The sequence below is a fragment of the Helicobacter sp. TUL genome, from assembly GCF_002287135.1.
Lineage (GTDB): Bacteria > Campylobacterota > Campylobacteria > Campylobacterales > Helicobacteraceae > Helicobacter_F.
On sequence record NZ_NESU01000012.1, the window covers coordinates 1 to 55,925 of the forward strand.

General features: G+C 39.0%; 53 protein-coding genes and 9 tRNA genes. 38 read left to right on the forward strand and 24 right to left on the reverse strand.

Features of this window, described 5'->3' with window-relative positions; genetic code table 11:
- Positions 1 to 233, reverse strand: a 233-nt coding sequence (locus tag B9T66_RS06235) for a hypothetical protein (protein WP_143429109.1), incomplete at its 3' end; no start/stop codon positions are given.
- A gap of 267 nt (positions 234 to 500) precedes the next feature.
- Here B9T66_RS06235 and B9T66_RS06240 point away from each other — a divergent pair.
- Positions 501 to 1,145, forward strand: coding sequence for a hypothetical protein (locus B9T66_RS06240; protein WP_095628132.1), 645 nt, complete (start codon positions 501 to 503; stop codon positions 1,143 to 1,145).
- Between the two features lie 219 nt (positions 1,146 to 1,364).
- Here the strand turns inward: B9T66_RS06240 and B9T66_RS06245 are convergent, their stop codons facing one another.
- A complete protein-coding gene (locus tag B9T66_RS06245; protein ID WP_180763355.1) occupies positions 1,365 to 2,312 on the reverse strand; it encodes an SMP-30/gluconolactonase/LRE family protein in 948 nt (315 codons plus the stop codon).
- A 215-nt stretch (positions 2,313 to 2,527) separates the two neighbouring features.
- Here B9T66_RS06245 and hslV point away from each other — a divergent pair, with 215 nt between their 5' ends.
- From hslV to asnB, 11 genes are all read left to right on the forward strand, one after another.
- Entirely contained in the window at positions 2,528 to 3,073 is a 546-nt protein-coding gene (gene hslV / locus B9T66_RS06250; RefSeq protein ID WP_095628134.1) for an ATP-dependent protease subunit HslV, read from the forward strand.
- A 1-nt stretch (position 3,074) separates the two neighbouring features.
- The gene (hslU, locus tag B9T66_RS06255) at positions 3,075 to 4,406 is read left to right on the forward strand and encodes an HslU--HslV peptidase ATPase subunit (RefSeq protein ID WP_095628135.1); all 1,332 of its coding nucleotides are present in this window, start codon (positions 3,075 to 3,077) and stop codon (positions 4,404 to 4,406) included.
- A gap of 7 nt (positions 4,407 to 4,413) precedes the next feature.
- A complete protein-coding gene (era, locus tag B9T66_RS06260) occupies positions 4,414 to 5,346 on the forward strand; it encodes a GTPase Era (protein WP_095628136.1) in 933 nt (310 codons plus the stop codon).
- Positions 5,347 to 5,359: 13 nt separating this feature from the next.
- Complete coding sequence (locus B9T66_RS06265; RefSeq protein WP_257874638.1) at positions 5,360 to 6,388, forward strand: L,D-transpeptidase family protein; 1,029 nt, start codon at positions 5,360 to 5,362, stop codon at positions 6,386 to 6,388.
- Positions 6,389 to 6,400: 12 nt separating this feature from the next.
- Positions 6,401 to 6,922 (forward strand): hypothetical protein, encoded by a 522-nt coding sequence (locus tag B9T66_RS06270; RefSeq protein ID WP_095628137.1) that lies wholly within the window; start codon positions 6,401 to 6,403, stop codon positions 6,920 to 6,922.
- A 112-nt stretch (positions 6,923 to 7,034) separates the two neighbouring features.
- Positions 7,035 to 7,469 (forward strand): flagellar basal body rod protein FlgB, encoded by a 435-nt coding sequence (gene flgB, locus B9T66_RS06275; RefSeq protein WP_095628138.1) that lies wholly within the window; start codon positions 7,035 to 7,037, stop codon positions 7,467 to 7,469.
- A gap of 10 nt (positions 7,470 to 7,479) precedes the next feature.
- On the forward strand, positions 7,480 to 7,974 hold the full coding sequence (gene flgC / locus B9T66_RS06280) for a flagellar basal body rod protein FlgC (protein ID WP_095628139.1): 495 nt from the start codon (positions 7,480 to 7,482) through the stop codon (positions 7,972 to 7,974).
- Positions 7,975 to 7,987: 13 nt separating this feature from the next.
- A complete protein-coding gene (gene fliE, locus B9T66_RS06285; RefSeq protein WP_180763356.1) occupies positions 7,988 to 8,314 on the forward strand; it encodes a flagellar hook-basal body complex protein FliE in 327 nt (108 codons plus the stop codon).
- Between the two features lie 30 nt (positions 8,315 to 8,344).
- The gene (locus tag B9T66_RS06290) at positions 8,345 to 10,111 is read left to right on the forward strand and encodes a peptidoglycan D,D-transpeptidase FtsI family protein (RefSeq protein WP_095628140.1); all 1,767 of its coding nucleotides are present in this window, start codon (positions 8,345 to 8,347) and stop codon (positions 10,109 to 10,111) included.
- A gap of 107 nt (positions 10,112 to 10,218) precedes the next feature.
- Positions 10,219 to 10,440 (forward strand): hypothetical protein, encoded by a 222-nt coding sequence (locus tag B9T66_RS09020; protein ID WP_219350220.1) that lies wholly within the window; start codon positions 10,219 to 10,221, stop codon positions 10,438 to 10,440.
- Positions 10,382 to 12,124 carry an asparagine synthase (glutamine-hydrolyzing) gene (gene asnB, locus B9T66_RS06295; RefSeq protein ID WP_219350221.1) on the forward strand — a complete coding sequence of 581 codons (1,743 nt, stop codon included), beginning with the start codon at positions 10,382 to 10,384 and terminating at the stop codon, positions 12,122 to 12,124. Before B9T66_RS09020 ends, asnB begins: the two co-directional genes overlap by 59 nt.
- Here the strand turns inward: asnB and B9T66_RS06300 are convergent.
- Together B9T66_RS06300 and B9T66_RS06305 are read right to left on the reverse strand one after the other, a co-directional pair.
- The gene (locus B9T66_RS06300; RefSeq protein WP_095628141.1) at positions 12,117 to 13,028 is read right to left on the reverse strand and encodes a tetraacyldisaccharide 4'-kinase; all 912 of its coding nucleotides are present in this window, start codon (positions 13,026 to 13,028) and stop codon (positions 12,117 to 12,119) included. The genes asnB and B9T66_RS06300 overlap by 8 nt on opposite strands.
- A gap of 23 nt (positions 13,029 to 13,051) precedes the next feature.
- Complete coding sequence (locus tag B9T66_RS06305; RefSeq protein WP_095628142.1) at positions 13,052 to 13,885, reverse strand: NAD+ synthase; 834 nt, start codon at positions 13,883 to 13,885, stop codon at positions 13,052 to 13,054.
- A gap of 153 nt (positions 13,886 to 14,038) precedes the next feature.
- Between B9T66_RS06305 and B9T66_RS06310 the strand changes: the two genes are divergently transcribed.
- The 7 genes from B9T66_RS06310 to tilS all read left to right on the forward strand — a co-directional run bounded on the left by B9T66_RS06310 (position 14,039) and on the right by tilS (position 20,637).
- Positions 14,039 to 14,542: a Rieske 2Fe-2S domain-containing protein gene (locus B9T66_RS06310; RefSeq protein ID WP_095628143.1), complete on the forward strand. Its 504-nt coding sequence runs from the start codon at positions 14,039 to 14,041 to the stop codon at positions 14,540 to 14,542.
- A gap of 10 nt (positions 14,543 to 14,552) precedes the next feature.
- Positions 14,553 to 15,776 carry a cytochrome b gene (locus B9T66_RS06315; protein WP_180763359.1) on the forward strand — a complete coding sequence of 408 codons (1,224 nt, stop codon included), beginning with the start codon at positions 14,553 to 14,555 and terminating at the stop codon, positions 15,774 to 15,776.
- Between the two features lie 12 nt (positions 15,777 to 15,788).
- A complete protein-coding gene (locus B9T66_RS06320; RefSeq protein ID WP_095628145.1) occupies positions 15,789 to 16,898 on the forward strand; it encodes a c-type cytochrome in 1,110 nt (369 codons plus the stop codon).
- An 84-nt stretch (positions 16,899 to 16,982) separates the two neighbouring features.
- Positions 16,983 to 17,255 (forward strand): 30S ribosomal protein S15, encoded by a 273-nt coding sequence (gene rpsO, locus B9T66_RS06325; RefSeq protein ID WP_095628146.1) that lies wholly within the window; start codon positions 16,983 to 16,985, stop codon positions 17,253 to 17,255.
- A gap of 84 nt (positions 17,256 to 17,339) precedes the next feature.
- Entirely contained in the window at positions 17,340 to 18,755 is a 1,416-nt protein-coding gene (gene aspA / locus B9T66_RS06330; protein WP_095628147.1) for an aspartate ammonia-lyase, read from the forward strand.
- Positions 18,755 to 19,612 carry a signal peptide peptidase SppA gene (gene sppA / locus B9T66_RS06335; protein ID WP_180763357.1) on the forward strand — a complete coding sequence of 286 codons (858 nt, stop codon included), beginning with the start codon at positions 18,755 to 18,757 and terminating at the stop codon, positions 19,610 to 19,612. Before aspA ends, sppA begins: the two co-directional genes overlap by 1 nt.
- The gene (tilS, locus tag B9T66_RS06340) at positions 19,612 to 20,637 is read left to right on the forward strand and encodes a tRNA lysidine(34) synthetase TilS (protein WP_095628148.1); all 1,026 of its coding nucleotides are present in this window, start codon (positions 19,612 to 19,614) and stop codon (positions 20,635 to 20,637) included. Before sppA ends, tilS begins: the two co-directional genes overlap by 1 nt.
- Before the next feature lie 242 nt (positions 20,638 to 20,879).
- Here tilS and tsf read toward each other — a convergent pair whose 3' ends face one another.
- Positions 20,880 to 21,944 (reverse strand): translation elongation factor Ts, encoded by a 1,065-nt coding sequence (tsf, locus tag B9T66_RS06345; protein ID WP_095628149.1) that lies wholly within the window; start codon positions 21,942 to 21,944, stop codon positions 20,880 to 20,882.
- A gap of 2 nt (positions 21,945 to 21,946) precedes the next feature.
- Positions 21,947 to 22,714: a 30S ribosomal protein S2 gene (rpsB, locus tag B9T66_RS06350; protein WP_095628179.1), complete on the reverse strand. Its 768-nt coding sequence runs from the start codon at positions 22,712 to 22,714 to the stop codon at positions 21,947 to 21,949.
- Positions 22,715 to 22,980: 266 nt separating this feature from the next.
- On the opposite strand from rpsB, the gene purE reads away from it, so the two are divergent.
- Genes purE through glyQ form a run of 4 tightly spaced genes read left to right on the forward strand, consistent with a single transcriptional unit; the run spans position 22,981 to position 25,800 of the window.
- Complete coding sequence (gene purE, locus B9T66_RS06355; RefSeq protein ID WP_095628150.1) at positions 22,981 to 23,478, forward strand: 5-(carboxyamino)imidazole ribonucleotide mutase; 498 nt, start codon at positions 22,981 to 22,983, stop codon at positions 23,476 to 23,478.
- Positions 23,478 to 24,014 (forward strand): DUF3972 domain-containing protein, encoded by a 537-nt coding sequence (locus B9T66_RS06360; RefSeq protein ID WP_095628151.1) that lies wholly within the window; start codon positions 23,478 to 23,480, stop codon positions 24,012 to 24,014. Before purE ends, B9T66_RS06360 begins: the two co-directional genes overlap by 1 nt.
- A gap of 3 nt (positions 24,015 to 24,017) precedes the next feature.
- On the forward strand, positions 24,018 to 24,923 hold the full coding sequence (locus tag B9T66_RS06365; protein ID WP_095628152.1) for a damage-control phosphatase ARMT1 family protein: 906 nt from the start codon (positions 24,018 to 24,020) through the stop codon (positions 24,921 to 24,923).
- Positions 24,916 to 25,800: a glycine--tRNA ligase subunit alpha gene (gene glyQ / locus B9T66_RS06370; protein ID WP_095628153.1), complete on the forward strand. Its 885-nt coding sequence runs from the start codon at positions 24,916 to 24,918 to the stop codon at positions 25,798 to 25,800. Before B9T66_RS06365 ends, glyQ begins: the two co-directional genes overlap by 8 nt.
- Positions 25,801 to 25,813: 13 nt before the next feature.
- On the opposite strand, the gene B9T66_RS06375 is transcribed toward glyQ, so the two are convergent.
- The 3 genes from B9T66_RS06375 to B9T66_RS06385 form a co-directional block, all read right to left on the reverse strand.
- Positions 25,814 to 26,419 carry an FkbM family methyltransferase gene (locus tag B9T66_RS06375; RefSeq protein ID WP_257874639.1) on the reverse strand — a complete coding sequence of 202 codons (606 nt, stop codon included), beginning with the start codon at positions 26,417 to 26,419 and terminating at the stop codon, positions 25,814 to 25,816.
- Between the two features lie 552 nt (positions 26,420 to 26,971).
- The gene (locus B9T66_RS06380) at positions 26,972 to 27,547 is read right to left on the reverse strand and encodes a flavin reductase family protein (protein WP_095628155.1); all 576 of its coding nucleotides are present in this window, start codon (positions 27,545 to 27,547) and stop codon (positions 26,972 to 26,974) included.
- Positions 27,548 to 27,552: 5 nt separating this feature from the next.
- A complete protein-coding gene (locus B9T66_RS06385) occupies positions 27,553 to 28,659 on the reverse strand; it encodes a glycosyltransferase family 9 protein (RefSeq protein WP_095628156.1) in 1,107 nt (368 codons plus the stop codon).
- Positions 28,660 to 28,798: 139 nt separating this feature from the next.
- Here B9T66_RS06385 and tkt point away from each other — a divergent pair, with 139 nt between their 5' ends.
- Entirely contained in the window at positions 28,799 to 30,748 is a 1,950-nt protein-coding gene (tkt, locus tag B9T66_RS06390; RefSeq protein ID WP_095628157.1) for a transketolase, read from the forward strand.
- Entirely contained in the window at positions 30,739 to 33,081 is a 2,343-nt protein-coding gene (locus B9T66_RS06395; RefSeq protein WP_095628158.1) for a PD-(D/E)XK nuclease family protein, read from the forward strand. The genes tkt and B9T66_RS06395 overlap by 10 nt, the downstream gene beginning before the upstream one ends.
- Positions 33,082 to 33,083: 2 nt before the next feature.
- Here B9T66_RS06395 and B9T66_RS06400 read toward each other — a convergent pair whose 3' ends face one another.
- From B9T66_RS06400 to nrfH, 5 genes are all read right to left on the reverse strand, one after another.
- Positions 33,084 to 34,031 carry a hypothetical protein gene (locus B9T66_RS06400; protein WP_095628159.1) on the reverse strand — a complete coding sequence of 316 codons (948 nt, stop codon included), beginning with the start codon at positions 34,029 to 34,031 and terminating at the stop codon, positions 33,084 to 33,086.
- A 2-nt stretch (positions 34,032 to 34,033) separates the two neighbouring features.
- Complete coding sequence (gene pseC / locus B9T66_RS06405) at positions 34,034 to 35,185, reverse strand: UDP-4-amino-4,6-dideoxy-N-acetyl-beta-L-altrosamine transaminase (protein ID WP_095628160.1); 1,152 nt, start codon at positions 35,183 to 35,185, stop codon at positions 34,034 to 34,036.
- Positions 35,185 to 35,868 (reverse strand): hypothetical protein, encoded by a 684-nt coding sequence (locus tag B9T66_RS06410; RefSeq protein ID WP_095628161.1) that lies wholly within the window; start codon positions 35,866 to 35,868, stop codon positions 35,185 to 35,187. Before B9T66_RS06410 ends, pseC begins: the two co-directional genes overlap by 1 nt.
- A gap of 137 nt (positions 35,869 to 36,005) precedes the next feature.
- Complete coding sequence (locus B9T66_RS06415) at positions 36,006 to 37,865, reverse strand: ammonia-forming cytochrome c nitrite reductase subunit c552 (RefSeq protein WP_095628162.1); 1,860 nt, start codon at positions 37,863 to 37,865, stop codon at positions 36,006 to 36,008.
- Between the two features lie 21 nt (positions 37,866 to 37,886).
- The gene (gene nrfH / locus B9T66_RS06420; protein WP_257874641.1) at positions 37,887 to 38,366 is read right to left on the reverse strand and encodes a cytochrome c nitrite reductase small subunit; all 480 of its coding nucleotides are present in this window, start codon (positions 38,364 to 38,366) and stop codon (positions 37,887 to 37,889) included.
- A 167-nt stretch (positions 38,367 to 38,533) separates the two neighbouring features.
- On the opposite strand from nrfH, the gene B9T66_RS06425 reads away from it, so the two are divergent.
- The gene (locus B9T66_RS06425; RefSeq protein WP_095628164.1) at positions 38,534 to 39,340 is read left to right on the forward strand and encodes a polyphenol oxidase family protein; all 807 of its coding nucleotides are present in this window, start codon (positions 38,534 to 38,536) and stop codon (positions 39,338 to 39,340) included.
- A gap of 20 nt (positions 39,341 to 39,360) precedes the next feature.
- On the opposite strand, the gene B9T66_RS06430 is transcribed toward B9T66_RS06425, so the two are convergent.
- The 4 genes from B9T66_RS06430 to B9T66_RS06445 all read right to left on the reverse strand — a co-directional run bounded on the left by B9T66_RS06430 (position 39,361) and on the right by B9T66_RS06445 (position 44,531).
- Positions 39,361 to 40,032, reverse strand: a complete 672-nt coding sequence (locus B9T66_RS06430) for an outer membrane beta-barrel protein (RefSeq protein WP_095628165.1) — start codon at positions 40,030 to 40,032, stop codon at positions 39,361 to 39,363.
- Between the two features lie 149 nt (positions 40,033 to 40,181).
- A complete protein-coding gene (murG, locus tag B9T66_RS06435) occupies positions 40,182 to 41,219 on the reverse strand; it encodes an undecaprenyldiphospho-muramoylpentapeptide beta-N-acetylglucosaminyltransferase (protein WP_095628166.1) in 1,038 nt (345 codons plus the stop codon).
- A 2-nt stretch (positions 41,220 to 41,221) separates the two neighbouring features.
- Positions 41,222 to 41,875 (reverse strand): rhodanese-like domain-containing protein, encoded by a 654-nt coding sequence (locus tag B9T66_RS06440; protein WP_180763358.1) that lies wholly within the window; start codon positions 41,873 to 41,875, stop codon positions 41,222 to 41,224.
- A 1-nt stretch (position 41,876) separates the two neighbouring features.
- Positions 41,877 to 44,531, reverse strand: coding sequence for a valine--tRNA ligase (locus tag B9T66_RS06445; protein ID WP_095628168.1), 2,655 nt, complete (start codon positions 44,529 to 44,531; stop codon positions 41,877 to 41,879).
- Positions 44,532 to 44,677: 146 nt separating this feature from the next.
- Here B9T66_RS06445 and B9T66_RS06450 point away from each other — a divergent pair, with 146 nt between their 5' ends.
- The 5 genes from B9T66_RS06450 to B9T66_RS06470 all read left to right on the forward strand — a co-directional run bounded on the left by B9T66_RS06450 (position 44,678) and on the right by B9T66_RS06470 (position 47,172).
- Positions 44,678 to 46,705, forward strand: coding sequence for an ATP-dependent helicase (locus tag B9T66_RS06450; RefSeq protein WP_095628169.1), 2,028 nt, complete (start codon positions 44,678 to 44,680; stop codon positions 46,703 to 46,705).
- A gap of 98 nt (positions 46,706 to 46,803) precedes the next feature.
- Positions 46,804 to 46,879 (forward strand) — tRNA-Lys (locus B9T66_RS06455).
- A 29-nt stretch (positions 46,880 to 46,908) separates the two neighbouring features.
- A tRNA-Glu gene (locus B9T66_RS06460) sits at positions 46,909 to 46,983 on the forward strand.
- Positions 46,984 to 47,001: 18 nt separating this feature from the next.
- Positions 47,002 to 47,077: transfer RNA gene (locus tag B9T66_RS06465), tRNA-Val, on the forward strand.
- Positions 47,078 to 47,095: 18 nt separating this feature from the next.
- Positions 47,096 to 47,172: transfer RNA gene (locus B9T66_RS06470), tRNA-Asp, on the forward strand.
- Positions 47,173 to 47,193: 21 nt separating this feature from the next.
- Here the strand turns inward: B9T66_RS06470 and B9T66_RS06475 are convergent.
- Both B9T66_RS06475 and B9T66_RS06480 read right to left on the reverse strand, forming a co-directional pair.
- A complete protein-coding gene (locus tag B9T66_RS06475) occupies positions 47,194 to 48,105 on the reverse strand; it encodes an AEC family transporter (protein WP_095628170.1) in 912 nt (303 codons plus the stop codon).
- Between the two features lie 33 nt (positions 48,106 to 48,138).
- Complete coding sequence (locus B9T66_RS06480) at positions 48,139 to 48,645, reverse strand: peptidylprolyl isomerase (protein WP_095628171.1); 507 nt, start codon at positions 48,643 to 48,645, stop codon at positions 48,139 to 48,141.
- Positions 48,646 to 48,728: 83 nt separating this feature from the next.
- Here B9T66_RS06480 and B9T66_RS06485 point away from each other — a divergent pair, with 83 nt between their 5' ends.
- Both B9T66_RS06485 and B9T66_RS06490 read left to right on the forward strand, forming a co-directional pair.
- The gene (locus B9T66_RS06485) at positions 48,729 to 49,718 is read left to right on the forward strand and encodes a hypothetical protein (protein WP_143429110.1); all 990 of its coding nucleotides are present in this window, start codon (positions 48,729 to 48,731) and stop codon (positions 49,716 to 49,718) included.
- Between the two features lie 84 nt (positions 49,719 to 49,802).
- Positions 49,803 to 49,877, forward strand: a tRNA-Asn gene (locus B9T66_RS06490).
- Positions 49,878 to 49,938: 61 nt separating this feature from the next.
- Here B9T66_RS06490 and B9T66_RS06495 read toward each other — a convergent pair.
- From B9T66_RS06495 to B9T66_RS06510, 4 genes are read right to left on the reverse strand one after another with little or no spacing between them, the layout of a single operon-like run.
- Entirely contained in the window at positions 49,939 to 52,149 is a 2,211-nt protein-coding gene (locus B9T66_RS06495; RefSeq protein ID WP_095628173.1) for an endonuclease MutS2, read from the reverse strand.
- A 3-nt stretch (positions 52,150 to 52,152) separates the two neighbouring features.
- Complete coding sequence (locus B9T66_RS06500) at positions 52,153 to 52,509, reverse strand: hypothetical protein (RefSeq protein ID WP_095628174.1); 357 nt, start codon at positions 52,507 to 52,509, stop codon at positions 52,153 to 52,155.
- Positions 52,510 to 52,536: 27 nt separating this feature from the next.
- A complete protein-coding gene (gene murC / locus B9T66_RS06505; protein WP_257874640.1) occupies positions 52,537 to 53,856 on the reverse strand; it encodes a UDP-N-acetylmuramate--L-alanine ligase in 1,320 nt (439 codons plus the stop codon).
- 7 nt (positions 53,857 to 53,863) lie between these two features.
- Positions 53,864 to 55,018, reverse strand: a complete 1,155-nt coding sequence (locus B9T66_RS06510) for a succinyldiaminopimelate transaminase (RefSeq protein ID WP_095628175.1) — start codon at positions 55,016 to 55,018, stop codon at positions 53,864 to 53,866.
- 158 nt (positions 55,019 to 55,176) lie between these two features.
- Here B9T66_RS06510 and B9T66_RS06515 point away from each other — a divergent pair.
- From B9T66_RS06515 to B9T66_RS06535, 5 genes are all read left to right on the forward strand, one after another.
- Positions 55,177 to 55,251, forward strand: a tRNA-Gly gene (locus tag B9T66_RS06515).
- A gap of 60 nt (positions 55,252 to 55,311) precedes the next feature.
- A tRNA-Leu gene (locus tag B9T66_RS06520) sits at positions 55,312 to 55,399 on the forward strand.
- Positions 55,400 to 55,425: 26 nt separating this feature from the next.
- Positions 55,426 to 55,500, forward strand: a tRNA-Cys gene (locus tag B9T66_RS06525).
- Positions 55,501 to 55,535: 35 nt separating this feature from the next.
- Positions 55,536 to 55,623 (forward strand) — tRNA-Ser (locus B9T66_RS06530).
- Between the two features lie 40 nt (positions 55,624 to 55,663).
- A partial coding sequence (locus B9T66_RS06535; RefSeq protein ID WP_143429111.1) for a glycosyltransferase occupies positions 55,664 to 55,925 on the forward strand: 262 nt, incomplete at its 3' end.

Below are 55,925 nucleotides of genomic sequence, written 5' to 3' on the forward strand. Positions count from 1 at the left end.
CCTTGTGTAGCCATTTGTTGGTTATACTTTCCTACACCCATACCATATCTACTATTAGAAGATATAAATCCTGTATTTGTGCCAAGCTTAGCAACACTTCCACCTGGAGCATAGAAAGCTACATTTTGGAAACTATTTTGCACAAAATTATTAGCAGTATTTATCACACCTACAGTTCTCATACCATTGACACCACCTGCTGCATAACCTGCTGCCGCACTTGCATCTCCCATATCAACTCTATAGCCACCATATACATTAAGGCTACTATCAAAGCTTCCACTATATTGTCCATCTGCACTAGTAGTAAGGTTAAAGAGACAGCAATTAAAAAGTAATTATGGATCAATATAAATTGTCAAAATATCTCCCAAAAACTTCAAAATGCCCATCCGCTTGTATTAAAAAAATGTCCATACACTTGTATGAAAATGTACATTTTTTAAAGACAAGAAAATATTATAATACCCTTGCTTTAGAAACAAAAACAAGGAGAAATCATGGAAACCAAAATTAGTTTATTATCAAAAGAAAGGCTAAGATCTTATGATTATGACATCAGTAAGCATTATGAGAATCTAAAGCTTGTAGGCAAAATTACTCCAAAAATTGCCACACTAGAAATCATTTTAAGAAACAAGCTTGACCAGAAGTTATCAGAATCCAATAGGCATTGGATGGAGGAATCTAATGATGAAAATGTTATTAACGCTAGAGAGAAAATAGCTCAAAGAGAACACACTCAAAATCTCTCACACCACCAATATCTTTCGAGAATGAATCTAGGAAATGTCATTTATCTCATCAAAGAAAACAAAATACAAAACTTTATGATGAATCTAGATACTATTAATTTCAAAAACTATGACCAAAGTAATAGGAATTTCTTTTTAAGAAACAACAAAAAGAGAAACTTTGGCAATATACATAAGGTAGATATTGTGCTAAGCTTGTTGCACAACATAAGAAACAGAAGCTATCATTGGGAAAATATTTTAAAAACAACAGAGAAAAATGGGAAATCTTATCCAAGACTAACTACAAAACTAGAAGGGACACACATAGGAATTAATCCACGCAATATAGAAATGTTTTTAGATGATCTGATTAAAGTTTTTGATGGTGAGTTTTTGAAATATTGTTAATAAACGTTATATAGAAGAGAATGGGACACAAGGAGTCCCTTGAATTTCAAAAATGATTATATTTGCTACCTACTTAAAAAATACTGAACTTTTCTCTTTGAAGTAGCCTTAATCCAAAATAGAAGGTAAGGTTTATGGATAAGATTCAAACAATATTAAGGTTACTATCAAAGTTTCCATTATATTGTCCATATGCACTAATAGTGGTATTTTTGTCAATTACTCAGGCAAGTCAATCCTTAGAAGTTCTGTATTAGCTGTTATATACAGCACCGGTTTATTAGCCTCATTCACACCAAAGGCAAGATTTCCTACGACATTACCCACGATTATCTCACCAAGCAGTGTGCCATTTGGAGAAAAAACCAAGACTCTATTTTTGCCACTTGACCATACATTGCCTTTAGAATCTACCTTGATTCCATCAGGAAAGCCCTCTTTAAAAGTTGCAAAAATGCGTTCTTGACTTAGATTGTTATCCTTATCAAGAGTGTAGGCAATAATGTGTGCATGTAGTGTGGGATCGTTGGAATTATATGCTTTTTGAGAATCTGCAATATAGAGTGTCTTTTCATCAGGAGATAGAGCTAATCCATTTGGGGCTTTAATGAATGGCGTATCAAGACGCACAATGGTATTGCTTGAAGGCGTATAGCGATAGACATATTCGCCATCTTGCTCGATTGTGCCACCATAGCTTTCTTGTGTATTGCGTATCCCAAAGGCTGGATCAGTAAAATAGATATCTCCATTACTATGTGTAATACAGTCATTTGGGCTATTAAATTTCTTACCCTTATAAGAATCTATAAGCACAATCCATTTACCATTTTCGAATTTTTCAATGCCTCTTTTGCCGTGTGAAGCTGCTATGAGATTACCTTTGGTATCTAAAGTATGTCCATTTTGAAAATGCGATATTGGAAGATAGACACTAATGCCTTCTTTTTCATCATACTTTAAGAGTTTATTTGCCTTTACATCACTAAAGATAAGACTTTTATCTGGAAGGACAACTGGTCCCTCAAGCCATACTCCTTTGTCATATAGGATAAAGGCTTTAGCATCTTTATCAATAAGTGTATAAAAGCTTGTATCATAGGCTTTTATCTGTATATCTTTGGTGCGTGGAGTAGATTCTTGTGCATAGAGTTGGGTTGTTTGCAAGACAAAGACAACACAAGCACAGATCTAGCTAAGGTCGTGCAGAGAGTAGGCATACTTATCCTTTGTAGTGATAATAAATGTGGTATTGTAGCGTATTGCACATTATAATTAGGCTAGTGTGATATCGCTACATCTTACAAAAAATCATCAATCTAACAAGAGATTAACAAAAGAGATTCTATAATGTTGAGATTCTAAAATTTCTAAGGAAGATTATGTTTGAAGCAACTACGATACTAGGCTATAAAGGCGAATACAATGGCAAACAATATGCGATTATTGGTGGCGATGGGCAAGTGACTTTTGGAAATTGTGTCCTCAAAGGGAATGCGACTAAGATTCGCACACTATATAATGACAAAATTTTAAGCGGTTTTGCAGGAAGCACTGCTGATGCTTTTAGTCTTTTTGATATGTTTGAGCGTATCTTGGAGGGCAAAAAAGGCGAGTTGGTGCGTTCTGTGCTAGAATTTAGCAAACAATGGCGAAGTGATAAGTATTTGCGAAAACTTGAGGCGATGATGATTGTGCTTAATAAAGATCATATTTTTATTCTTAGTGGCACAGGTGATGTGGTTGAGCCTGAAGATGGTAAGATTGCAGCTATTGGCAGCGGCGGGAATTATGCCCTAAGTGCGGCTAGAGCATTGGATAGAATGGCAGAGATTGAGCCTAGAGTGCTTGTAGAAGAATCATTAAAAATCGCAGGCGAATTGTGTATCTACACAAATACAAATATTAAGATATTGGAGTTAGCATAAAATGGATAAAGAAAATATGACCCCGCGACAAATTGTTGCGTATTTAGATGATTATATTATCGGACAACAAGAAGCCAAAAAGTGCGTGGCAGTTGCATTGCGAAACCGCTATCGTAGAATGAAGCTTGAAAAGGAAGTGCAAGAGGAAATTACGCCCAAAAATATTTTAATGATTGGTTCTACAGGTGTGGGTAAAACTGAAATTGCACGGCGAATGGCTAAGATTATGGGCTTACCATTTGTCAAAGTAGAGGCAAGTAAATATACCGAAGTGGGATTTGTGGGGCGCGATGTAGAATCTATGGTGCGAGATTTGGTGCTTGCAAGTGTTAATCTTGTCGAAAAAGAATACAAAGAGGAGCAGCAAGAAGCCATACAAGAATATATTCTTAACAAAATTACACGCAAGATTCTCCCACCTTTGCCACATAGCGTGAGTGAGCAAAAAAAGGCAGAATATGAACAAAGTTTTGCCAAGATGAAGCAAAAAGTGCGCGATGGAGAAATGGATTCCTTAGTCATTGAGATTGAAGTAAGCAAAAATATTTCACTAAATGATGAAAATATGCCTCCAGAAATGTTAAAAGTCCAAGAATCTATCATCAAAGTTTTGAGCGCTCAAGAACAAACCCAAAAACGCGAAATGAGTGTCAAAGAGGCAAAAGAAGTGCTTTTGTATGAGGCAACAAAGGAATGCCTAGATTATGATCTTATCAAACAAGAGGGGCTAAGACGTGCTGAACAAAAGGGCGTTATTTTTATCGATGAGATTGATAAAATTGCTGTAGGTGGCAAAGATGGATCTCGACAAGATCCAAGTAAAGAGGGAGTGCAAAGAGACTTGCTACCTATTGTTGAGGGTAGTGTGGTAAATACCAAATATGGACAGATTCGCACAGATTATATACTTTTTATTGCCGCAGGTGCTTTTCATTTTAGTAAGCCTAGCGATTTGATTCCAGAATTACAGGGGCGATTTCCATTACGAGTAGAATTAGAGAATCTCACACAAGAAAGTTTGTGTAAGATTCTCACACAAGTTAAAAGCTCTATTATCCGCCAATACCAGCTTTTATTGCAAACAGAAGATATTACTTTAGAATTTGAAGATGAGGCTATTAAAGAATTGGCAAGGCTTTCATTTAATGCCAATGAAAAAACAGAAGATATTGGCGCACGACGCTTACATACGACTATAGAGCGCGTGTTAGAGGATATAAGTTTTGAGTGCGAGGAATACATAGGCAAGGAAGTTGTCATTACCGCAGAAATGGTGCGTCAAAAACTTGGGGAACTTGTAGAGAATGTAGATTTAGCTCGTTATATTTTGTAGGCGACATATGCAAGATAAACAAACGCGTTGTGGGTTTGTGGCGACTTTGGGCAGACCAAATGCGGGCAAAAGCACATTATTAAACGCCCTCCTTGGGCAAAAGATTTCTCTCACCTCGCATAAGGCAAATGCCACAAGAAAACAATTACAAATAATTATGCAGCATAGCGGTGTAGATACGCGCGGATCTTATGATGCGCAAATTATTTTTGTTGATACACCAGGAATACATCATCAAGAAAAGCTTCTTAATCAATATATGCTTCATCAATCGCTTCGCGCGATGAATGATTGTGATTTGGGCATTTATCTTGCGCCTGTAAGTGATGAGGTGCGATATTATGAGGAGTTTTTGAATCTCTCGCGCGATAAATCTGTGCATAATAAACACATTCTACTTATTAGCAAAACTGATATGGTTGATAAGACTACTTTGATGAAAAAAATTGCGCAATATCAGCAGTATCAATCCCATTATTTAGCGCTTGTCCCTATGAGTGTAAAGAAAGGATTTTATCCAAAAGATTTATTAGAATCTATAGCGCTTTTTTTACCAGATTCTGCATTTTTGTTTGATGAGGAATGTATAACGACTGCACAAACGCGTGAAATTGTCAAAGAACTTATACGCGAGAGTGTTTTTGAGAATCTTAGTGATGAGATTCCATATGAGAGTGATGTGGTGATTGAGCGCTATGAGGAAGGCGAAATTGAGCGAATCTATGCTACAATAATTGTCGAAAAACAAAGCCAAAAGGGCGTAGTGATAGGTGCAAAGGCACAGACTATTAAGCGTATTGGCATACTCGCACGCAAAAATATCGAACTTTTTTTGGATAAACAGGTGTTTTTAAAGCTCGAAGTGAGTGTGCAAAAGGGTTGGAGCAAGGAAACCAAGAAGCTTAAAAAGATAGGCTATGATTGCGCGGATATGCTATAAAAGGAGTGAAGCCTTGAGAGAAAAAATCTTAAGAATCTGTATGTGTTGTTGTGTATTTTTGGGGGTGGGTATGGCACAATCCCCACAAGAACCTCTTGATGAAGCTACTTTTGAGCTTATCAAGCTTTATCAACAAAAGGGCTTAGCAAGTGTGCAAGAAAAATTAGAATCCTATTTGCTCTCCCCATCATATTGGTTAAGAGTGATAGGGCAAAAAGATGTGAGTTATGGATATTTTCAAAATGCTCGTTATGTTTTTGTATCAAACAAGGCGATACCTGATTTGAGATTATTTAAGGTAACTAATCAAGGTTTTGATTTGCTAGGGAACTCTAGCGCATTAGTAGCTAAGGGCAAAGGACACAAAAAGCTTGAAGGCGATTTGACGACACCTATTGGCGTGTATGATCTCACTGCTAGACTTAGCAATCTTCCGCCATATTATGGTCCATTAGCCTTTGCTACAGATTATCCAAACACATATGATAGATCGCTAAAACGCACAGGTAGCGGGATTTGGATTCATGGTTTGCCATTAGATGGCAATAGAGAGGAGCTCAATACAAAAGGGTGTATCGCTATTGATAATGAGATTTTGAAAAAATATGATAGTTTGGTGGATTATAAAGATACGGTTGTGATTATTTCTGAAGGAGATTTACACACAATGGACGCCACACAAGCTGCACAGATTCTTGCTGGGCTTTATCAGTGGAAGGAAATGTGGCAAAAAGGTGATTTGGCAGGATATTTGGATTTTTATGATACGCAAAATTTTATCCGACAAGATGGTATGCGATATAAGGCGTTTGCTGAATACAAAAGTCGTGTATTTGCCAAAAATGAGGAAAAACAAATCGAACTTAGTGCAATTGATATCGTGCCATTTCCAAATGAAGAGGGCAGAGAAATGTATCGTGTGAATTTTCGACAAGATTATAAAGCCTCACTGAATGGCAGGGTAAGCTTTAGCTCAAATCATCGCAAAGATCTTTATGTATGGTTAGAGAATGGAAAAATGAAGATTCTTAGTGAAAAATAATAAGGGCATATTTTGTTTGGGTTGCGTAGGTTAGTTTTTTGCGTGATAGGATTCTTATGTATTGCCAATACATTAGAATCTTGTGATGAGAATTCGGAATGCCTTATAGAATCTAGCCCAACACCGCAATTAATATGGGAAGAAGTTGGCGGATGTGGGGATATGTGTAGCACTTATGAGGCTGTATATATGGGAAATCTAAAAGACGCTTATAGAATCCTTTGGCAAAAACATGGAGAGCCACAAGATACACAAGATGCGGAAATGCACGATAAGGCAGGAGATGCTTGTCCGGGGATTGTTGATCCTAGTGTGATAGAGGAATTTTTTTATCAACATAGGAGTTTTACTACTCCGTATAGCGATGATAGCAATAGCACACAAGAAAGCGGATATGAATCTTTGCGTTATGAGTTTAATAAAGATTCTCTACAGATTAAGCGCAATTGTTGGGGTGGCGGAGGATTTGAATTTAGATTACGCGAAATAGATGGCAAACGCACTATTATCACACAAGATGCAAGTGCTGATTGATATAGCATTCAAAATTTGTAATATATTGGCGTAATTTTAGGGAGATAAAGCAAAAATTGGCATAACATTTGCTTATTTCTGTGTGTAGAAAATCCACATACAAGGAAGGTGCATGGAAGCTCTAAAGGACACATCAATAGTATATCCACTCGTATACAAGGCGTTGGATTATCGCTCATTGCGTCAAGATTTGATTTCTTCAAATATCGCTAATGTCGATACACCCTTTTATCGTCCCAAGGATATTAGTTTTGAGCAATACTTAGCTAGGGAAAGCAATAAGGTTTTTAAAAAGCATGTAGATCGTGAATTGCCTATGCTTAAAACTTCACCATTACATATAGATGGTAAGCGTAGCGATCTTGATAGAGCAGATATGTTTATACGCGATGGACATTTAGCTCGTAACGATGGCAATAGTGTAGATTTAGATGTAGAAACAAGTGAAATGGGTAAAAATAGCGTAATGTATCAAGCCCTAACAAGTGCGCTAAGAAAGCATAAAGGGATTTTTAGTTACGCCTTAGATTCTGGGAAAAATATATAAGGATTAAGATATGTCATTTTTATCAAGTTTTGATATTAGCGGTTATGGGCTTTCGGCTCAAAGGGTGCGCACAAATATCATTTCTTCAAATATTGCCAATGCCAATACTACACGCACCGATGAGGGCGGTCCATATAGAAGACGTGAAGTTGTGTTTCGAGCCTTTGATTTTAATAAGATTCTTAATGAGCGTTTGGGAAAAGACAATAATCAATTACGCTATGAAGATCCACTAGATGAGGGGGATTTTGGAAAAGAACCAAAACCTGCTATAATGAGTGTGTATATTCATAAGATTGTGCGCGATGATCGCCAACCACTGATGAAATACGATCCAAGCCACCCAGATGCAAACTCTGAAGGGTATGTAGCGTATCCAAATGTTAATCCAGTGGTGGAAATGGCCGATTTGATAGAGGCAACAAGAGCTTACCAAGCCAATGTAAGCGCTTTTCAAAGTGCAAAGAATATGGCGAGTAATGCCATTAGTATGTTTCAAGCATAGTTAGGAGAGAGAAATGGCTCAAATAAGTCAATTTGGTGTGATTAAAAGTGATATTATCAAGCCCGATATGAATCCAAGTGTCACAAAGACTGGCACTCCACTTCCAAATACAAATGACGGACTTGATTTTGCGCAAACATTAACCAAAACCATTGATGAAGTAAATACACAACAACAAACTTCTGAAAAAGCCTTGGCTGATATGGCAACAGGGCAGATTAAAGATTTACATCAAGCCGCCATTGCAATTTCAAAAGCTGAAAATAGTATGAAAGTTATGCTAGAAGTTCGCAACAAGGCTATTAACGCTTATAAAGAAATTTTACGCACACAAGTGTAATTATCATACATTTTTGTATTCTTGCCTGTTATGGAAAATAAAAAAACCTCTGTCATTTTGGGTATTTTTTTTATTCTCCTTGTGTGCTTTATTATCTTTTTGTCTATCATTTATGTCAAAATAGTAACCCCTCGCAAAATCCCCACGCTCCAAAGCACAAAAATTGATACTGCGTTAAGGGGTTCGATTTTTAGCCTTGATGGCTTTGAGGTCGCCTCTAGTTCGAATCTATATAAAGCAAGTATCAACACCCAAAGCATCGATGCAGATAAAAAAGAGCTTTTTATTAATCTTTTTTCTATTTATAGTGGGATTCCAAAAGAGCAGATTGAAAAAAAATTTCTTGCAAAAGGCAATGTTGTTCTTTCGTATAATCTTAGCAATAGCGTGGCGACTAATCTCAAAAAGTTAAATCTTATTTTGTTGCGTTATGATGTGTTTAGGGAATATGAAAATGCTAATGGCGTGGTAGTCCCAAAACAAGGACTTAGCATAGAAGTAAGCGGTAATAATCGCGCCTACCCTTATAAAGCCCTGTTAGAGCCTCTCATAGGCTATGTGAGAAAGGGTGAGATTGATGGTATCACGCGCGTATATGGGCTAAAAGGTGTAGAAAAGTATTACAATGAGATTCTTGCCTCTAAGCAAGATGGAGAGATTATAGGCAAGCGTGATGTTGGGTTTAATGTTATTTTGGATAAGGAAGCGATCAAAAAAATACGCCAAGATGGTTTTGATGTTACGCTAAGTATCCCCTTGCGTGTGCAACATAAACTTGAGGGAATCTTAGATAGAGCAAAATCACATTATAATGTCCAAGAGGTTATCGCCGGTGTTATGGATTCTTATAGTGGGCGTTTTTTGGCATTGGCAACATCAAATAGATTTAATCCCAATGCGTTGCGTGATATTAAAGATTATTCGTTTTTGAATCTTAGTGCACTAGAGCGAGTATATGAGCCAGGCAGCACGATTAAGCCTATAATTTATGCAATTTTGCTTGAAAAAAATAGAATTAATCCTACGCAAATTATCGACTTAGAGGGTGGCGTATATAAATTGCGCAATTATACAATCCGCGATAGCAGTGTGCTAGATAAAGGCACACCAGAGGATATTTTGCTTCGGTCAAGTAATATCGGTATGGTAAAACTCGCGGCTTCTTTAAGCGCAAAAGAACTTCATACTGCGCTTAAGGCTTTTGGTTTTTCTGAGCTAAGCGGTATTGATTTGCCTTATGAAAAGCGTGGCACAATCCCAAGCGTGCGTCGCCTCAATATCGAGGAGGCTACCAAGGCAACAATAAGTTATGGCTATGGTTTGCAAACGACTTTTATGCAACTTATGCGATCATATGCGAGTTTTAGTAATGGTGGATTTTTGCCAACTCCGCGTATCACACAATATATTAGCGCCAAAGATTCACAACGATATAATCTCCCAATCCCCACGCCTATACAGATTCTCTCGCCACATGTTGCCAAAAAGATAGAAGAGCTTTTGATACAGGTGGTGCAAAGAGGCACAGGCAAACCAGCATTTGTAGAAAATGTGATTGTGGGTGGCAAAACAGGCACGGCAAAGATAGCAAAAAATGGTGAGTATATTAATCAATACAATGGGTCATTTTTTGGCTTTGCCAAAGATAGCAATCACACATATACCATTGGTGTTGTAGTCTTTGAATCTCATATCCAAAATGATTATTATGGTGGGCGCACCGCCGCACCGATTTTTAAAGAAATCGTGGAAATGCTTATAGATGAGGGGTATCTCAAGAAAATAGATCCATCTTAAATAAATATAGATAACTGCTTCACAAAAATGTTTGTTGTTTATATGGGTATAGGGCTTGTTGTGCTACAATAAATCTATATTATTATCAGCTTATCGGAGGATTACATATGTGTGGTATTTTGGGAACTGTTCCAACAACCAATGATAAAGAAGCGTTTTTGCAGGCATTGAATACTTTTTCATATAGGGGTCCAGATGATTTTGGGGTGTATCATGATCAGGATATAAGTTTTGGGCACAGACGCTTAGCAATTATTGATACTAGTTTAGATGGACATCAGCCAATGTCCTACGCATGCGGGGGGGGGGCGATATACAATTGTATTTAACGGAGAAATTTATAATTTTTTAGAACTTAGAGAAGAGCTTAAGCTCAAGGGTTATGAATTTCGTACACAAAGCGATACGGAAGTGATTTTGGCAAGTTATGATTGTTGGGGTGAGCAGTGTCTGAGTAAATTTAACGGTATGTGGGCATTGGCTATTTGGGACCATAGAAAGAAACATTTATTTCTTGCGCGAGATAGGTTTGGTAAGAAACCTTTATTTTATGCATTTATTCAGGATTCTCAAGGTAGGGATCTTTTGATTTTTGCATCAGAAATGAAGGCGATATATCCATATCTCAAAGAAATTAAGCCTTCTCAATATTTTGATAATATGAGTGATGTAAGGTATATTTTTAGCTATGATCAACAAAAAGATCATACTCTTGTGGAAGGTATTTATCGTTTCCCTTATTCGCATTATGCATATTATGCTCCACATAAATCTCAACAACGGTTAGAATATAAACGTTATTATTGTATTCTTGATTATCTAGTAGATTCTCCAAGATGCTACAATGAGGCAGTTGAAATATTTAGGGAGCTGTTTTTAGATTCTGTGCGCTTACGTATGCGCTCTGATGTTGCCATAGGGACAGCATTGAGTGGAGGGGTAGATTCTAGTTCTACTATCTGTGCCATGGCGTATTTAGCCAAACAAGGGTTAAAAATGGAGACTAAAGATTGGCAACATGCGTTTGTTGCATGCTTCAAGGATACTCCACAAGAAGAAAGTCACTATGCTAAAGATGTAGTGGATTATATTGGTGTAGGAGCTACATTTTTAGATATTAATCCTCTAGATAATTGGGACAAATTAGAGTATTATTTTTATTGCTTGGAAGATTTGTATGGCAGAATTCCACTCGCGCAAATTAGCACTTACCAAGCAATCAAAAAACATGGTGTAAGTGTAACACTTGATGGGCACGGTTGCGATGAATTAGTATGTGGGTATGGGCATTTGATATATGCTCTTTGGGATTGTAAATTTAATCCTTTAAAAATTTATGATCTATTGAATACTACAAACCAAACCCTTGCCCATCCCTTAAGTAGAACAAAGATTGTTAGGAATGGAGCGAGTTTTATTCTAAAATCCTTGATAAAAAAAATTATTGGCAAAGAAATCGGTTTAGCTTCTAAGGATTCTTCTCATCCTAATTTTCAGAGAATGGACTTTTTTACTCAGCAACTCTATGTGATTTTTTATGAAACGCTTTTGCCTGTTATTTTGAGAGATTATGATAGATATTCTATGATAAATAGTTTAGAGATTCGTATGCCTTTTATGGATCACAGGCTTGTTGAATTTTTGTTTTCTTTGCCTTTTGATTACAAAAATGGACATGGTTATACTAAACGTATTGTGCGAGATAGTATGGATCAGCTTGTGCCAAGAAGCGTTATAAGACGCAAACACAAAATTGGATTTAATTCTCCTATGGTACAATGGATGCAGCGAGACAGGGCTCATAATGGTTTACGGGAATATTTTTTAGATCTAGCACATTCGCAGGATTTTCTGCAATCTTGTTTTGTTAAAAACCCTCAATATATACAAGAAGCTATTACGAGAATTTGCAACGGTCAAGAAAATTCATTTCATCTTGCTGAGGAAATATGGTGTGCAATTAACCCTTATCTTTGGCACAAATCTTTAAGGTATGCCATTAAGTTCAATTGAGGTAGGTTTCATGTTTGAGATACGAATCTATGCTGTGTGTGATGTGTGGTTGTATATGCAATCGCAAACGAAGCACGCTTAGGGGAAAGCCCATATTTTCAAGCTTTACTTCATCTTTAGAGGTTACAAGTAGGCTTGTTGCATTGTATTGTTGCATGTATTGCTGCAAGGTAGGTGCATCAAATGTGCTATGATCTTGGAGTGTGATTTTACCCACAACAGATGGCAAAAATTCATCAAGCCTTGAGGGATTTGCAATCGCTGTAAGCAAAAGCATTCTAGGCGTTGGATTCTCAACAAAAACCTCGCGTGTATATTCTTCTCCCTCACGCACAAGTAAATCGGCGTATTTATAGAGATAGGGCATTTCTCGATACATACCACTTGGGAGCAAAAATGGAAAATATGGTTGCAGTTTTGGTTGCAACACAATATTAAGCTTTTTGAAATGGAATCTAAAGCCATCGTCTAAAAAGATGTATTTTGCACCCAATTCTTTTGCTTTATAAATAGCTTGCTTACGATCCTTGGAGACAATCACGCTCGCATTTGGCAAACTTTTTGCAAGCAAATAAGCTTCATCTCCTGCTTGGGGTTGGGTGCATAGAATCTCGCCATTATGGCTTACCACCACAAGCCCTTTGCTTTTTCGTTTGTAGCCACGCGAGATAATCGCGCTGTGTGAATAGGATTTTGCAATTTCGATGATAAAAGGTGTTTTGCCACTACCACCGACGATAAGATTCCCAACGCTTATGATAGGTATCCCAAAATCATAATATTTAGAGCATTTTCGACGCAATGTCGCACTTATGCCATAAAGTAGCGATACTGGCAGTAGCGCAAAACTTAGGAGCTTTTGTGCGAATGAAGGGTTGTAAAAATATGAATCTATAAAGCGCATAGTATTCCTTGAAAATAATGTAATTATTGATATGTAAGAATTGTAGGCATTTTTGCCTTAAAAGTATTCATAAAGATTCTGTGCAATAAGGAATCTGTAAATGTAGATTCAAACCCTTGCGCGATTAGAGAATCCCTAAGGGTTGCTAATATGGATTTGTCAGCAAGGCTAAGGTTTGTGAGTTGGAGATTTTTGGTTGCAAGGAGAGTTTGCAAGGCTTGTAAAAATGGATCGATTTGGGTATAACTATAGCCTAAATCCCCCTCATCACTTTGGTTTTCAAATAAATCTGCACTTGGTTTTTTGTCGATGAGATGTTGGGAAATGCCAAGAGCTTTGGCAAGAGCAAATATTTGGGTTTTGTAAAAGTTACCTATAGGATTTATCGCACAGGCGAGATCCCCATATAATGTGCCATAGCCAAGCATAATTTCACTTTTGTTGCTTGTGCCTATGACAAGTGCGTTGTGTGTGGCTGCAAAATCATAAAGATGTATCATACGCATACGCGCACAAAAGTTTCCAATACGCATTTTTTGGTGTGAATCTAATGGTGGATACAAAGTGTGTTGTTGTCTAAAAAGTTCATCAAATTTGGCTATGGAGGTGATGGTGTAGGTAATATTATTGTCTTTGGCAAATGTGATGGCATCTTGCAAGTGTGTGGGATTGGAGCTAGCAGTTGGGAGCAAAAGAGCGTGGAGATTGTGTGCAAATACATTGGCACAAAGTTTTGCAACTACAGCAGAATCTATACCGCCACTTAATCCTACTACGACTTTATCAAAACCCCTATTGCGCACTTCAGCGGCTAATTGTTTTTGTATGGAGTCAATGTGTGAGAAAATATTTTGCATATTTAAGATCCTTTTAGAAAATCTACAATCTATAAGCAAAGCATAACAGATTTTAGCAAAATAATAAAGTTTTAAGTTACTTTTCTTTACCATAGGGGGTTTTTTACTTACTTCAGTATGAACAATCACTCAAGGTTATGGAAGGAGATTATGATGTCTGATAATGTCAAAAGACGAGATTTTCTTGGTATGGCATTGGGAGGCGTTGCAGCGGTAGGTGCAGTAGCTTCGTTGTATGCAGTCAAACGAACTTGGGATCCTTTGCCAAGTGTAGTGTCTGCTGGTTTTACTACGGTGGATTTAAGTGGGCTTCAAGAGGGACATTTAAGCACGGTAGAATGGAGAGGTAAGCCAGTATATATCCTCAAAAAACAAAGCGGTAGCCAAAAAGTAGAGGGTAGAGATTTTGAAATTAATGGCGCTCTTTATACCGTTGGGATTCAGATTTGCACACACTTAGGGTGTATTCCTGGTTTTGATGAAAAAACTCAAGGGTTTTTGTGTGCGTGCCATGGTGGGCGATTTAATGCTTCTGGTGTTAATCAGCCTGGCACACCACCACCACGCCCTATGGAGATACCTCCATTTAAAATAGACGGAATGAAAATGGTGCTAGGTGAAGAGGGTGCGGAATATCAAGCACTCAAAAAGGCATAGTAAGGAGAGAATTATGGAAGTGAAAAAAGCAAATGGAGTCATAGATTGGCTTGATCAACGCATTGCTATCAAGAAAGTAATCGAAGTTTTGGCAACAAAATATTGGGTTCCAAAAAATATTAACTTCTTGTGGGCTATGGGTGTAATTTTATTGACACTTTTTACATTGCTTGTAGTGAGCGGATTTTTCTTGCTTATGTATTATAAGCCTGATACAAAACTCGCTTTTGATAGCGTCAATGATACGATTATGCGTGAAGTAGCCTTTGGGTGGTTGTGGAGACATATTCATGCAGTAGCAGCAAGTATGGTGTTTTTGATTATTTATATTCATATGTTTGTGGCTGTGTATTATGGATCTTATAAGCGTGGTAGAGAAGTGATTTGGATCGGTGGTATGCTACTTTTTGTTGTTTTTTCTGCCGAGGCATTTAGTGGATATATGCTTCCTTGGGGACAAATGAGCTTTTGGGCTGCAGCGGTGATTACAAATTTACCAAGTGCTATTCCTGGTATTGGACCAGATTTGGTTGAGTGGGTGCGAGGAAACTTTGTGATTGCAGATTCTACGCTAACAAGATTTTTTATGCTTCATGTTTGTCTTCTTCCTATCGTGATTTTGATGCTTATTGCATTGCACTTCTACACACTTAGAGTGCCTCATGTTAATAACGAAAATGGTGAAGAGATAGATTTTGAAGCTGAAGCAAAAAAATATGAAGAAGGCAAAAAGAAAGAAGCAAAAGTTATTAGTTTTTGGCCTGATTTCTTAAGCAAAGACATTTTTGTTGTCAGTGTGTTTATGATGCTATTCTTCTACCTTGTGTGCTATCACTTTAATTTTGCAATGGATCCAATTAACTTTGAGCCAGCAAATAATATGAAAACTCCAGCACATATTTATCCAGAGTGGTATTTCTTGTGGAGTTATGAAGTGCTTAGAGGCTTTTTCTTTAGTGCTGATGTTGGACTTATTGCATTTGGTATTGCGCAAGTAGCGTTTCTCTTTTTGCCTTGGCTTGATAGAAGCCCTATCGTAGCTCCTGCACATAAGCGTCCTTTGTTTATGATTTGGTTTTGGGTGCTTATTCTCGACTTGGTAGTGCTTACGATTTTTGGTAAATTGCCTCCAGAGGGTATAAATAACCAAATTGGACTTGTTGCGGCAGTGGGCTTTTTAGTATGGGTTTTTGTTGCCTTGCCGGTAGTAACAATTATGGAAAGAAAGAAATAGGGAGTGCTTACTATGAGAGAAATTAAAATTTTGGCGATTGTTGTTGTTATCGTGGGCGTTCTTTATTGGGGTGTAGAGCCTTTGGCACACTCCGTATTTCATCCAAAGTCAGCTCCTAGTGATTTTGCATTTAGAGATTTGGATCGTGTTGATTTATCTCAAGCAGATGCACAAAGAGGGAAAGATCTTGTAGAGGCTAATTGTGCAGCTTGTCATAATATCAAAGCAATTGGCATTGATAATGGTGTAGTTGCATTTCCAGCTGGTAATGGAGAGATTACAACACCAGATCTTTCTACCGCAGGAGCTTTGTATGATGAAAACTTCCTTGCTACACTTATCGTAAATCCTGTCAAAGCTGTTAAGCTTGGACATAAATTTAGCGATGAGAATCCTTTCCCTATGACTGCTTATGATGGAGATAAGCAAGATGTAGCAGATATGGTAGCGTTTTTAAAATCTATTGGTGCAACAAGCCTTAAGCATAATGTGCTAGATTCTGATGAGTATGTTGCAAAAAAAGATGCGCTTGCAAATAGTGCATTATCTGATTCACAAAAAGAAGCAGAATTGGCAAAAATTGAAAAACAGCTAACTAATAAAGCAGTTTTCAAAGATGCATGTAGCCGTTGCCATACTATCAAGTATGATGAGCCTAAAACAAAGGCGCAAATGGAGGCTGATGAAGTTAAAAAAGCAAATATTCGAGGATATCTTGGTGCAGAGGCTCCCGATCTTTCTATGATGATTAGAAGTAAGGGTGAGCATTACCTTGAAGGCTTTATTAATGATCCACAAAAGGTTTCTTATAATGCTATTAAGCAAGCTATTATTGCTAAAGAAGGTTCACTCCCAGAAAATTCTGCTAAGAGTGAATGGCAAGATAATGATGATTATAGCAATCTTGCAAAAGAGCTTGGCGTAATGCCTAATGGTCTTTCTATGCCACGCACAGGGCTTACTCAAGAATCTCAAGAGCGTGTTATTGCTTATTTGGAATCTATAGGAGATTCTAAAAAAGCTGAGCGTGAGAATCTCGGAGTATATATCATTATATTCTTTGCGATCTTGAGTATCTTGGCATTTTTGTGGAAGAGAAAAATTTGGAAAGACCTACACTAAAAAGTTCCAAAAGAATCGTCTTGATTCTTTTGGGCTTTTATTGTAGAATTCGCGCTTCACATTACCATTTTTAGGAGGTCTATTATGGCTTTAGATATGGCGAAAAAGCAAGAGATTATTGCGAAATTTGCTCGTGATAGTAAGGACACTGGTTCTTCAGAGATTCAGGTTGCGCTTTTGACACAAAGAATTGCTGATTTGACAGCACATCTTAAGGCAAATCCAAAAGATCACTCAAGTCGTTTGGGATTGTTAAAACTTGTGGGACAGAGAAAATCTCTTTTAGGTTATCTCAAACGCACACAATATGAGCGTTATGTCAAACTTATCACAGAATTAAAACTTAAGGATCGATAAGTCCTTAAGCCTCTTTTCTTCTTTTACTTCATTATTTTGTGAAATGTGTTATACTCTTTGTTATACAAATTTAAGGAGTGTAGCGTGAAAACACGAAAAGAACATGATTTTATCGGTGAATTAGAGATCGCAGATGATGTGTATTATGGGATTCAGACATTTAGGGCTGTGGAGAATTTTTCTATCACAAAAGAGCGCTTAAGTAATTTTCCTGTCTTTGTAAAGGCTTTGGCACAAGTCAAAAAAGCTGCTGCATTAGCAAATTTTGAACTTAATCTTCTTGATGAAAATATCAAAAATGCCATAGTATTTGCATGTGATAGAATCATTGCTGGTGAGTTTTTGGATCAATTTGTTGTGGATATGATACAAGGTGGAGCCGGCACAAGCACAAATATGAATGCCAATGAAGTGATTGCAAATGTTGCCCTTGAGTATATGGGGCATAAAAAAGGCGAGTATCAATATTGCCACCCAAATGATCATGTAAATCTTTCTCAATCTACTAATGATGCGTATCCTACGGCGTTGCGTTTGGCACTTTATGAATTATTATTTGATCTTATAGAATCTATGCAGATTCTTAAAACCTCTTTTGATGGCAAGGCTAAAGAATTTGCACATGTCCTAAAAATGGGGCGAACACAGCTCCAAGATGCGGTGCCTATGACGCTTGGACAGGAGTTTCAGACCTTTGCTGTTATGTTAGGTGAAGATATGCAACGCGTTAGAGAAGCACAGAATCTAGTGCGTGAGATTAATCTTGGAGGGACGGCTATTGGCACGGGGATTAATTCTCATCCGGATTATCCAAAAATTGTTGAAACAAAACTCCAAGAAGTGACTAACCGCCCATTTGTTACCGCTACAGATCTTATCGAGGCTACACAAGATACAGGTGCGTATGTGCAAGTAAGCGGTGTGCTTAAGCGTGTAGCAACAAAGATTTCTAAGATTTGCAACGATTTGCGACTTTTGAGTTCTGGACCACGCGCAGGGCTAAATGAAATAAATCTCCCAAAAATGCAACCCGGTAGCTCTATAATGCCAGGCAAAGTAAATCCTGTGATACCTGAAGTTGTCAATCAAGTATGTTTTAATGTGATTGGCAATGATATTACGATTACCTTAGCTTCCGAGGCAGGGCAGTTGCAGCTTAATGTTTTTGAGCCTGTGATTGCGTATAGTTTGTTTAATTCCATTGTGCGTATGAAACGCGCGTGTATTACATTGGCGCAAAAATGCGTTGATGGTATCACGGCAAATGAGGAAGTGTGTAGAGATTTTGTATTCCATAGCATTGGCATTGTAACGGCATTAAATCCTTACATAGGGTATGAAAATTCTGCAAAAATTGCCAAAGAGGCATTGCAAACAGGTAAAAGTGTGTATGATTTGACACTAGAGCATAAGCTTCTTAGCAAAGAAGAGCTTGATGAAATTTTTAAGCCACAAAATATGTTAAATCCACATATGCGAGAAGTAAAGGGACATAAATAATGAGAATCTTACGATTTTTGGGAAAATGCCTAAGATTCATTAATGAAAATTTTAAGGCAATTGTGCTTGTGCTTGTCGTGTTGCTTGTTGTGGGTAGTATGCAAGATACTCCCACACAGCAACCAAATCTTGCAAAATTGTATCTCACCACCCCCATTTTTTCTGCAACCTCTATTGAATCTCAAATACAAAATATCAAAAAAAATCCAAGCATTAAAGGCGTACTTCTTGTGATAGATTCACCCGGTGGGAGTGTAAGTGCGAGTATTGAAGTCGCAGATCTTATTAAAGAGCTTGGGCAAGATATACCAGTGGTGGCTTATGTGCAGGGTTCTATGGCAAGTGGGAGTTATTATGGCGGTATGTATGCTAGCGAGATTGTGGCAAACCGCGGTGCATTGATTGGTTCGATAGGAGTGATTTTTAGCGGATATAACATCGCGCATCTTTTAGAAAATTTGGGGATACAAGAGCAAGTATTAAAAAAAGGCGAATACAAAGAAGTAGGCACGATGTCACGGCAGTGGAGTGCGCAAGAGAGAGAATTTTTGGATAATCTTTTGAGCGAGCAGTATGCTATGTTTGTTAATGATGTCAAAGCAGCGCGCGGTGAGAAATTAAGCCAAGATTCACAGGCTTTTGCACAAGGAAAAATTTTTAGTGCTAAAACTGCTTTGCAACTTGGACTTATCGATAAAATAGGGAGTTTGCAAGAAGCCACAGAGATTCTAAAAGAAAAGGCACATGTTGATGAAGTCGTGTGGCTTAAAAAAAGTAAGATTGATAGTTATGTAGAACAATTCCAAGATTCACTCATAAGCAAGGTTCTTTCTTTGGGTGCGCCTAGCCTTCGATAATGCAGCTTTTGTATTTGGAGGAAATGCGTGCAGGCAAGAATCTCTTGGCTTTTTCAGGTGGCGTAGATTCTAGTGCGTTGTTTTTTTTGCTTCTTGAGGCAGATATAGCGTTTGATATGGCGATTGTAGATTATGGTGTGCGTCCAGAAAGCAAAGATGAAATAGCGTATGCCAAAGCCTTAAGTGCGCAGTATCATAAAAGACTTTTTGTGCATACTGCACCAAAGATTGCGACAAATTTCGAGCATACCGCGCGCAATGTGCGTTATGATTTTTTTGCAAAAGTGTGCAGGGAATATCATTATAATAATGTGCTTATGGCACACCAGCTTGATGATAGGCTTGAGTGGTTTTTGATGCAACTTTGCAAGGGAAGTGGGATTTTAGGCTTAAATGGGTTACAAGGCATTAGTCAAAGGCGTGAATTTTGTATCCTGCGACCACTAATTGAGACTACTCGCAAAGATTTGTATGCCTATCTACATACCCATAGGCATACATATTTTGAAGATAGTAGCAATGCCAATACGCATTTTATGCGCAATTTTTTTCGTCATAATGTGGCACGCACACTTATTGCTGAATTTGCAAGTGGGGTGGCAAGGACTTTTAGAATCTTGGAGCAAGAGAGCGAAGGGATTGTTGCACAACCTTATGAGGTTTTAGCTAATCTTTTTGTTGTAAGGCGTTTAGCAATGCCTCATAATGAAGCGCTATATGAGTGCTATGGCGTGGATTTGGCACTCAAAAAACTCGGATATGTGATGAGCGCTAAGCAAAGGCAAGAGATTATAAGATCCAATTTTTCGTGCCATATCGCACAAAATTATGTGATAGATAGTAATATGGATTATGTGTTTATTGCCAAAAGAGATTCTGTGGTAACGATACCTAAGCGCTACAAGGAGCAATATCGTCTTGCAAGAATCCCTGCCAAAATCCGCCCAATACTTTTTCAAAATGGTATTATAGATTCACAATTACAGGCGTTTGTGCAGAATCTAGACACTGCTAAGGACAAGTAGCAGTTTTGCAAAAAAAGGTTTGTGGTATATGTATCGCATTATTGATATTAGGATTTTAGAATGTGCGCTATAGGGTTTTGTAGCAACAACATTTGTGTTTGTGTGTAAAAAGACAGGGATTGTTTTTGATATAACTAATGAGCTTTTATCAAATGTATAGATATATACAGGAGGGAGAGAGAATTACTAGTTTTGTGGGGAATAATATTAATATTTTTTTGGGGTTAGGTAACCCCAAAATGTTACTGCATTTGTGCCGCAACTTCAGCAGCAAAATCTTCTACTTTTTTCTCGATACCTTCACCTAGCTCAAATCGCACATATTTGATAATCTCTAGCTCATCACCAAGTTCTTTGGATTTTGCGTCAAGGACTTGTGCAATAGTTTTTTTATCGTCCATAACAAAAAACTGCCCCAAAAGCGTAAGGCGTTGATCAATAAGTGTGTTATCAGCGATAAATCGCTCTATTTGTCCTGGAATGATCTTATCCCAAATTTGCTCTGGTTTGCCTTGTGCCTTGAGATCATCTTGAAGTTTTTTCTTGGTAGATTCTAGCACTTCTGGTGTAAGTTCGCTGCGACTTACATATTCTGGAATCTTATGCAATGGCTTACCAAGTCGTTTAAGCTCTTCATTTTCTTTTGTAAGCTCTGCGATAAGCGCTACTTTTTCTTTTTGGATAAATTCAGAATCTAATTCGTGATAGCTCAAAACTTGCGGTTTCATCGCTGCTGCATGCATACAAAAATTTCGTGCAAGCTCTGCGGCTGGAGTTTTTGAATTTGCATTATTGTATTTTATTGCAATAAGCACACCTACACGACCATTAGAATGCACATATCCATTCACAACGGCATTGCCTTCGACTTTGATACTCTCAAGGCGTCGTATTACGATGTTTTCACCGATTTTTGCGATATTTTGTTGGAGATATTCCTCAAATTTTGTGCCTTCTATTTGAATGCTATTTAGCGTGCTAACATCGCTAATATTGTGATCAAAGACAAGTTTGGAACTTTTTGCTACAAGATCTTTAAAGTTATCATTTTTTGCCACAAAGTCTGTTTCAGAGTTAATCTCTAGCATTGAAGCCTTAGAAAAATCACTTGCTACTTCTACGCTAACAACTCCTTCACTCGCCACTCTATCAGCTTTTTTTGCTGCCTTGCTTAAACCTTTTTCTCGGAGATATTCTACTGCTTTTTGGATATCGCCACCTACCTCGACTAATGCCTTTTTGCAGTCCATCATTCCTGCATCAGTCATTTCGCGGAGTTGTTTTACTAATTGTGCTGAAATCTCCATAGTTATTCTCCTTGCTCTTGTTTAAGTTCTTCAAGCACTTCTTGCTTTTCTTCTTCTGTAGCTGGAATTGGTGCTTCTTGTTCGCCATCTTTATTCTCATTGCGTCCTTCCAAAATCGCTTCAGTCACTTCTTTGCAAAAGAGTTGGATTGAGCGAATCGCATCGTCATTGCCAGGGATTGGATAATCTACATTATCAGGATCGCAATTTGTATCAAGCGGTGCTATAACAGGGATTCCAAGTCGGCGTGCCTCTGCAACAGCAATTTTTTCTTTTACGACATCGATAACAAAAATCATATCTGGAGCTTTTTTCATATGGCGCACACCACCAAGATATTTGGTAAGTTTGTCTTTTTTGCGTTGGAGCATAAGTTTTTCTTTTTTTGTCAAAAGATCAATTTGTCCGCTTTCTTCCATTTGTTCGATAATCTCAAGTTTGCGCACAGATTTTTTTATGGTGCTAAAGTTTGTTAGCATACCACCTAGCCAACGATAATTTACATATGGGACATTAATGCTTTGAGCATATTGCTCGATTGTTTGACTTGCTTGTTTTTTTGTTCCTACAAACATAATCGTTTTGCCTTCAGCAGATGCATCTTTGATAATGTTGTATGTGTATTTGAAATAACGCAAGGTTTTTTGTAAGTCAATAATGTGAATATTTTTGCGCACACCAAAAATAAATCGCTTCATTTTTGGATTCCATCGTCTTGTTTGGTGTCCAAAATGCACACCGCATTCGAGTAAATCTTTCATTGTTACCATGTTTTGGTTCTCCTTAATTGTGTAATGTGGTTTTGCCTCCATACCCATTAGCGAATACATTTCGCAACCTTACTAAAGGATTGGTATGTGTGGATTGTTTTTGTGAAAAAACGCGAGATTGTAGCGTATCTTTCTTGAGCTATGCCTTAAGCTTGGGAGAAAGATAGATAAGGAATAGTAATTGTTTATCTCATGGTGGCTTTGCTTAAAGTTTTTTATGCTAGACTTGCGTGTTTTTAGATTCTTGAGAGCCAAGGGGTTAGATAATGGATTTTATCAGCATTATTATGGGAAGTAAGAGTGATTTTAGTGTGATGAGTGAATGTGCTGAAGTATTAAAAAAGTTTGATGTGCCATATGAAATGATTGTTTCTTCCGCGCACCGATCTCCTGATCGCACAAAAGAATACATCAAAGATGCGCAAAATCGCGGCGCACAAGTATTTATCGCCGCTGCGGGTATGGCAGCACATCTCGCAGGTGCAGTAGCAGCACAAACTTGTAAGCCTGTTATTGGTGTGCCACTTGCTGGTGGTGCGCTTGATGGTTTAGATTCTTTGCTATCCACGGTGCAAATGCCTAGCTCAATGCCTGTGGCAACGGTTACTATTGGTAAGGCTGGTGCTATCAACGCCGCGTATCTTGCGCTACAGATTCTAAGTCTAAAAAATGAAGAATTAGCAGGAAAGCTCGTGCAAGATAGAATGATGAAAGCCAAAAAAGTAGAATTAGATTCTTCAGAGATAGAAGTAAGGATTGATTAATGCAAGACACACCCACACAAAAAGATTCACAGACTTTGCCTGTAGCCTCGAGTGCTTCTGCGACTTGGATAAGTGTAGATGAGTTTATTAAGCTTTCTGGCTTAGAAGAGGCTCGTGTTTTAGAACTCATAGAATCTGGAGCGATTGTGAGTAAAAAAGAGGGCGAAAATGTGATGATTGACGCAAGTAGTGGCACTTCTGCACTTATCAAGCGTGTAGAAAATAATCTTGTCAATGCTGATATGCATGGCAAGGAATTAAGCCCTGTTTTTGTGGAGAAAACGATTGCTACGATTTTGAGCTTGCATGATAAAGTGATTGCTAGTAAAGATGAGACCATCAGCGCATTTAAGAATGAAAATGCGTTTTTAAAAGACGCGCTTGTTTCGATGCAAGAAGTATATGATGATGATAAGAAAACAATGGAAGTATTACGTTCAGAACTTCAAAGTGCGCGTGAAGAAGTGGAATTTATGAAGCGCAAATATCGCTTGATGTGGGGCAAGGTCTCAAATATGGCAGAGGGTAGCAAATAATTTATGAATCTCACCCATACTTGCCTTGAGTGCCTTTATAAACAGATTCACAATTTTTTACACACTTCAGCAGATTCACACACATTCCAAACACGCACACGCGATGAGATTCTTCATCACACTAAAGATCTCTTGCATTCCCTAGAGCAATCTTTGCATAACACTACACTTACGCCACCAAAGGCTGCTATAGCGATTTATAAAAATCTCTCTAAGGCACTTCAAAACCAAGATCCCTACAAGCACATCAAGCAACAAAGCATAGAATCTGCTGCCACAATCCTTGCTACTTTAAAGGATCATAAAGTCTATAACAAGACTTTGAGTGATTGTATCAAGGTTGCGGTTTTAGGAAATGTGATTGATTATGGATCACAAAGCTCCTTTAGTTTTGAATCTAGTTTTGATTTTGGGGGCTTGGAGTTTGCGCGTTTTGATATAGAGGCATTTGAAATGCGTTTGTGCAACGCCAAGAATTTGTTATACATAGCCGATAACGCAGGGGAAAATCTCTTTGATATCGTGTTACTCCAATTTCTTAAAAATCATTATCCCAATTTGCATATTACATATCTCGTGCGTGGTGCGCCTATTATCAATGATGTGACTTTAGCGGATTTGACGCATCCATTGTGCGCAGAGATATACCATTTGTGCGATGTCAAAAGCTCTCATATGGAAAGTCCTGGATTTATCTATGATGATGCACCAAAAGAGATCAAAGATAGCTTTGATAGTGCAGATGTTATCGTGGCAAAGGGTATGGGGAATTATGAATGTTTAGAATCCATACATAAAGAGAATCTGTTTTTGTTATTCAAGGTCAAATGTAGCGTGGTGGCAGCACATAGTGGCTTTGAGCTTGGAAAAATGGTATTTTTACACAACAAAGGAGAAGCATATGCGTAGTTTTTCAGATATTTTACTTGCGCTGCAAGAGTTTTGGAAAAAGCAAGGTTGTCTTATTGTGCAGCCTTATGACATTCCCGCAGGAGCAGGGACATTTCATCCTTTTACGCTTTTGCGAAGCTTAGATTCTAAGCCTTGGAGTGTAGCTTATGTCGCGCCTTCTAGGCGTCCTACAGATGGTCGATATGGGGAAAATCCAAACCGCTTGGGGAGTTATTATCAGTTTCAAGTGCTTATTAAGCCAAACCCAAGCAATATCCAAGAATTGTATTTGCAAAGCCTAGAGGCTTTGGGGTTAGATTTGCAAAAGCATGATGTGCGTTTTGTGGAGGATAATTGGGAATCCCCAACACTTGGTGCTTGGGGGCTTGGATGGGAAGTATGGCTTGATGGTATGGAAGTTACGCAATTTACTTATTTTCAGCAAGTTGGTGGGTTGCCTTGCGAGCCTGTGGCGGTGGAGATTACCTATGGTGTGGAGCGGTTGGCGATGTATATCCAAGGCGTGGAAAATGTGTTTGATATTTTGTGGGGTGTGGATTCACAAGGGCAGAATGTTTATTATCGTAATGTGCACAAAGAGGGTGAATATGAGTTTAGTAAATATCATTTTGAAGTGGCTGATGTTGCAAAACTTTTTAGCTTTTTTGAACAAGCCAAAGAGGAAGCCACGCATTGTTTAGAAGCACAACTCCCACTCCCAGCCTATGATTATACAATGCTTGCAAGTCATTTTTTTAATATTCTTGATGCGCGCAAGGCAATTTCTGTGGCACAGCGACAAAATTATATTTTACAGATTCGCGATCTTGCCAAGGGTTGCGCGGTGCTATATAAAGAACAAGAGGCTATGCGAGATGAACGCATACAAAGCTAAGTCATAGAGGATGTTATTCTATGACTTCACAAAAGAGCGCACACTCATCTGCCGCAGTGAAGTCTGTAGGTTTTATAATTTTAAAGCTATATCCTAGATTCCAAGATTCTATCATAGGCTTAATCTCAAAGAAATCGCTTGCTTGGTGATAAATACTAATAAGCATTGCAGGCTTTTGCTCTGTGATTGTTTGTTTTGCACCCTTTAAAAACTCTTGTTCAAAGCCTTCGATGTCGACTTTGATAAATCCAACCTCTAGATTATGCTCATGCACAAAAGAATCGAGTGTGATGACCTCAATGTTTTCATTATCGGTATGATTATGCAGTATTAGACTAGAACCTATGCCATTAATGTTGATCTTGGCTCGTGAGTGTTCTGATCCTAGAGCTTTTTTGATTGGGATAATACGCATTGCATTATTGAGTTTAATAGTTTGGAGTAAAACCTCGTAATTTTGGCTTGTAGGTTCAAAAGTATAAATATTTTTGTCTGTATATTTTTGAAAGACCAATGCACTATCACCTACATACCCACCAACATCGATAATATCTTTATTTTTTATCTTTGCTAGTGTGCTAGATTCAAATTCTTTTAATTTATGTTCATACCAAAACACACTAATTTCGAAAGAGTGAGTAGGTAAGAAATAGTTTTTATATATGTAAAGTGTATGGGAGAGTTTATGGATATTTGGGAAAAATTCTGTTGTAATGCGGTAAAGCTCCAAATATTCTTTTTCAGTAAGAGTCTCTATGAATTCCTTGTGCAAAATATGGGCTGTGCGTAGGGGAGAGATGATTGTTGTGAGTGTCTCGATACTTTTTTGATCTAATCCTTTACAGAGGTTCAGAATCTTTGTGTCAATGTCTTTATCAGTGGCTATATCTTTGGCGACTTTTGTGTGTAAAGTGTGAAATTTAGGATTGAGAGTGGCAAATCGGATTTTATGAATGGTGTTATGAATGGTTTTTCCAAAAACTTTATATTTAACAAAAACTTCTGCTATGCCCCCCCTTGTAGCCTACAATAACTTGTTCCCGAGTTAGGATGGAGTGCCCAAAAATATCAAGTGAAATCTTGCACAATTCTCCATTCCAAAGATGTCCGTTTCGTGAGATTGATAACATGTAAATTCTCCTTAATTTTAAAAAATTAGTCGCATTATATCTTACAAATCTTTTAAAACCTTAAAATCATTTCCGGTGCGTGTGAGTGTTTCAAATACCAAACGCAAGTCTTGTGTAGTTTCACTAATGCACCTTTCATCTACAAAGCACTGCTTTAGTTCAAGCAAAAGCGTATCTGTTGTGCTTTGAAAATCCCATATATCATAAAAATCACATAAAAACGCACATTGGGCATTGCTAGGCACTGGTGGATAGTTGCTATGGATACTCTTAAGACTTATGCCAAGCTCACTTGCCTCGCTTATACCTCGCGCAAATTCTTCAGAGCATTGTTGCAAGTGCAAACAATCCTGTGGGCTTGGGATTGTGATAGTTGCACATTTGTGGGTTTTGGCATTATAGAGTGTGTCTTTTATCGTGTCATCGCTTTTTTTCATCACACACACGCTTAGAATCGTGGGTTCTAAACTCACAGGCGCAAAAAAGCTAAAAGGTGCGAGATTGATACTGCCATTATCATTTATCGTGCTAATCCACGCAATAGGACGCGGTATAAGGCATTGGCTTAAGATTTTGAAATTTTGGAGTGGTGTGTTGGGTGAGAAATCAAAAAGCATACTATCTATTCCTTAGGGAGTTGTAGCATTGTGAGTGCGATTGTAAAAACTTCATCTGGCGTGATAGATTTCATACAGAGGTGGTGTTTGAGTGGGCAAGTGCGTTTTTTACACGGCGCACATTCTAAATGTTTGCTAAGGATAGTGATAGTATCAGCCGTGAGCGTTGTATATGTAGTGATATCTTTTGGTGTCGGATATGGTGTAGAATCTAGTGCGTGTGATATCATCGCTTGTGAGGGCAAGAAAAATTCTTGTGCTATTGGGAGATTCCATGGACAAGTATCCGCGGTATCCGTAGATCCAAAAATAGCTATCGTAGGAGTTTGAAGCGCGGCAGCGATGTGCATAGGACCACTATCATTGGTAATAAAGAGATCAAGTGCCTTAATGCTATCAATAAGCTCTATTAAGGTTGTTTTGTTGCTAAGATCATGAATATGCGTGTCATCTTGTATGGTGAGATTTTGTGTATCACCAAAGATATAGACTTCCCACCCTCTTGCAGCAAAACGCGTAATAATATCGATAAAATACTCTTTTTCCCAGCATTTTGCCCAACCAAAAGCCGCACCAGGATTAATGCCGATATGTTTTTTATCATCACAAATAATCTTGCTTTCTTTGCCACATACAAGGTGCAATGGTGTGTATGCCTCAAAGATTGCATAATCTACAAAATCTTTTATCAGATATTCGTATTTTTGCACTTGGTGTAGAGGCTTTAGTGTTGGGGGTTTGAGGGCATGTGTGAGAAGAAAGGATCGCAAATTTTTGGCATATCCCACACGCACTTTAGCTTTGCAAAGATACAAAAGTAGCGCGCCAAAAAATCCATTGCTAAAACAAAAGCCTAGATCGATAGATCCAATTTCTGTGCGTATTGTTTTGGCTAAATGATAAAGGCTTAGGATTCTATTTTTTGCTTTTTTGCTTTCATCAAGATATATGGCTTTGACACATGGATCACGTCTAAATATTTCACACACATAGCTTCCTACAAGCACAAATTGTGCATGTGGATACATACGCTTTAATTTTTGAAACGCACTTGTGCACATCACGCTATCGCCTAGCCAATTTGGCAATCGTAAAAGGATTGTTTGTATCATGTTTATCACTTATGTTGTTATTTTAGGTTTCTTGGCATTATAGCAAACTCTGTTAAGGTTTGTAAAAACTCTCTTTTGTTAGAATCTGCCTCTTTAAAATCTAAGTCTCTACGATATTTTTCATACACAAAGGATTTTTATGGCACTCGCTCCTTTAAATCTCACAGATGAGGATAAGTTACAGCTTGCAAAAATGGCAAATACCTTGCGGTTTTTGTGTGCGGATATGGTGCAAAAGGCAAATAGCGGTCACCCCGGTGCGCCTATGGGGTTGGCAGATATTGCGACAATATTAAGTTTATATCTCAAGCTTGATCCCACTAACCCTTCGTGGCTTAATCGCGATAGAGTGATTTTTAGTGGAGGACACGCGAGTGCTTTGGTGTATAGTTTGTTGCATGTATGGGGATTTGAAATTAGCAAAGAAGATTTAATGCAATTTCGTCAGCTAGATTCAAAAACACCTGGACATCCAGAATACAAGCACACGCCCGGTGTAGAGATTACCACTGGTCCGCTAGGACAAGGCATTGCTAATGCAGTAGGTATGGCATTTGCCTCCAAATATGCACAAAATCTCTTAGGCAAAGAGCTTATTTCTCATAATGTCTTTTGTTTTTGTGGTGATGGGGATTTGCAGGAAGGTATAAGCTATGAGGCTTGCTCACTTGCAGGATTGCATAATTTAGAAAATCTTGTTGTGATTTATGATAGCAATGGCATAAGCATTGAAGGTGCGGTGCAAAAAGCATTTAATGAAGATATCAAAGGGCGTTTTATCGCGCAGGGCTGGGAAGTTTTGGAGTGTGATGGACATAATTTTGATTCTATTAATACAGCACTTGTTAGAGCTATCAATGCCAAAAAACCAAGTATTATCATCGCAACGACTACTATAGGCAAAGGTGCGCTTAGCCTTGAAGGAAACCATAAAACACACGGCGCACCTTTAGGCGGAGATATAATTGCACAAGCAAAAAGTGCATTAGGGTTTGAATCTAGCGCTGAATTCAATATTCCTGATGATGTGGCATTGCGATTTTTAAATGTCAAAGAAGTTGGCGCACTCGCACATTATGAATGGCAAAAACTTCTTACACCAGACACACAAGCGCTTATAGATTCTATGTTGGATATAAGTAACATTACGTATCCTACATACCAAAAAGGACAATCTATCGCTACGCGCGTAAGTAATGGCGAGATTTTAAATGCTATTGCCACAAGTCTTAAAGGCTTTTTAGGCGGTAGTGCGGATTTAGCACCAAGCAACAACACAGAGCTTAAGGGTGAGCAGGATTTTCCAAATGGGCGCAATATGCATTTTGGTATCCGAGAACACGCTATGGGTGCGATTTGTAATGGTATTGCCAATTATGGGTTATTTTTGCCTTTTTGTGCGACTTTTTTTGTGTTTAGTGATTATCTCACGCCTAGCATACGCGTTGCAAGTTTGATGAAAACGCGTGTTATGTATGTTTTTACGCATGATAGCATAGGCGTTGGCGAAGATGGTGCGACACATCAGCCTATTGAGCACCTTTCTCATTTTCGTGCTATGCCAAATCTTTTGGTATTCCGCCCATGTGATGCAAACGAAAATATAGCGTGTTGGCAAGTAGCGCTACAACATCACACACCAAGTGCCTTTGTGCTTAGTCGCCAGAATCTTAAGGTTGTGTGTGATAGCCCAAATACAGAAGCAGTGACAAAAGGTGGTTATATTTTGCAAGAAAGCACCCTAGATTCACAAAATCCTAAACTTACACTTCTTGCAAGTGGTAGCGAGGTAAAACTTGCGCTAGATTCACAACAGGCTTTAGAGCAACAAGGCATTGCTACACGCGTAGTAAGCGTGCCTTGTTTTGAGCTTCTTTTGGCGCAAGATAGGGCATATAAGCAAAAACTTTTTGGTGCAAGTAAGGTTATGGCAATTGAGGCGGCAAGAGGGCTAGAATGGTATGTATTTGCCGATGATGTAGTAGGTATGGAGAGTTTTGGTGCTAGTGGCAAGGGCGAGGCATTGTTTGCGCGTTTTGGTTTTAGCGTGGATAATGTCGTGCAAAGGGCTAAAGCCTTATGTCTTTAGAGGCATTACAATCTCAAGAACTTCTTGTTTTTCCCTCAAGACGCGCGCTTACTCAATATCATAGCGTCAAAGAGGGAATTTGTGCGCCAAGCATGTTATTAGGAGAGTTTTTCTCCAAAGCTATCATATATCCAAACAAGAGCATTGTGCCTAAGCATTTGCGTAAATTTATCGTAAGTCGTGTGCTAAGAGAATACGACAAACAACATCACATTCTTTTGCATAATGGCTTTGTTTTTGAGCAAAGTTTTATAGCATATTTGCAATCTAGTGAGTTTTTTTTACGCTTTTTTGATGAATTATTTGTCCATAAGATCGCTATTAGTGATATTCCGCTGCTTGATACCTATGGCGAATATGAGGATCATTTGAGAATCTTGCAAGATGTGTATGAGCGATATTGTGCATTTTTGGAGCAACGAGGGTGGGTGTATAAAAGTTGGGATTTTACACTTGCGCATTTGTGGTTACAGGATTTTTCGCGTATTACCATTATGCTTTGTGGTGTGCTAAGTCCCTTTGAGTTGGCAATTTTGCGTGAAGTTTCTCGTGTGTGTTTGGTGCATATACGCTTTGATATGTGGGAAAAGACGCAAGGGTTTTGGGATATTTTTGATTCGCCCTTGGATTTGGATTGTGGTTTTTCGTATGTATTATCTTATCCTAGTGGTGAATTAGTGGCAAAGACGCCTTTAGATTCAGCACATACTTTGCGTGCATATTCATTTCTCTCACGCATAGAACAAGTGGGTGCGATTCGCCAACAAATTAGCGAATGGTTGGCGCGCGGCATAGAGCCAGAAGAGATGTCTATTGTGCTACCACAGGAGGATTTTACGCAATATTTGCAAGTGCTTGATATAGAGAGAAATTGTAATTATGCTATGGGTAAGCCATTGCAACACACTACATTGTATGCGACTTTATCCCAAGCCTTGCAGGAGAACACACAAAGTTTGTCTGTATGTGTAGCACAAAGTTTTGCTACTCTTAATGCACAAGATAGGATTCATTATGCGCCTATAAAACAAAAACTTGATGAGATTGTGCATGAATACCAAACAATGCACGCATTTTTTGATGATGTGGATTTTGGTGAAATAGCGCAGAGTTTTTTGCATGAGATTAAAGGGCTTAGCATTGATGATGTGTATGGTGGTAGAATCCGCGTTATAGGTGCGCTTGAAAGTCGGGGGGTTATGCTTCCTTATGTTATTTTGGTTGATTGCAATGATGGAGTGATACCGCATTTTAGAGATAATGATTTATTTTTAAATACTGCTTTGCGCCTAAAACTTGGCATTCCCACCACATACGACAAAGAAAAGCTTCAGGTGCTGTATTATAAAAATCTTTTGTTAGGGGCAAAGGAGGCGGTGGCACTTTGTGTCCAAGATGACAAAAATGCCCCTGCGCATTTGCTTCAAGAGCTTGGGTGCGTGGTGCATGAAAGCGAGCAAAACATTTTTCAACACACTCTAACGCAATCACCAGCTTATAAGAGAGAGCATTATGTGGGGCGCTTACGCAAGGTATTTTCACCAACAAGTTTTACTACATTTGTGCGTTGTAAATTGCAGTATTGTTTTAGGTATATTGTAGAACTAAGAGAGGAGAGCATAGAGAGGAGTAATGCGGCTTCTGTGGGGATTCTCGTGCATAGTGCATTGCAAAAGGCATATGAGCCATATATTCATAAGATAGTGAATCTAGCGGACATAGACTTGGTGCAAAAAGCTTGTGAGCAGTATGTGCGCGCACAAGAATTTGAACAAGCCCTAGATCGCGCAAATGTGGAGATTTTGTTACTTGACTTGGCGCGTTTTTTTGAGTTTGAGCGTGAGCATATCAAACAATATGGGGCATTTGAGATTTTGGGATTAGAAGAGGAGCTAGAGGACTTTGTGGTTGAGGGTTATCGTTTTTGTGGTGCGAGAGTGGATAGAATCCAACGCCAAAGCAATGGCGAAGTGCTTGTGATTGATTATAAATACACAAATAATATTGGTGATATTGCCAAAGAGGATTTTGCCCTTGAGCTTTATGCAAATGCACTAAGTGCCAAATATGGGAATATCAAAGCTATGTATTATGATTTAAAAAATGCAAAAAGCATATCATTGCCAAGCAAAAAAGAGGAGCTTATCGCAATCTTGCATACGATAGATACGCATTTTTGTGCGCGTGAAGTAAGCAGTGATGAGGTGCTTATACAAAGCACGAAGCATACTTTAGATTCTTCGCACTATACGCAAGGCTATGGGGTGTTTAGTCCAGCAGATACTTCCAAGCCCTGTTTATATTGCGCGTATAAAACTATTTGTGATAGATAGTGTTATTCTCGTGTGCCCAAAAATCCTGTCATTAGATTCTGTAGGCATTTGGTATCATCTTGGCATTCTTGGCGTTTGGTGATATATTCTTGCGCAAGATCTTTGGTAGATTCTAAAAGTATGACAAGCTCTCTATCAGCCTTGGCAAGATTTGCATTGTGGCAAATAGCAATTTCATCTTGAGTTTGGGCTTTGGCGCATTCAAAACTAGGTTGGAGATTGTAATACACATCAGTAAGAATGCCTTGCATATAGAGCGATTCGCACGCGTTTTTGTTTTGGAAAGGATAAATTTTTAGGCTAAATTCATCACGCTTTTCTATCATAATCCCACATTCAGGATCTGTGTCTAATTGCGTGATATATGCTTGAGTGCTATTAAGGGGTTTTAGGATAAATGTCGCACTTGCTGTATTTTGCCTTCCGTCTTTTTGAATCGTATGACTAAAGATTATATGATGCTCTTGTGTGCTAATGGTGTAAGATTCTTCTTGGAGATAGGGGTGCATTTTTTGTGAATCTAGCTTGATATCAGATTCTGCTAGATTGTTGGTAGATGGATTTAGGGATTGTTTTATGTAGCTAAAAGTGGCGATATCCTCCCAAGATGAGCCAAACTTTTGCCCATCGACATAGGCGCAAGAAGTAGGTTGAAATTGTGTAAAGATTGGTTCTTGATTTGGCGCATGTATAGCAAAAATCGCCTTTTTTGGCGAGAGAACATAGGATTTATTATTATGCACAAAGGTAAAAAAATCCTCATTGCTCTGTATTTGGGCATTACTTTCATCAAGTTTTAGGATTGTAGAATCTTGCTTGTTGGTGATTTGTAGTGTAGGGCTTTGGCATGTATCTTCACATACAAATTTTATATATGATGTTTGGTTTTCAAAGCATTCCGCACCAAAGACAATAGCAAATGTCCATATGTATACCCAAAAATAGCGCATATTTAATATCCTTTATTTATAGAATCTAATACCTCAAGGATAATCTCCCCAACGTGCTTAGCGTCATCAAGATTCATACTCTGCGCACATGGGATTGAAAGCTCGGCATTATAGAATCTCTGTGCATTTTGGAGATGTATCTCTCCAAATTTTTGCTTATAGAGGCTAAAGCTATATATCGGAATATAATGCACTTGCACACCAATACCGCGCTTATGAAGATCTGCAAAAATGCGTTTTTTACAATCCCAAAATTGCTCATGCAAAAAGATCGGATAGAGATGATATGTATGTATATCTGTAGATTGGGGCAAAATCGTAAAAAAGGGATTATTGCGAAAATATTGCTGATAAAATTGTGCGATTTGCGTGCGTTTGGCGATAAAAGATTGTAGTTTTGGGAGCTGGGATAATCCCAAAGCCGCGCTTAATTCGTGCATTCTAAAGTTAAACCCACATTCTAAGCAATCATATTCCCACGCATCACCTTTGAGGATTCCGTGACTTACAAGGCGCTTGGCGTGTGTAAAAAGCGCTTCATTATTAGTAACCAATGCGCCACCTTCGGCAGTTGTGATAGGCTTTATCGCATGAAAACTAAAGATTGTCATATCCGCTTGTGATCCAACTTTGCTTCCCTGAAAACTTGCACCAAAGGCGTGTGAGCTATCTGAAACCCAAAATAAATCAAATTCTTGTGCAAGCTCACGCATATGTGTGCAATCTATGCTTTGCCCACCATAATCCATACTAACCAAAAGTTTAATGTGTTGTTTGTGAGGATGCGTTGTGAGAATCTCGCGCACACTTTTAGGATCGAGGTGTCCGCTTGGTGTGATGTCGGCAAAAATCGGCGTAATGTCATTTGCCAACATCATATTTGTCGTAGCTACGAAGCTAATGGGCGTAGTGATTGCAAAGATTGGCGTGTGTGGAGATTTAGTGTGTAGCATAGATTTTATGGCGTGATAGGCTACATAAAGTGCCGAAGTGGCGGAATTACACACGATAGCGTGTGAGACATTACAATATTTTGCTATGGCAGATTCAAATTCTTGGGCGCGCCAACCTTGCGTAAGATTTTTGTCATCAAGTGCGCAAAGGACGGCTTTTTTGTCATCTCCTTGAATGAATTGCGTGCTATAAGGATACATTAGGCTAACAATTTTTGGACACGATCAGAATCTAACTTGTTTGTATCGTGTGAGCTTTTAAGGAAGTTGCCTAGCCCTTTGAAAAATGATGCAATTTTGCCAGGCTGTTTTTCTTGTATAATCGGAGAATCTAGCACATTATCTTTGTGTTCTTTACTTACTTGTTGTTGGATTTTTTGTGCATTTTCTTGGGCATCTTGAGAGAGAGAGGCTATCGCATCTTTTATATCTTTTTTTAAGTCTTTGATGTCTTGAGTAAGTGCGCCCAAATCGCGTTTATTTTCATTGATTAGCGAAGTATCAAGCTTGACTTTTGTAAGCACCACCTCGCCTTTAGAATCTTTAAATGCTACACCAAAAACCTTTTCATCTCCAAAAGTTGTCTCTTTCATCACTTTTTTGACTTCTTCTTGTAGCTCTTTGGCTTTTTGTTCTCGTTGTGTTTCATCTTCGATTTTTTGGAGAGCTTGGAGTTTTGGCTCGATAGAATCTAGCACAGATTGCAAAGTTTGTAGCTTGCCGATGTTTGTATTTGAATCCTTGATAGCGCTAGTGTTAATCGCTTGTGTTTTTGGGAGTGAATCCGTGCTTTGCTTTATCAGAGTAGTTTTTGGTTCTTTGGTTTGTGTTTTTTGTGTAGGTTGGGTAAAAGTGCTATTGCTTTTTGTGTTATCTATTTTCATCTTACCACCCCTTAAATTTTTTTATCATCTAAGCAAATTCCGAGCCACTATGCCCCAAACTTGAAATGTATTATAGTAGTTGGGATAAATAATCTATGTTGGAGAAACCTCAAAGAGAAAATCTTTGAGGTTTTGTGTTATTGCTTATAGCTTGTGATACTTGCAGAGTGTGAATCTAAAACCTTGTAGTTATAAGGCTTTGTGTTTTTGTCAAGCTCAAGCAATTCTTTTGGAGGCTCTCCATTGACATTGTGGTGTTCATAGTAGCGATCACCAGCTTTATGTCCTGCCATATCGACTTTATATGTGATTTCTCCAGGGTTAAGTTTTTGAATCTCTTCAAATCCTACATTAGAAACACTAAAGCCTTTGATACCATTAGCTGCAGCTATTTCTACGAGTTTAGCTTGTCCCATTCTTGCCATTTCTACAGCTTGGAGGAGCATTCTACTTGCTTCGCGTGGGTTGTGGAAGCCTGTAGAATTTTCTGCACCGACAAAATCACCCCTCATTTGTCCTCTTCTGTGTAGCTCGAGAGGTTCTGCAAGTGCTTTTGAAATTTTGGCTTCATCAGGCTTACCAGCAGTTTGGTATGCAGGAAGTTTGCCTAACTCATCGCGCAACTTTTTAATGTCTTGGATAAGGCTAACGGTTGCGTATTCTGCACTTCTTAAGTCATAAGCGACAGATTTTTGAATATCAGCAATTTGCGCTTTAAGCACATCTTCACTTTGAGAGTGGCAAGTTTTGCATGATGCGTTTATGTCATTAAGTGGTGAAGTTATGTTGTGTTGTGTAACTTTTCTACCACCCGCACCTTTTGTATAAGGCATATGACAATCCGCACAACTTACACCATTAGCCGCATGCACACCACCGCTAAAGAGTTCAGATTCTGGGTGTTGGATTTTGAGCATTGGTGCTTTTGTGAGTTTGTGCTCCCAATCAGAGACAAATACATTTGCTTCTCGCGCTTTGTCATAATGCTCATCAAACATCTCGATTCTAAATGGTTCCCCTTTTTTCCATGCGCTCCAAGGGAATACAAGCTCAATACCATCAACTTCTATTTCAGTAGGACTATTGCCATCACGCCATATATCATATTCATCATATGTTTTTTGTGTGCCATCCCACCATTTTTGGCTTGGATCTTGTGCGATACTCTCGCCTGTAACCTTAACTTTGGATCCTGTCGGTCTAAAGTAGTATTCCACATGGCATTGGGTGCACACAAGTGTTCGCATTTCTTTTCTATCTGCTTTTACGCCTTGGATTGGATCTTTTTGGTATCCTCTAAAATCCACAAGTGCATTGATAAGCGCTTGACGTGTGATTCTAAGCTCCATAGTTTCTGGGTTGTGGCAGTCTGCACAAGTTACACCCATTCTTGTTCCGCCATGTGGTCCTCTGTGTGCTTCAGAATCTGGCGCTTCACCATTGATTGTAGGGACATCTTTTATCATAGTCCAATATTTTGTAGAGTTAAATCGCACCCAATCGCCTTTAGCAGAGTTTTTGAGAAGCCAAGGCGACCACCCACTATGGCAATTCATACATGCCGCAGGTTGTCCTCCAAATTTTGCAAAACCATGAGCATTAAGAAAATCTTTGTTATTTCTTGCGGTATCCATTTGATCGACTTGAATCCAAAAATGCCCTCGCTCTTCATTGGCATCTAGGCTAAATGGATAACCCGCCCAAAGAATAGTGAGTTGTGGGTATCGGATAAGTTTTGAATACGCGAGATTCCCACCAAAATCTGTGTATTTTGGAGTTTCTGTTTCGACTTTGAGATACATATCTCTGTATTCTGGAAAGTTTTTACCCCATTCATCAAATGTAGGATTGTTATCAGTGAGTTCCACAGCCCCCAAAGACTTAGTGCTTGTTACAGCACTTTTAGAGCTAATATCACTATTAAGCCACCAAATACCAGCGATGATAATGACTGCCAATATAATAAGAATTGGCATCATACTACTTTTCTTTTGCATATCTTCCTCCTTAAATGTAGATTAAAATCCGCGTCGATGTCCGACATTTTCGTGACACGATACGCATTGCAAAGCCTGTGTATTGTTACCCGCGTGTGTAGTCGGATTGATCGCATTTCCTGCATAATCGCTATGACAATTAATGCAATTTTGTTGCACAATCTTTTTACTTTTTTCATTTGCGCTTAGATTCACAGGGAGATCATCAAGCTCAAATGTGAATGCGTAGCCGTGTCCTAAACCACTTTGTGCCTTTGCAATCCATTTAGAAACAAAGCCATGAGGCAAATGACAATCGCTACATGTAGCTTTTTCTTTGCCATTAATTTTGAGAGAATGTGGATCAGACATATAGTTTGCATACACATCATTCATCACATGGCAGTTGTTACAAGCCTCTGGGTTGTTGCTAAGATAGGAAAATCCTTTGGCGTTGTAAAATGTATAGCCACCACTTATGATGATGACAACGACCAAAAAAATGAGAATCTTTGCCGACAAAGACCAGGGTTGACTTTTGCGTGACCTCAAGAACTCCTCCTTAACATTTTATACACTATCTATTTTTGGATAGATACCTATTATTCTAATATAAACTTTCTTAAAATTTTTTGATTTACTTTTTGTTAATATTTCTATCAAGATTTTAGATTCTCAAAGGAATTGCTATGTTTGCTTATACGGACTTTATCCCAAATGCTTCAAAAAATGGCGGTGTGCTTTTTGCGCTAAGTAATCGTTATGGTGGATATAGCAAACCGCCCTATGAAAGCCTAAATCTTGCATTTCACACAGGTGATGAATCTGCGGTGGTGGAGCGTAACATCACGCATATATTGGAGCATTTTACAAAGCTAGATTCTAGGCTAGATTCACAATCCATACACACGCTTACATATATGACACAAATTCACGCCTTGCATTGCGCTTTGGATACTGATTGTGCACAAGAGCGTGAGAGTATGGGCATTAGGCTTAGGAATGTGGGCGAGGCTGACGCACTGCTTTTGACACGCCCATATACACCTGCTATGGTGCTTGTTGCGGATTGTAATCCGATTTTGTTCTTTGATTGTGCGCACAATGTCGCCACGCTTATTCACGCTGGGCGAGCCGGTGTGTTTGGGCGGATTTGCTCAAAGACTTTGGCGTATATGCGTGAGCATTATGGCACGAGGGCAAGTGATGTATTTGCATTTGTAGGGGCAGGGATACGCAAATGTTGCTATGAAATACAAGAAGATGTGCGTAAAGAATTAGAGCGTGTGTGCAGTGAGCCTATGCGTTATATACAAATGCGAGAAAATCGGTATTTTCTTGATTTGGCGTTGATGTTGGCAGATGAATTACAGAATCTAGGGATTGTCAATACTAGAGTTTTGCCACAATGTAGCAGTTGTGAGGGCGAGTTTTTTTCGTATCGGCGTGATGGTGTGAGTGGGCGATTTGCCCTCATCGCTATGCTTGTAGGCTAGCGATGAAGTTTTTGGTAGCACTAGAAATTGTAAGTATAGCGCACACCGGTGTTGTAGATTTGTGTTGTGCTCATATCAGTTTTTACAGGAACACCATTCATTTCTGCCGTAGCACTCGCACCAATCACACCAAAGCGTGTAAAGAACTCTATGCCGTGTTTTTTGCCAAATAGTGTTCTAAGACCGAGATTTATCCCCATATCAAAGCCTGAGATGTTAGAGAGATTGCTATTTGCGGTGGTGGCTTTTACGATACCGCCAGAATGGATACCTACACCAAGAGAGAGACCAGCAAACCATCCAGCAGAGACTTGCTCACTATTATAAAACGTATTAAGGAAATCCACATTAGCATTCACAAACATCGAGTTGAATTGGTTGCCATTTGGTGTTTGACCATTTCCACCAGTAGAAGCATCTTGCAAATAGCTCGTGCCATTATTGAGTGCTACATACGCTCTCAAGCCTACATTTTCTGTGAAAAACCACTTATAACCACCCATAAGACCATATCTAAGGCTACCAAGAGCATAAGTTGTTTGTGTGCTACCATTTATAGACGATTCGCTTGTCATTTTAGAGAGATTGGCAAGTCCGAGATCCACACCCACAAATGCACCACTTTCTTCTGCAACTACAGCGCTTGTGCTAAATGCTAGAGCTAATGCTCCACTTACGATAAGCTTTTTCATGCAAACTCCTTTAGGGTTTTGTTGTTGGTATCGTTTGTCTAGTTTTTGGAGAAACTAGAGCAAAACGTATCCATTTTATCTCTAAATTCTTATGCAATCCTTAATTTTATGAGCTTAGTGTATATTTTGTTGGTTGTGTGAAAAAAATACTAAAGCAATGCGAGGATTTGTGAGATGATAGTGCGCGCACCATTTGGTGAGATTTTGTCTTGCAAGGCTTGTGAGACTTGCGCAATGCGTGGAGTAAGTGAGTCCAAAAATGTTAGGATTTGTTGTGGGTGGAGGGTAGATTCTCTACATACTTGCGCGAGGTTGGCAGTGGCAAACTCTAGGGCATTGTGGTATTGGTGATCTTTGGCTGCAAATGGATAGGGGATAAAAAAGCAAGGCAAACCATTGGCGCAACTCTCCCACACGCTTCCAGCTCCAGCACGACTGATACACACATCACTTTTTTCCACAAAATCAATGAGCTTGGGGCTAAAGGCAAAAAGCTCAATGTCTTGCAAGATACTTTGTTGTGCGTAGGCTTGGCTTATGCGCTCTTTGTCTCTCTCACCGCATTGATGAATGATGTGATACCCACGCGCTAAAAGTGTAGGCGCGAGATCTAGTGCGATATTGTTTATTGCTTTTGCGCCTTGTGAGCCACCCAAAAAGAGTATAGTTTTTATCTCTGTGCGTGTGCGTGCGTGGGCAAAAAATTCTTGACGCACAGGATAATCACAGCGATAAAAACGCTTATTTGCAAGTGCAAAAGAGCCAAAAATTTGGGTAGCAAATGGGCTTAGGAGTTTGTTTAATGAGCCACTTATGGCATTTTGTTCGTGGATAAAGAGCTTAACCTTGCTTCCCAAAGTCGCTAATGAAGCACCTGCTGCGCTAAAGCCTCCTACACTAATGACTGCTTGTGTGTTATGGCGTGCAAAAAGTTTTTTGCACATTTTGGTTGCATTATAGATTTTGTGTAGGGCGGCGAGTTTGGCTAAGCCTTTTTTATTGACTACGCCTGTGCTATCCAAAAAATACACTGCACTAAACAGATCGCTTTGTGCAAACCACATTTTGTCTTGTCCTGCGTGCGAGCCTATGTAGATACAAGGGATTTGCCTTTTTTGGAGTTCTTGGGCAAGAGCTTTGGCTATGGCGAGATGACCGCCTGTGCCACCACCTGTAATGGCAAACATAGTTACTCACAACAATGTGGTTTTTGGGTGCTTATAGGGTTGCCTAAGGCTTTCCATGCACCAAAACCACCCACGAGGCGATAGAGGTTGGTATAACCAAAATTTTGCGCCCATAATATCGCAGTATGCGCACTTCCTACAGGCGCAAAAATATCATCACCTTCATCATAAAAGAGAATTTTTGCATTTTTATCCGCTCCCAAAAATTCTAAAAATTCTTGTTGTGAGCGATCGGGGCTATCTTGATTCCATTCTTGTTGTGTGCCTTTGCCTATTTCTTTGAGGCTTGGGCTTTTGGCAAAGGCAAAATGTTTGGCACTAGGGATTAATCCTAGATTGTAGATTCCGCGTGGTAGCGTGGCTATGATGACAAAAGAATCAAGATCTTGTGCTAGTGCGTGTGAATCTATGAGCTGATAGCCTGTGGCATTGGCGCGTTGGATAAGCGCGCGCGCGTCTTCTTGTGCGCTAGATTGTGTGTGCGTATTTGGAGTATTTTTGAGCTCTAAGTAGCTTTGTGTAAGGGCGATGTAGGCATTTGGGGTTGCAAGATGTGGTTTTTTGAGCCAAAAGATTATGATAAGCGCTACACAAAATGCAGCAAGAAATATGAATATAAAGAGTTGTAGTCTTTTTTTTGCTTTGCGTGTTGGCATATTACTTCCTTTGGAGTGTGTGGAGTTCGTTTTGGACTTTTTGGAGTTTGTCTTTGGCATTTTGTAGGGCGGTGCGGTTTTGCTCTAGCACTTGTTGTGGTGCGTTTTTGACAAAGTTTGGATTTTCTAGCATAGCATTAAGTTTTGTAATTTCTTTTTGGAGCTTTGTTTCTTGGGATTGTAGGCGTGTGATGATAGCGCTAATATCAATCCCATGGAGTGCTATGAAAGTTTGTGCTACTTCTCCGACATCGCTTATACATTCGGCTGGATTAGCAGCGTGAGAATCTAATATAGTGAGATTCTCAACTTTAGCAAGTTTATTGACAAAAAGTCTCAGCACTGCTACATCTATAGAGGTATTTATACGCACAAAGGCTTGTTGTATTGGGGCATTGCCTAATTCTAGGGTTGCTTTGATACGGCGCAAGGAAGTGATACAATCTTTAATCAATGTGAATTCTTGCTCTATATAATCATCTTGTGTCGTGTCTGTAGGGAATGTAGCTATCATAATTGATTGGCTTGCCTCTAAGCTTGTGCCACTAAGTGCATGCCACAAATCTTCGGTGATAAATGGCATAAATGGATGCAGAAGTTTTAAGCTCTCTTTAAACACTATGCCTAATTCAAAAATGGCTTCTTTTTGGGCTTTGGCAAGTTCGATACCCCAATCACAAAATTCATTCCACAAAAAGTGGTGCAGTATGCTTGTGGCGTCATTAAAGCGATAGTTATCTAGCGCGTGGCGGAGTTGTTTGGTTGCAAAGGCTAGGCGCGAGTGCATATAACGCCCAAGCGGTGTAGAGAATGTAAGATTCTCATCTGTGAAATAAGGATTTTGTGGGCGAAGTTGTGCGGCATACATAAGCAGGAATTGCGCGGCATTATAGATTTTGTTGGCAAAGTTTTTGCTAAGCTCAAGTTGGGCGTGTGAGAGTTTAATATCTCTACCTTGCGCACATAAACTAGCGAGTGTAAAACGCACAGAATCTGCGCCATATGTCGCGATAATCTCAAGAGGATCGATGACATTGCCTTTTGATTTACTCATTTTTTCGCCATTTTCATCACGCACAAGAGCGTGTAGATATATGTCTTTAAAAGGTAGCTTACCTAATAAAGATTCTCCTGCTAGGAGCATACGCGCCACCCAAAAAAACAAAATATCAAAGCCTGTGATAAGCAAGGAATTAGGATAGAATCTCTGTAAATCCTCATCGTGATAGAGTGCGTGTGTCGTGTCGTTTTGTTGGTGTGTGGCGTTTGTATTGCCCCAACCAAGTGTGCTAAATGCCCACAATGCAGAGCTAAACCAAGTATCAAGCACATCATTATCTTGTGTGGTAATGGTGGCGTGGCATTTGGGGCAAGTAGGGTTATCAATTTCACTAGCTACTTTTTCTCCACACGCGCAATACCACACAGGGATTCTGTGTCCCCACCAAAGTTGCCGACTAATGCACCAAGGGCGTAAATCACGCATCCACGCATTGTAGTTATTAAGCCATTGCGCAGGGAAAAATTTTGCTTCACCATTATTAACGCGTTCTATCGCCTTTGTAGCGACTTCTTTTTTGACAAACCATTGCTTAGAAATATAGGGTTCTATGACATTACCACAACGATAGCATACCCCCACTTGATTTTGATAAGGCTCTATGGCGTGGATAAAGCCCTCGCTTTGTAGTTTTGCAACGATTTGTTCTCGTGCTTGGAGGCGTTCTAATCCCGCAAACTCTCCGGCTAAATCATTGAGAATCCCTTTTTCATCAAAGACGACAAGTGAGGGCAGATTGTGGCGTTTGCCTACTTCATAGTCATTCATATCGTGTGCAGGTGTTACCTTAACGCACCCTGTTCCAAAGCTCATATCTACATGTGAATCTGCGATGATAGGAATCTCGCGATTAAGCAAAGGAAGCACGATACTTTTACCCACAAGGTGTGTATAGCGTTCATCATCTGGATTTACCATTACCGCAGTATCACCAAAAAATGTTTCTGGGCGTGTGGTGGCAACGATGAGGGATTGTGTAGAATCTTTAATCGGATATTTGATGTGATACAAAAAGCCATCATTTTGTTTGTATTCTACTTCTATATCGCTTAGTGCGCCATCGTGTGTGCACCAATTAATCATATATGAATCTTGAATGATAAGCCCTTGTTCATACCATTGCACAAATGCTTTTTTGACGGCATTTTTTAAGCCATCATCCATTGTAAAACGCAATCTACTCCACGCTGGAGAGATACCAAGTTTTCGCATTTGGTTTAGAATCTTGCCACCAGATTCTTCTTTCCATTGCCATACTTTATCAATAAATGCCTCACGACCGATACTTTCTTTGCTGATACCTTGGGCTAAGAGTTGTTTTTCGACGATATTTTGTGTCGCAATTCCTGCGTGATCCATACCTGGTTGATATAATGTCGCATAGCCGTCCATACGCTTATAGCGTGTAATAATGTCTTGGAGGCTGAATGTGAATGCGTGTCCGATGTGTAGCACACCTGTAACATTTGGCGGGGGCATCATAATACAAAAGTTTTTTTGTTTGCTTCTATCGACTTCAAAATATCCGCGTTCTTGGCATATTTCATAAATTTTAGATTCTATGGCTTGTGGATTGTAAGCTTTTTTTTCTTGCATAAGAGCACCCTTATTTCTTTGGTTGTATAATTTTAGGGAATTATAACAAACTTCTAAGGAGATTGTATGGCTTATGAGAGCAAATCATTGGGCAATATCCATAGCACTAATAAAAAACGCCTACAATCTCTTAGCAAATAACTTCTATGCCTCTCTCTCGCCTCAATCAAGAACAATATCGCGCCGCAACTGCTAAGCAAGGCTATAATCTTATCATTGCTTCGGCTGGAACAGGTAAAACCTCCACGATTGTAGGGCGTATCGCGTTTTTGCTCCAAAATGGCGTGCACCCCAAGGAGATTTTACTCTTGACCTTTACAAACAAGGCGAGTCAAGAAATGATTGAGCGTGTGGGGAGATTTTTTGGTGCTAAAGTCGCTGGTGAGATAGAATCTGGCACATTTCACGCCGTGGCATATCGATACCTCAAAGAACATTTGCATATTAGCCTTAAGCAACCAAAAGAGCTAAAGATTCTATTAAAAAGCCTTTTTGAAAAGCGCGTGTTTAGCGATCGTAGCTCGGCATCGGTTTATACTTCACAATATCTCTATGATAGCTATTCGCTATATCTTAATAGCGGATCGACACTAAGCTTTGGTGAGTGGATATGCCAAAAAATTCCTGCACAAGCGCCATATGTCAAGATTTATGAAGATGTATTGGCGGAATTTGATGAGCTGAAGCGATACCACAATTATGCGGATTATAATGATTTGTTATTGCTTTTTAGAGATGAGATTACGCGCAATGTATTGGAGTTTGCTGAAGTGTTGTGTGATGAATACCAAGACACAAATCCCTTGCAAGATTCTATATTGCAGGCTTTGAATCCAAAAAGTCTGTTTTGTGTGGGGGATTATGATCAAAGTATTTATGCGTTTAATGGAGCGGATATTGGGATTATAGGAAATTTTACGACTAAGTATCCAAATGCGCAGGTTTTTACGTTGAGTAAAAATTATCGTTCTTCAGAAAAGATTTTGTCTCTAGCTGATAGGCTTATTAAGCATAATCCTAGAATCTATCCTAAAAGCTTGGAGGTTATCAAGGAGGGCGCTTTTGCATCGCCAAAACTCTTGGGCTTTGAAGAGTTGTTTGCGCAATATCAAGGGATTGCTAAGCATATCGCGCTAAGTAACTATAAGCACGAAGATATTGCTATTATTTTTCGTAATAATGCAAGTGCTGATGGTTTGGAGGCTTGTTTGCGTGAGCTTGGAATCTCGTGCAAACGCAAGGGTAGCACAAGCTTTTTTGATAGCAAGGAAGTTTCTGTTGTGCTTGATATTTGTGCGATAGCAACATATCCGCGTGATATGATGGCATATATTCATATTTTGGGCTATGGCAAGGGCATAGGTAATGCAATGGCAAAGGATATTTATGAATCTTTATTGCGACTTGGGAATGGCGTAGCGCTTAGAGGGCTTTTTAGTCCGGATCTTTTGGTGCGCCCTTATGAACAGAAAGCAAAAAATACAGAGCTTGGACTTTTTGATGATTTTTTTGCCTTGCAAGCACAAAATCGCTTTGATGAGCATATTTCTAAGCAATTTGCTTCACACCCTATTTTGGAACACCCAAAGCTTACTCTTAAGGGTGCGCAGTTTTTGGATACATTTTTTGCAATGCTTAGTGAGATACACGATATTACAAGCCCAAAGGATTGTATTGCGCGCATTGCACATAGTCAATTTTTTAAGGATATCGCGTATCATCTCGCGCAAACTCGCGCCAAAAACAAAGATGGAAGTATAGATTCAGAGCGTTTGCAAAAGGCATTAGATAATATTGATCGCAAAGTTTCTTTGTTGCGCGATTTGGCGTGTAATTATAAAGAAATGGGAAAATTTCTTAATGCTATGGTGCTTGGCTCAAGCGAGGCAAATGAGGGTAGCGGCGTAAATCTCCTTAGCGTGCATGCCAGCAAGGGCTTAGAATTTAGAGATGTATATATTGTGGATTTAATGGATGGGCGATTCCCAAATGTGAAATTGATGAATAAAGGTGGGAGTTTGGAAGAGGAGCGGCGACTTTTGTATGTAGCCATTACACGCGCTAAGGAAAACCTCGTGCTTTCTTATGCCAAAAGAGATGCGCTTAAGGGCATTGATTATGAACCCTCAAGATTTTTGTATGAGACTAAACTTTTGAAGAAAAATACACCATAAATCCATAAAGTTGCTGAAGTATCTCTTGACAAACGTTAGCAAAATGACTATAATTTCGCTTTTTTGTAACAAAAGGTGCAGGGCTAAAATAGCTTGATGACCCGTTAGCTCAGCTGGTAGAGCAATTCCCTTTTAAGGAATGGGCCGTTGGTTCGAATCCAACACGGGTCACCACTTCAATGATTTTCTTTGTAAATAAAAGTGGCCCCTTCATCTAACGGTTAGGATACCACCCTTTCACGGTGGCTACAGGGGTTCGAATCCCCTAGGGGTCACCACTTTTATTTATTTCCTTTGGTCGCTTAGCTCAGTTGGTAGAGCGCCACCCTTACAAGGTGGATGTCATAAGTTCGAGTCTTATAGCGACCACCATTCTTATTCTAATAAGGTGGAGCGGTAGTTCAGTTGGTTAGAATACCTGCCTGTCACGCAGGGGGTCGCGGGTTCGAGCCCCGTCCGTTCCGCCATTACATATATTTCTCTCTTTTTTAATACAACATCCAAACCCAAAATGGTATTGATACTGCACTAAACAGCAATCCAAAAGCAATCGCACTTACTGCAAGATTGGAATCTAGCTTTGCTTTCATGACCATAGCTCCAGCAAGAGTCATAGTCGGCATAGCAGTTTCAAAGATAGCAATCATCATAGATGGCGATGAGGATATGTGGAGGATATGAGTTATACCTATAAAAATAAGTGGTGCTAAAAGCATTTTGCCTATTATGACAAGCGTTACGCTTTTGTAGGAATTTTTAATCGCACTAAAGCCCAAAGAAAGCCCAATGGCAAAGAGTGCCACAGGTGTCGCTGAATGCCCAAAAAGCGTAATAGGACCAAAGATAAATGATGGTAATTTGATAAGGCTACATACTAATCCCAAGATAAGCGCGATAAATGGCGGAAACATCACAATAGCTTTGATATTTTGGATTAGGCTTGGTTTGTTGGGGTATGCGAGATTGATAACAAATGAACCAAAAAGTAAAATTGGTAGCATAGTGGCTAGAGCATCATAACAAATCACCTCACCCATATATTGTGGATCTGGATAGAGCGCAGAAATGATAGGTATCCCCACAAAGAGTGTGTTACCAAAGCATGTAAGCAGTGCCATACTTACTAAGGTAATTTTTGAGAATCTAAGCATTTTGCCAAGGACTATGATGATACAAGTTGTTAGGATATTAGAGCAGAGCCCTATGGCGATCACTCCTAGCAGTTCTGTATCAAATTTGAGCTTGTAGGTATTTTCAAAAATAAGACAGGGGAGAGCAAAGAGCAGGGCAAAATCAAGAAACATCTTGGATTGCTTTTGTTTGAGGACACCCAATCTTTTGGCGACATAACCACCAAAAAGCAGCACAAAAATCGTAAATAATGGCTCAAAGACAAACATTCCTTTCTCCTTGCTTTGTGTCTAAAGCGCGTGTTAGTTTTCTTGAGGTTCTTCCTCAAAAATTTCAATAGATTCTATAATATCACCTTGCTTGAGTGAATCTAAAACCTTGAGACTTTCGCGTTTGTTGGGTTGTATGCGTCCAAAAACGGTGTGTTCACCATCAAGATGAGGTTGCTCCAAGAAGCAAATAAAAAATTGGCTACCACCAGTATCACGCCCTGCGTGTGCCATAGAAAGTGAGCCTTTTTTATGTAGGTTTGGATTGTCTTTTAATTCACAACGGATTCTATATCCCGGACCCCCTGTGCCATTGCCTATAGGACAACCACCTTGCGCAACAAATCCAGGTATTACGCGGTGAAAAGTGAGGTTATTATAAAAACCATCTTTTGCGAGGGTAGCAAAGTTGGTTACGGTTTGGGGTGCATCATCGGGAAACAATTTAACAAGCATAGAGCCTTTATTTGTCTTAATAAGCGCGTAGTTAAGCTTTTGTAATTCCTGTGGATTGATGTCAAAAACCTTTAATTCTTCCATGAAAAACTCCTTAATCGTGAGGTAAAAATACGGCGTATTTTACCGATATAGCAACATACTTTCGCTTAAAAAAGGACAAAAAATTGCAAAGGATTGCAAGGGTTATGAGCATTGTCTGTATGTGTGTATTGCTGCATGCAGATGTGTATGATGAAGATATGCTTATACAAGAGGGTGTTATAGATTCATTTGGGATTCATAAGTCCTCGCCTTTGCGTGGGTTAGATTCTAGATTGGGTGAGGGGCTAGATTACGCATCTTTATCAAAAGAGAATCTTGATGATATTTCTAATCAAAATACAGCCCCTATGCTTTCTTCTGCGCTTTTGCCTCAACAATACATTCTCCCAGAACCTTTGCCAGATTGGATTTATGCCACAGCGATTATCGAGGTGCATTTTAATGATGGCTCTATGCGTCGAGGTTTTGCAAATATGCTTAAAAATGGTTTGTATATTACTTCAAGTGAGGTTGTGTATAGTGCCTCGCTCATACCGCGTCGCGTGTATGTCAAAATGCAAGATTCTAGCGCGCCTGAAATTATTTGTGTTGCAAAATTGCATCTTATGGCTGTGGATACCCAAAGTGGCTTAGCGCTTTTGGAAAATATCGCAAGCACAGATGATTATTGCAATGTTGTGCAAAAGAGTTACTATCACGATAGAATCCAAAAGCGTGTTACAATAGATGTCTTTAACAAAACACCAAGCATAAATCCTAATCAAAATGTATTATTTCCTTATGTGGATAAATATTATTCTTTTGTGCCAAAAACAATGCAAGTTGGTGAAGTAGAGACGTATTATGATCAAGCGTCTGCTACATATGTCAAATATGGCTATCAGTTAAAACGCGATTGGTATCCTAATTTTGCCTATGGTAAGGGGATTTTTGACACAAAAGGGAATTTTTTGGGACTTATTAGCCTTACATATCATAGTTATTTGCCTGTGCTTGTCAAAAAAGAAGTGGTGCAAGATTTTTTGTGTTCGCTTGATGAAAAAAAGGTGCTTCAAGATGGAGATATTGCAAAAAGTTGCGCGGCATTGCACAAAAGACAAAGATTTTTTTAAAAGACTATGGTATTTTGCAATTTCTATGGGGATTGGTGCTTGACTTTTTGAGAAAACTTCTTTATAATTACGCTTTTTTGAAATTCCGGATTAGCTCAGCGGTAGAGTAGGCGGCTGTTAACCGCTTGGTCGCAGGTTCGAATCCTGCATCCGGAGCCATCTTCTTTTTAAGACTTCAGATATACTTTTTCAATCACGATTTTTAGATATAGGTTTTATTTTAGAGCTTGATAATTTTTGCACCAAAACCACCTAGATTCAGTGGTGCATCACCAAAGGATTGGATTTTTGGGTGAGATTTTAAAAATTCTGCCACAGCTGCACTTAGTTTGCCTGTGCCAATCCCATGATACACAAGCACTTCATCAAATCCTGTTATGAGGGCATTTGAGAGAAAATCATCAAGTGTTTCTATAGCCTCTTGGACACGCATTCCGTGGAGATCAAGACTCACATTTGTAGGCTTTGAGGGCGTGGGCGATGTTTTGGAATGTATTGCTTGGGGTTTTTGTGTAGGTTTTAGTTGGTGGAGTGGGAGTTTGAGGCGCACACCATTTTCAAGTTCAAGGCTACACATTTTTCCCATAATCTCGATAATCACTCCGCGACTTTGTCCGTATTTGGCATAATCACCTTTTTTGAGGCTTGTTTCTTTGGGTTTATTTGGGGTGTAGTGGTGTGTATGTGTTTGTAAGATTGCATTTGCTGTGTTGATACCACGATGAATGGCTTTGTTGTCATTTTCTTTCATATGTTTTTTAAGTTCATTAAGGGCATTGCGATAAGTGCGTTCTAGTTCGGTTTTTATGTGCGTGTATTCGCGTTCATAATTTGTAATAGTTTCATTTAGGGCTTGTGCTTTGCGTTCATACGCTTGTTCTTTTTGCTCTAAGAGACGCATTTTTTGTTTGAGTTCTCGCTCAAGTGTGCTAGAGCGCTCAATAAGTTCGTTTAAATATTTTTTATCCTCGCCATAGACTTCTTGTGCGCGATTGATTAAAGTCGCTGGAATCCCATAGTTTTTGGCAGTTTCAAACGCGTAACTTTTGCCAATGCTACCTTGCAAAAACTCATAAAGTGGGCGTGATTTTACTTCATCATACAAGGCTGCAATTAATGCGACATCTTCCCTATTTGCCATCAATGCCGCAAGGCTCTTGTGGTGTGTGGTAAGAATAATCTTGCATTGTTTGTGGCTTAGGTGCTCTAAAATGACTTTGTATAGACTTGCTGCCTCTTGAGAATCTGTGCCCAGTTCAATCTCATCGATACCTAGTAAAAAATTATCCTCACCCAAAATTTGTGCAAATTCCACCATACGCCCTGCAAATGTTGAAATGTCATTTTTGCTATTTTGTGGATCTGAAATAATGGCAAAGATATGTTTAAAAAGTGGGATTTTAGAGTGCGCGGCATTGATTTTTAGTGGCAAGAGATATTTGCTTAGCAAACTTGCACACAAAATGGATTTTAATAAAATGGTCTTACCTCCGGCATTAACGCCAGTAATAAGGGTGATTTTTTTGTGAATCTCGATATTTAGAGGCTTTGGATTTTTAAGGATTGGATGACAAAAATCTTTTAGCACAATATCTTCTTTGCTAGATTCATACACAAATTCCAAATTATACGCCTTGGCAAAACTATGACGCGCATAGATATGATCAAATTTATCAAATTCTTTATTTAAAAATCGCAAAAACATAAGTTGCTTTTGCAAACTCGCGCTTAAATCTTTGCAAAGCTCATATAGGAGGGATTGGAGCGTGTCATTGAGGCTACTTTGCTTTGTTTTTAGTTCGGCGATATTTTGTGGGAGGACATAAAAAAAGCCATTGGCACTACGCGCGATAATGATGCCTTTGAGCGCATTATTAAACCCAGCCTTTAGCAGTAGGCATTCTGTTTGGTTAATGTAGTGAATCTGCTGATCTACAAGATATGTTTTTATGCTTCCAAGTAGGGCATTAAAAGCTTGTGTGATATGCTGTTGTGTGCGAGCAATAGCGTCTTTTATGCCATCAATATCTGGATAAATCCCACGCTTTAATTCGCCATCATCTTCAAAGATCTCACAAAGTTGTGCAATATGTGGTGGGATTTGGATTGAATCTAGCCAAGCGTGAAGATGTGGCGTATCTTCTTTTATGAGGCGTTTTAGGTAGGCAAAATATCGCACAAGTTTTACAAATTCAAAAATATCCTCAAAACTTAAAACACCAAACTTTTGGAGATGAGTAAGGGCGCTTTGTAAGTCTTTTAGCTTTGGGAGTGGGCTTATGCGTGTAGATTCTAATTCTTGTAAAAAATGGGCAAAAACTCGTCTATCGCCACTAAATGCAAAGTCTTTGGGGCGTGCCAAAAAACTCTCAAAAGTATGGATAAAATCCTCTAAATCAAGGGCATTGATAAGTTTAGAGAGTGCGTGCATGTGCTATTTGCTACAAGATTCTAAGAGGATTTTTATACCCTTGTATGGGGAGTTGTCTTTGCCTTGAAGTGATTTGATACCGCTTGTGATTTCAAAATCTTGCTTTTGGACTACAAGAGTATCGTCATTCATTTTGCACTGCAAGGATTCTCCACGATTAAAGGCATTTTGCAGTTCATAGAGGTTTTGTGCATCTTGATCTTGTAAATATGTGTAAACACCGCCTAAGCCCACGATAATAACAAGACTTATGGTAATGCCAATACGCTTTTTTGTGTCAATTTCTTGTGAATCTTTTATAATCATTATAATGAGCGCGATAAGCAATGTAACAAAAATAACAAATAACATATAAGCCATAAAAATCCTTTTTAAGTGTTGTGTGTATTATTTTTCACCGCGTAGTTGATAGGTGATATCCCCAGCCCCTAATCCTATAATAAGTGCATTTTGAAGATCACGCAGTTTGTGCATGTCATTATACAATGCAATGCCTTGATTTTCTTTTTTGATATGTGTGGCAAAGGTAGGTTTATAATGCGCAAATTCAGCAGGCAAGTCGATAGCTATTTCTTTTTCACCAGCACGCCACACAGGCAAAATTACTAATTCATCACAAAGATCAAAGCATGTTTTAAAACTTTGAAGATTCTCTACAAGGCGCGAGTATTTGTGTGGTTGCCAAATGGCGATAATACGATGTAAGTCACTAAGGTTAGCATAAATTCGGGCGCTTTTTAGCGTGGCTAGAATCTCTGTGGGGTGATGTGCGTAATCATCAATAATAGTAGTCGCACCTTTTTGAAGTATATCAAAACGCTTTTTTATGCCTTTGAAATTACGGAGATTTGTAGCAATTTGTGCTGTATCTTTGCCCTCATCAAGTGCGCATAAAATCGCCAAAGAGGCATTAAGTGCGATATGCTCACCAAAACCATAGACTTGAAAAGTCCCTACATTTTTAAGTGTGAATCTCGTGTATGGTTCGCCATTATCAATCATATATGTGATATCACAAATATCGTGTTTGGGATTTAGCTTTGTGGCTTGGAGATTGACATTTTGGAGGTAGGTATCTTGGATATTGATAACGCGTTTTTTGGCAAGTTGCAAAAACGCATCGTATGCGCTATAAAATTCCTCTAGGTTGTGATTGTATGTTTCCATATGTTCGGGTTCGGCGTTTGGCACGATTGCATAATATGGGTTGGAATTTAAAAAGCTCTTATCAGATTCATCAGCTTCAAAGATGAGATTCTCACTCGCACACGCACGCACATTAGAGCCAAATTCTTTAGAATCTGCGCCAATTATTGCGCCATATTCTGGAAATATACTGCTAAGCATTGCGCTTGTTGTGCTTTTGCCATGTGCTCCACAGATACTAAATACTCTTTTGTCCTTGAGGATAAATTCTAGGGCTTGTGATCGTGAAAGGACGGGGATTTTTTTTTCAAGAGCACTTAAGACTTCGACATTATCAGGTTTGATGATAGCAGAATGTATCACAAGATCTTGATCGGTAATGCAATCTGCGTTGTGTGGGATTGTGATAGGCACTCCTTGGGCCTTTAGTTCTTTTATGGCGTTGCTTTGTGCAATGTCAGATCCACTAATCTGTGCGCCTTGAGCCATAAGATAACGCGCTAATCCAGAGATTCCAATCCCACCAATACCAATAAAATGTATTTTCATCGCTTTTTGCATTGTTGTCCTATTTGTGTATTTTTTGAAAATTTTGAAGAGATGTGCGTATGCGTTTTAGTGCGTCTGTGATAGTGGGCGTATCATACACAAGAGCAAGGCGCACATAACCTTTACCAACGCCATTGCGCCCCAAAAAGCTACCTGGTAGCACACTAATGCCTTCAGTGGCATATATATATTTGCAAAATTCCTCATCATCGCCTACATTAAGCCATACATAAAATGTATATGGACTGATGTGAATATCAGGGAATATTTTTTGGGCTACGCGGAGATTCTCTGCATAGATTGCGCGGCTTTGTTCTGGTGAGTGAAAATCTTCCCACGCATATGCAGCGGCTTTTTGGAGTGGCAGTGGGATAGCGCACCCAATGTATGTGCGATATAAACCATAGGCTTTTAAAATATCGCTATCTCCGGCAATAAATCCGCTTCTAAGTCCCGGAGCACTAGAACGCTTGGATATAGAATTAAGTGCTAGGATATTTTTAAAATTCGTATTCCCTGCTTTAAGACTTGCTTCTAGGATACTTGTTGGTTTTGTATCGACATAAAGTTCGCTATAACATTCATCACTTAAAATTACAAAGTCATATTCAAGCGCTTTTTGCACCCATTCTATAAGTTCATCAAGCTCTAGGATACTACCAGTTGGATTGTTAGGAGAGTTAAGAATCACAATTTGGGGCTTGTTTGGACTTGCTAAAAGAGATTGTAAAGAGGGCTTAAAGGCATTTTGTGGTGTGAGATTCATAAGGATTGTTTGAGCCCTGCACGCAATTGCCGCACCTTCATAGATTTGATAAAATGGATTAGGGTAGGCTATAGTAGGGTTTTGTGTGCCAAAGAGATAAAATTGGGGAAAATTAAAAAGCACCTCACGCGTCCCAAATGTAGGGATAATTTGTTGTGGATTTAGTTGTATGCCATAGCGATGAGCAATAAAGGCAAGTTGTGCGTTGATGAGATATTCCTCGCCACTTGATCTTGGATATTTATTGAGTAAAGACGTGTTTTCTTTGAGACTAAGTTGAATATTTTGTGGTGTTTGGAATTGTGGTTCGCCTATGGTAAGTGTGATAGGCGGTATTTGCGGTGGCATTATGCCACTAAGGAGGGCGCGGAGCTTTTCAAATGGATAGCTTTGGAATTGAGTTAGCACACAAGATCCTTAATATAAGATATGTCGTAAAATCGGCTATTTTGCCTAAATACAAAGCACTTAAGGCTGTTATTGTAGTGAAAAAAACTTATATTTTAATTATTTGTGGAATTTAGCTTGATTTTTTAGAAAAACACTGCTAAAATTCCAATTTTTGTGCGGGAATAGCTCAGTGGTAGAGCACAACCTTGCCAAGGTTGGGGCCGCGGGTTCGATCCCCGTTTCCCGCTCCATATCGTTTATTTTTCTCAGTTTTTATAATTTAGTGTTTTGTTTTGGAACTTTTGGGTTATGCCCGGGTGGTGAAATTGGTAGACACAAGGGACTTAAAATCCCTCGGACATTGCGTCTGTACCGGTTCAAGTCCGGTCTCGGGCACCACCTTTTTGGATTACAATTATATGTGTGGCGACATAGCCAAGTGGTAAGGCATGGGCCTGCAAAGCCTTGATTCCCCAGTTCGAATCTGGGTGTCGCCTCCAAAATTAGCCTACTACATTTTTTATATACAAAAGTTCGGGAGATGGCTGAGTGGTTGAAAGCGGCGGTCTTGAAAACCGTTGAGGGTCACACCTCCGGGGGTTCGAATCCCTCTCTCCCGGCCAGAGTTTCCTGTTTTCTTATAATCGATTCAAAGGACCCACAATGAATCCCTTCTTTTATATCATCGTGCCAATCTATAATGTCCAAGCATATTTACACCAATGTCTAGATTCTCTTATTAATCAAACATACACACATTTTAAAGCGATTTTAATTAATGATGGTAGCACAGATTTAAGTGGGCAAATCGCACAAGAGTATTGTGATAAAGATTCACGTTTTGTGCTTATCACACAACAAAATGCAGGACAATCTATAGCAAGAAATGCCGGATTAGCATATATCAAAAATGACTTATTATCAA

Bases quoted from the DNA above. Each gene is read 5' to 3' on its own strand.
- B9T66_RS06240 (WP_095628132.1), top strand. From the start codon at position 501: ATGGAAACCAAAATTAGTTTATTATCAAAAGAAAGGCTAAGATCTTAT.
- hslV (WP_095628134.1), top strand. From the start codon at position 2,528: ATGTTTGAAGCAACTACGATACTAGGCTATAAAGGCGAATACAATGGC.
- hslU (WP_095628135.1), top strand. From the start codon at position 3,075: ATGGATAAAGAAAATATGACCCCGCGACAAATTGTTGCGTATTTAGAT.
- era (WP_095628136.1), top strand. From the start codon at position 4,414: ATGCAAGATAAACAAACGCGTTGTGGGTTTGTGGCGACTTTGGGCAGA.
- flgB (WP_095628138.1), top strand. From the start codon at position 7,035: ATGGAAGCTCTAAAGGACACATCAATAGTATATCCACTCGTATACAAG.
- flgC (WP_095628139.1), top strand. From the start codon at position 7,480: ATGTCATTTTTATCAAGTTTTGATATTAGCGGTTATGGGCTTTCGGCT.
- fliE (WP_180763356.1), top strand. From the start codon at position 7,988: ATGGCTCAAATAAGTCAATTTGGTGTGATTAAAAGTGATATTATCAAG.
- B9T66_RS06290 (WP_095628140.1), top strand. From the start codon at position 8,345: ATGGAAAATAAAAAAACCTCTGTCATTTTGGGTATTTTTTTTATTCTC.
- B9T66_RS09020 (WP_219350220.1), top strand. From the start codon at position 10,219: ATGTGTGGTATTTTGGGAACTGTTCCAACAACCAATGATAAAGAAGCG.
- asnB (WP_219350221.1), top strand. From the start codon at position 10,382: ATGGACATCAGCCAATGTCCTACGCATGCGGGGGGGGGGCGATATACA.
- B9T66_RS06300 (WP_095628141.1), bottom strand. From the start codon at position 13,028: ATGCGCTTTATAGATTCATATTTTTACAACCCTTCATTCGCACAAAAG.
- B9T66_RS06305 (WP_095628142.1), bottom strand. From the start codon at position 13,885: ATGCAAAATATTTTCTCACACATTGACTCCATACAAAAACAATTAGCC.
- B9T66_RS06310 (WP_095628143.1), top strand. From the start codon at position 14,039: ATGTCTGATAATGTCAAAAGACGAGATTTTCTTGGTATGGCATTGGGA.
- B9T66_RS06320 (WP_095628145.1), top strand. From the start codon at position 15,789: ATGAGAGAAATTAAAATTTTGGCGATTGTTGTTGTTATCGTGGGCGTT.
- rpsO (WP_095628146.1), top strand. From the start codon at position 16,983: ATGGCTTTAGATATGGCGAAAAAGCAAGAGATTATTGCGAAATTTGCT.
- sppA (WP_180763357.1), top strand. From the start codon at position 18,755: ATGAGAATCTTACGATTTTTGGGAAAATGCCTAAGATTCATTAATGAA.
- tilS (WP_095628148.1), top strand. From the start codon at position 19,612: ATGCAGCTTTTGTATTTGGAGGAAATGCGTGCAGGCAAGAATCTCTTG.
- tsf (WP_095628149.1), bottom strand. From the start codon at position 21,944: ATGGAGATTTCAGCACAATTAGTAAAACAACTCCGCGAAATGACTGAT.
- rpsB (WP_095628179.1), bottom strand. From the start codon at position 22,714: ATGGTAACAATGAAAGATTTACTCGAATGCGGTGTGCATTTTGGACAC.
- purE (WP_095628150.1), top strand. From the start codon at position 22,981: ATGGATTTTATCAGCATTATTATGGGAAGTAAGAGTGATTTTAGTGTG.
- B9T66_RS06360 (WP_095628151.1), top strand. From the start codon at position 23,478: ATGCAAGACACACCCACACAAAAAGATTCACAGACTTTGCCTGTAGCC.
- B9T66_RS06365 (WP_095628152.1), top strand. From the start codon at position 24,018: ATGAATCTCACCCATACTTGCCTTGAGTGCCTTTATAAACAGATTCAC.
- glyQ (WP_095628153.1), top strand. From the start codon at position 24,916: ATGCGTAGTTTTTCAGATATTTTACTTGCGCTGCAAGAGTTTTGGAAA.
- B9T66_RS06380 (WP_095628155.1), bottom strand. From the start codon at position 27,547: ATGCTTTTTGATTTCTCACCCAACACACCACTCCAAAATTTCAAAATC.
- B9T66_RS06385 (WP_095628156.1), bottom strand. From the start codon at position 28,659: ATGATACAAACAATCCTTTTACGATTGCCAAATTGGCTAGGCGATAGC.
- tkt (WP_095628157.1), top strand. From the start codon at position 28,799: ATGGCACTCGCTCCTTTAAATCTCACAGATGAGGATAAGTTACAGCTT.
- B9T66_RS06395 (WP_095628158.1), top strand. From the start codon at position 30,739: ATGTCTTTAGAGGCATTACAATCTCAAGAACTTCTTGTTTTTCCCTCA.
- B9T66_RS06400 (WP_095628159.1), bottom strand. From the start codon at position 34,031: ATGCGCTATTTTTGGGTATACATATGGACATTTGCTATTGTCTTTGGT.
- pseC (WP_095628160.1), bottom strand. From the start codon at position 35,185: ATGTATCCTTATAGCACGCAATTCATTCAAGGAGATGACAAAAAAGCC.
- B9T66_RS06410 (WP_095628161.1), bottom strand. From the start codon at position 35,868: ATGAAAATAGATAACACAAAAAGCAATAGCACTTTTACCCAACCTACA.
- B9T66_RS06415 (WP_095628162.1), bottom strand. From the start codon at position 37,865: ATGCAAAAGAAAAGTAGTATGATGCCAATTCTTATTATATTGGCAGTC.
- B9T66_RS06425 (WP_095628164.1), top strand. From the start codon at position 38,534: ATGTTTGCTTATACGGACTTTATCCCAAATGCTTCAAAAAATGGCGGT.
- B9T66_RS06430 (WP_095628165.1), bottom strand. From the start codon at position 40,032: ATGAAAAAGCTTATCGTAAGTGGAGCATTAGCTCTAGCATTTAGCACA.
- murG (WP_095628166.1), bottom strand. From the start codon at position 41,219: ATGTTTGCCATTACAGGTGGTGGCACAGGCGGTCATCTCGCCATAGCC.
- B9T66_RS06440 (WP_180763358.1), bottom strand. From the start codon at position 41,875: ATGCCAACACGCAAAGCAAAAAAAAGACTACAACTCTTTATATTCATA.
- B9T66_RS06445 (WP_095628168.1), bottom strand. From the start codon at position 44,531: ATGCAAGAAAAAAAAGCTTACAATCCACAAGCCATAGAATCTAAAATT.
- B9T66_RS06450 (WP_095628169.1), top strand. From the start codon at position 44,678: ATGCCTCTCTCTCGCCTCAATCAAGAACAATATCGCGCCGCAACTGCT.
- B9T66_RS06475 (WP_095628170.1), bottom strand. From the start codon at position 48,105: ATGTTTGTCTTTGAGCCATTATTTACGATTTTTGTGCTGCTTTTTGGT.
- B9T66_RS06480 (WP_095628171.1), bottom strand. From the start codon at position 48,645: ATGGAAGAATTAAAGGTTTTTGACATCAATCCACAGGAATTACAAAAG.
- B9T66_RS06495 (WP_095628173.1), bottom strand. From the start codon at position 52,149: ATGCACGCACTCTCTAAACTTATCAATGCCCTTGATTTAGAGGATTTT.
- B9T66_RS06500 (WP_095628174.1), bottom strand. From the start codon at position 52,509: ATGGCTTATATGTTATTTGTTATTTTTGTTACATTGCTTATCGCGCTC.
- murC (WP_257874640.1), bottom strand. From the start codon at position 53,856: ATGCAAAAAGCGATGAAAATACATTTTATTGGTATTGGTGGGATTGGA.